Raw genomic sequence first — 57,671 nt, 5'->3', positions numbered from 1 at the left:
TACATCAGCATGGAAGGTAAACGCGTTGTCGTACTGGGTGGTGGTGACACCGCGATGGACTGCGTGCGAACCTCCGTTCGTCAGGGTGCGTCACACGTTATCTGCGCCTATCGCCGCGATGAAGAGAATATGCCGGGTTCGAAACGCGAAGTTAAAAATGCGCGTGAAGAAGGCGTCGAATTCCAGTTCAACGTCCAGCCTTTAGGTGTTGAGGTGAATGCTAACGGCAAAGTGTGTGGCGTGAAAATGGCGCGCACTGAGATGGGCGAGCCGGATGCGAAAGGTCGCCGTCGCGCGGAGATCGTCGCCGGTTCCGAGCATATAGTGCCGGCTGATGCCGTCGTACTGGCGTTTGGTTTCCGCCCACACAGCATGGGATGGCTGGCAAAACATAGCGTCGAGTTGGATTCGCAGGGGCGTATTATTGCTCCGGAACGCAGCGACAACGCCTTCCAGACCAGCAACCCGAAAATCTTTGCCGGTGGCGACATCGTGCGCGGTTCGGATCTGGTTGTCACAGCCATTGCCGAAGGTCGTAAAGCGGCTGACGGAATTATGAATTACCTGGAAGTGTAAGTCAGCCTCTTCAGGCATCTCATCTGCCCTGGTGGATGAGATGCCAAATTCCTGCCGCAATACCGCCAAACCTGCCGATTAAGCCAGCCTGACAACACATTTTGTAAACAGTGCAGATAGCCTTAACACTCGAAATACATAAACACCATGAATAATAATCAACAAAAAATCAGACGAAAACGTTTGCTTTACATTGAGAAGTGTATATGATGCGGCGGATTTTTTGGGCAAAATTCAAGGAGGCGTTGTGTCGCAGGACAACAATTATAGCCAGGACCCTGTCCCTCTGGCAGCGCGGAAAGGCGTGATACCACTGACGTTTGTGATGTTGGGGTTAACATTCTTTTCAGCCAGTATGTGGACCGGAGGCACACTCGGTACCGGTCTTTCCTATAATGATTTTTTCCTGGCAGTTCTCTTCGGTAATCTCCTCCTCGGTATTTACACTGCATTTCTCGGTTATATTGGCGCAAAAACAGGTCTCTCTACCCACCTCCTCGCACGTTACTCATTTGGCATAAAAGGTTCATGGCTTCCCTCAATGCTATTAGGTGGCACACAGGTAGGCTGGTTTGGCGTCGGCGTGGCAATGTTCGCCATCCCGGTGGGTAAAGCGACGGGTATTGACGTCAATATCCTGATTGCAGTTTCCGGTCTGCTGATGACCATGACCATCTTCTTTGGTATCTCGGCACTTACCATTTTGTCCATCATCGCCGTTCCCGCTATCGTCATTCTTGGCAGTTACTCTGTCTGGCTGGCAGTGAGCGATGTGGGGGGATTGGATCATTTAAAAGCCATTGTGCCGCAGACACCGCTGGATTTTTCCACGGCACTGGCGTTGGTCGTCGGATCGTTTGTCAGCGCAGGCACCTTAACCGCCGACTTCGTCCGCTTCGGGCGAAATGCCAAAGGCGCAGTGTTGATTGCCATGGTGGCTTTTTTCCTTGGCAACTCGTTGATGTTTATCTTCGGCGCAGCCGGAGCCGCCGCGGTAGGACAGGCAGATATCTCAGATGTGATGATCGCGCAAGGGCTGCTGCTACCCGCAATTGTCGTACTCGGCCTGAACATCTGGACAACCAATGACAACGCGCTGTACGCCTCCGGTCTGGGCTTTGCTAACATTACCGGCCTTTCCAGCCGCACGTTGTCCGTGGCCAACGGCATTATTGGAACACTGTGCGCATTATGGCTTTACAATAACTTTGTCGGCTGGCTGACATTTCTGTCGGCGGCGATCCCTCCTATTGGCGGAGTGATTATTGCCGATTATCTGTTAAACCACCGCCGGTACACCAACTTCAACACAGCACAGTTTATTCCCGTCAACTGGATAGCTATTCTGTCCGTCGCGCTGGGAATCGCCGCCGGACACTACATCCCTGGTATTGTGCCGGTCAACGCCGTACTTGGCGGCGTATTCAGCTATATCCTGCTGAATCCCCTTTTCAATCGTAGCCTTGCAAAATCCCCGGAGGTCAGTCATGCAGAATAACACCATCACCCTAACTCAAACCCGTCTGCAGGGGCGTGAAGGATTGTGGCAAATCACGATTGAAAACGGGCGTTTTAGCCGTATTGATCCCCAGGAAACAGCATCTGCGCCACAGGGCGAGGTGCTTGATGCCGAAGGCGGGTTGGCCATTCCCCCTTTCGTTGAACCACACATCCACCTGGACACAACGCAAACTGCGGGGGAGCCCAGCTGGAACCAATCGGGTACGTTGTTTGAAGGTATTGAGCGCTGGGCCGAACGCAAGGCAATGCTCACCCACGAAGACGTGAAAACCCGCGCCATGCAGACCCTCAAGTGGCAGATGGCCAACGGTATCCAGTATGTCCGAACTCACGTAGACGTTTCCGATCCTACGCTCACGGCACTGAAAGCCATGCTTGAAGTAAAGCAAGAAGTGGCACCGTGGGTGGAGCTGCAGATTGTAGCGTTCCCACAGGAAGGTATTCTTTCTTATCCCAACGGCGAAGCGCTATTAGAAGAGGCTGTGCGATTGGGTGCCGACGTCATTGGCGCAATCCCTCACTTTGAATTCACGCGTGAATATGGCGTTGAGTCGCTGCACAAAACTTTCGCCCTGGCGCAGAAGTATGACCGACTTATCGATGTGCACTGTGACGAGATTGATGATGAGCAATCGCGCTTTGTTGAAACCGTCGCGGCGCTGGCGCATCGTGATGGCATGGGAGCGCGCGTGACAGCCAGCCACACCACGGCGATGCATTCCTATAACGGCGCATATGCTTCCCGCCTTTTCCGTCTGTTGAAAATGTCAGGTATTAACTTCGTTGCGAATCCGCTGGTGAATATTCACCTGCAGGGACGATTTGACACCTATCCTAAGCGCCGTGGCATCACCCGCGTCAAAGAGATGCTGGAAGCGGACATCAATGTTTGCTTTGGGCATGATGACGTTTTTGACCCGTGGTACCCGTTGGGAACCGCGAATATGCTGCAAGTTCTGCATATGGGATTACACGTGTGTCAGTTGATGGGGTACGGACAAATCAACGATGGGCTAAATCTCATCACCACCCACAGCGCGAAAACCCTGCACTTACAGGACTACGGTTTGAGTATTGGGAACTCCGCTAACCTGGTGATTTTACCTGCTGAAAATGGGTTTGATGCGGTTCGTCGCCAGACACCTGCACGTTATTCCATCCGTCATGGGCGGGTTATTGCCGAGACGGTGCCAAGCCAGACAACACTCCACCTGGCGCAGCCAGAAGCGGTAACGTTTAAGCGCTAGATTTTCTTTTCGGACATGGCCGCAGACTCACAGCCTGCGGCAAAAACGTATGGCGAAATATTTTCTGTCAGACTGCTAATCTGCAACACATCTGTTCAAGTTCTCCCTCAACCATTTTCGACAGTTTTTTACGCGCCAGCGGGCGGCTGCGTAATGGATATGCTCATACAGATGATATATAAAATACATATATTTCAACATGAATGATTGAGCAGATATTTTTTATTACCAAGGGCTAAAACTAACTTTATGAAATCTGCGAACATGATCTTTAAAATTAATCATAACCTACTATTTTAAAACGAAAAACAACCAATCCTCGATTATAAAAACACGATATCCACTCCAAAACACATACCAGAAAAAATATAACATCCGCATTTAAAACAGCGTTATTACCGGATTTATCTTCTTCTCTGGCATGGAGTGAAAAAATGTTCGGCATTATTATCTCTGTCATCGTTTTATTAACGATGGGTTACCTGATCCTCAAAAACTACAAACCACAGGTAGTACTGGCTGCAGCCGGGATCTTCCTGATGATCTGCGGCGTCTGGTTGGGGTACGGCGCACTGGTCGCCAGCGACAAAAGCAGCGGTTATCTGCTGGTCGATATTTATAATGAAATTCTGCGCATGCTTTCCAACCGGGCGGCAGGTCTTGGGCTGTCCATCATGGCAGTAGGCGGTTATGCCCGCTATATGGATAGGATGGGTGCCAGCCGGGCAATGGTCAGCCTGTTGAGCCGCCCACTCAAGCACATCCGCTCACCCTATATTGTACTTGCCGCGACGTATGTCATTGGTCAAATCATGGCACAATTCATCACCAGTGCTTCCGGATTGGGCATGCTGCTGATGGTTACACTCTTCCCAACGCTGGTCAGCCTGGGCGTGAGCCGTTTATCCGCGGTAGCGGTCATTGCCACCTCGATGTCGATTGAATGGGGCATTCTGGAAACCAATTCAATTTTTGCCGCACAGGTTGCGGGGATGAAGATAGCCACTTATTTCTTCCACTACCAACTTCCTGTCGCGTCCTGCGTCATCATCGCCGTCGCCATCGCACACTTTTTCGTTCAACGCCGGTTTGATCAAAAAACACAACCAGACAGCACAGGCTTCAATGAACAAAAAACACTGGAAAATGTGCCGCCACTCTATTACGCCATTTTACCAGTGATGCCGCTGCTCCTGATGTTGGGCTCGCTGTTGCTGGCGCATATGGGATTAATGCAGACAGAGTTGAATCTGGTTGTGGTGATGTTAATGAGCTTGACGCTGACCATGTTTGTGGAGTTTCTTCATAAACACAATCTGCGTGAGACTATGGATGATGTGCAGGCGTTTTTTGACGGCATGGGAACGCAGTTTGCCAACGTCGTCACACTGGTGGTGGCCGGTGAGATCTTTGCCAAGGGCTTAACCACTATTGGCACCGTCGATGCGGTGATTAAAGGTGCGGAACACTCCGGGCTTGGCGGTATCGGTGTGATGATCATTATGGCCGTGGTCATCGCCGCCTGCGCAATTGTAATGGGATCCGGGAATGCACCGTTTATGTCATTCGCCAGTCTGATCCCGGACATTGCTGCGGGGCTGCATATTCCTGCGGTCGTAATGATTATGCCGATGCACTTCGCCACCACGCTGGCTCGTGCGGTTTCACCGATTACTGCAGTGATTGTCGTGACATCCGGTATTGCTGGCGTGTCGCCTTTTGAGGTCGTAAAACGGACAGCCATCCCAATGGCGATAGGATTTGTGGTCAATATGATTGCCACTATCGCGCTGTTTTATTGATATCTGACGCAGAATGCAAAACAGGCCCGCAAGGGCCTGTTTGATTATTTCACTACGCGTAGCGCCGGACGCCCACCGCGAGGAGGCGGTGGCGTGTCATCCGGGTCGTTGTCGTCGGCATTGTCTGGCTTATCGCCATCAATAACGGACATGACCGTTTCATTCTCAAAACCCGACGCGTCGTTATCGTCATCGTTCAAGCTGGCGACATCTTCGTCGTAAGCGGCTTCCGGTTCGAACATCGTACCCGCGCCATTTTCGCGCGCATAAATAGCCAGAACCGCAGCCAGCGGCACAGAAACCTGACGCGGCACACCACCAAAGCGCGCGTTGAAACGCACTTCATCGTTAGCCAGTTCCAGGTTCCCAACTGCACGCGGTGCAATATTCAAAACAATTTGCCCATCACGTGCATATTCCATCGGAACCTGCACGTCCTGGAGCGTCACATCCACCACCAGGTGCGGCGTGAGCTGGTTGTCCAGCAACCACTCATAGAATGCGCGCAGCAGATACGGACGGCGTGGCGTTAGCTGTGGCAAATCCATACAGGTTAACCCCGGCCCAGACGCATTTCACGTTCAGGCTCAGTCAGAGAAGCCAGGAAAGAGTCACGTTCAAAGACGCGAGTCATATACCCTTTCAGTTCTTTCGAACCTGCGCCGTTGAATTCAATACCCAACTGCGGTAAACGCCACAGCAGCGGTGCCAGGTAGCAATCTACCAGGCTGAACTCATCGCTCAGGAAATAGGGTTTTTGACCAAAGACAGGGGCAATTGCCAGCAGCTCTTCACGCAGACGCTTACGTGCAACATCGGCTTCAGATGCGGAACCATTCACGATGACATTCATCAGCGTGTACCAGTCTTTTTCAATACGCTGCATGTACAGGCGGCTCTCACCACGCGCAACCGGGTAAACCGGCATCAGCGGAGGATGCGGGAAACGCTCATCCAGGTATTCCATAATGATGCGAGATTCCCACAGGGTCAGCTCACGATCCACCAGTGTCGGGACGCTCTGATTCGGGTTGAGGTCGATCAGATCCTGCGGTGGATTGTCCTTTTCCACGTGCTCAATCTCGAAACTAACACCTTTTTCAGCCAGCACGATGCGGACCTGATGGCTATAGATGTCAGTAGGACCAGAAAACAGCGTCATTACCGAACGTTTGTTGGCAGCGACAGCCATGAAAACCTCCAGGTATATTCAGAATTTTTACTGCTACCAGCCACTTAGTGGCCAGCCAGAAGTGATGTCACCCAGATTCGGGAAAGTCATTACTGTTCAAAATACAAACAAAAAATGAACAATACCGGATATTTGGGCAGAAAATTGGATGATAGTTTACCAGATTTTGTGACCTTTGTGGTGAGTCGATTCTGGAAATGGGGAAAAAGAGGTGGCAATCAGCGTATTACCGTGATTTTGGGCGGATGAAAATCATAAAAAAACCCGCCGAGGCGGGTTTTTTCGCAAATTGTAATCTGCCGAAGCAGAAAGCAATTAACGTTTGGAGAACTGCGGACGACGACGTGCTTTACGCAGACCGACTTTCTTACGTTCAACCTGACGAGCATCACGAGTAACGAAGCCAGCTTTACGCAGTTCGCCACGCAGGGATTCGTCGTACTCCATCAGAGCGCGGGTGATACCGTGACGGATCGCACCAGCCTGACCAGAGATACCACCACCTTTAACAGTGATGTACAGATCCAGTTTCTCAACCATGTCGACCAGTTCCAGCGGCTGACGAACTACCATGCGGGCAGTTTCACGACCGAAGTACTGTTCCAGAGAACGTTGGTTGATTACGATTTTACCACTGCCCGGTTTGATGAAAACGCGAGCTGCGGAACTTTTGCGGCGACCAGTGCCGTAGTATTGATTTTCAGCCATTGCCTATAATCCCGATTAGATGTCAAGAACTTGCGGTTGCTGTGCCGCGTGGTTGTGCTCGTTGCCAGCGTAAACTTTCAGTTTACGGAACATAGCACGACCCAGCGGGCCTTTTGGCAGCATGCCTTTAACCGCGATTTCAAGCACACGCTCAGGACGGCGAGCAATCATCTCTTCAAAGGTCGCTTGTTTGATACCACCGATGTGGCCGGTGTGGTGATAGTACACTTTGTCAGTACGCTTGTTGCCGGTTACAGCAACTTTGTCAGCGTTCAGAACGATGATGTAATCACCAGTATCTACGTGCGGAGTGTATTCCGCTTTGTGCTTACCGCGCAGGCGCAGAGCCAGTTCGGAAGCCAGACGGCCCAGAGTTTTACCGGTCGCGTCAACAACATACCAGTCGCGTTTTACGGTTTCTGGTTTAGCTGTAAAAGTTTTCATTAAAAGCTTACCCAAATAAATAAGTTACACGTTGGTGAACACCCAAACGTTTTGTCAGTTGAGGTTCACACGACATTGTCCAGCAAACCTACCCCTTCGAATAGCCTATGCCGGCGCATAGAAAGTTTTGGGAAAAAAACTCTCTCGTAACGTGGGGTCGCAAGATTATAGAGAAGTCAGGGTCAAAGATCGACCCCTTTATGTGATTTGCGGCAGGTTTAACCGGCTAAATGTTCCCGCTTCAGATACTCCTCGCTTTGCATCTCCTGCAAACGCGATAAACAACGCTGGAATTCAAACTTCAGGCGCTCGCCCTGGTAGATTTCATATAAAGGCGCTGCGGCGCTGACCACCAGCTTAACGTGGCGTTCGTAGAATTCATCAACCAGCGCGATAAAGCGCCGTGCTTCACTTTCCATCAGCGTCGTCATTACCGGTACATCAGACAGCAGCACCGTGTGAAACAGGCGCGATAACGCGATGTAATCGTGCTGGCTGCGGGCATCGACGCACAGCGTAGTGAATGATACCGCCAGCGTTTGGTTCTCAACGGCCAGCGTCTGCATCGGGCGATGGTTAATCTCCAGCGTCGGCGCATGATCGCCTTTCGCTCCCGCTAAGGCCAGCCAAAGCTTATCCATCTGCCGCTGCGTTTCATCATTAAGCGGGGACAGCCATAAGTGTGCCTGGGTTAACGTACGCAACCGGTAGTCAACGCCGGCATCCACGTTCATGATATCGCAATACTGTTTAATAGCGTCGATCGCGGGAAGGAAGCGCGCACGTTGCAAACCGTTACGATACAGTTCATCAGGCGGAATATTGGACGTTGCCACCAGCGTAATGCCGCGAGCAAATAGCGCCTTCATTAAGCCACCGAGCAGCATGGCGTCAGTAATATCCGAGACAAAAAATTCATCAAAGCACAGCACATCGGTTTCGGCTTTGAAGCGGTCAGCAATCACTTCCAACGGGTCGCTCTGGCCTTGCAGAGCCGTCAGTTCTTCATGCACGCGCAGCATGAAGCGGTGAAAGTGCAAACGCTGTTTACGTGCGCCAGGCAGGCTATGGTAGAACAAATCCATCAGCCAGGTTTTTCCGCGCCCTACGCCCCCCCACATATACAGACCACGCACCGGCGTGTTTTCCTTCGGCTCACGTTTACCCAGCAATTTACCAAAGCGGGCCATCAGTCCACTCTCCTGCGCCGCTGGAGGTGCAATCGTGGTGAGCTCCTGGTAAATCGTTTCCAGTCGATTCACCGCTTCTTTTTGTACATTGTCGGGTTGATGACTGCCGTCGTTAAGGGCCTGCAGGTATCGCGATGTCGGGGAAAGGCTTTGCATGATGTTATTGTTATTCCTTGAGAATCGATGTGCCGTCGCTCACGGTTGACGAAAAAAAGGCCGTTCTACATTACGTGATATAAACACGGGATTCCACTTCTACGGGATTAGCGGTTATAGTGGCATAATCAGGCGCAGGCATGGAGCCTAAAGCCAACACCCTACGGAAACAAAAGACAACGGGAGATGTTCATGACCTGGGAATATGCGCTAATTGGGTTAGTCGTCGGTATCATTATTGGTGCTGTAGCCATGCGTTTTGGTAATCGTAAATTACGCCAACAGCAGGCATTACAGTACGAACTGGAAAAGAACAAAGCTGAACTGGAAGAGTACCGCGAAGAGCTGGTGAGTCATTTTGCCCGCAGCGCTGAGCTACTGGATAACATGGCTGACGATTATCGTCAGATCTATCAGCATATGGCGAAAAGCTCCAGCAGCCTGCTGCCGGGCATGTCAGCGGAAAACAACCCATTCCGCAATCGTCTGGCTGAGTCTGAAGCGGGTAACGATCAGGCACCGGTTCAGATGCCGCGTGACTATTCCGAAGGGGCTTCCGGCCTGCTGCGTAGTGGCGCAAAGCGCGACTAACTGCACATCGTTAAGAAATTTATGGGGCGCAGCAATTGCGCCCTCCGCTTCTCTTCCCGTCCCAGCTATTATTTAGTCGTTAGCCTCATTGTGACCAAACCGAAAATTCAATAACATCAAACTGTTTTGAATCATCTTCCGTTTACTCAAGGTACGAGAGCAGGATCCATGAAAAAACAAACCCAGCTGTTGAGTGCATTAGCGTTAAGTGTCGGGTTAACTCTCTCGGCGCCATTCCAGGCCATTGCGTCGATTCCCGGCCAGGTACCCGGTCAGGCAGCGCTCCCCAGCCTCGCCCCCATGCTGGAAAAAGTGTTACCTGCCGTGGTTAGCGTGAGAGTCGAGGGCACCGCCGTTCAAGGGCAAAAAGTCCCGGAAGAATTCAAAAAGTTTTTTGGCGATGAGCTGCCCGATCAGCCCTCGCAGCCATTCGAAGGACTGGGTTCAGGCGTCATCATTGACGCTGCCAAGGGCTATGTTCTGACCAACAACCACGTTATTAATCAGGCGCAAAAAATTAGCGTTCAGCTGAACGATGGGCGCGAGTTCGATGCCAAACTCATCGGTAGCGACGATCAGAGCGATATCGCCCTGCTGCAAATACAGCATCCCAGCAACCTGACACAAATCGCTATCGCCGACTCCGACAAACTGCGCGTAGGTGACTTTGCTGTCGCCGTCGGCAACCCGTTTGGGTTGGGACAAACGGCAACCTCAGGGATCGTCTCCGCATTGGGTCGCAGTGGTCTGAACCTGGAAGGTCTGGAAAACTTTATTCAGACCGATGCGTCTATTAACCGCGGTAACTCCGGCGGTGCGTTGCTCAACCTGAATGGTGAGCTGATTGGTATCAATACCGCCATTCTCGCACCTGGCGGCGGCAGCATTGGGATCGGCTTTGCTATCCCCAGTAACATGGCGCGTACGCTGGCGCAGCAATTAATGCAGTTTGGCGAAATCAAACGTGGTCTGTTAGGTATTAAAGGTACTGAAATGACCGCTGATATCGCTAAAGCATTCAAACTGGATGTACAACGTGGCGCGTTTGTCAGCGAAGTTCTGCCTAACTCTGGTTCCGCCAAAGCGGGCGTGAAATCCGGTGACGTGATTACCAGTCTAAATGGCAAACCGCTCAGTAGTTTCGCCGAACTGCGTTCGCGTATTGCGACAACCGAACCGGGGACCAAAGTCAAACTGGGCCTGCTGCGTAACGGTAAACCACTGGAAGTTGAAGTGACGCTGGATACCAGTACATCATCTTCCGCCAGTGCGGAAATGATTGCACCGGCATTACAAGGTGCCACGCTCAGCGACGGGCAGCTAAAAGACGGTACCAAAGGCATTAGAATTGATAACGTTGAGAAAAGTAGCCCAGCCGCACAGGCCGGCCTGCATAAAGATGACGTCATCATCGCCGTTAACCGCGATCGGGTGAACTCGATTGCCGAAATGCGCAAAGTGCTGGAAACGAAACCGTCAATCATTGCTCTGCAGGTCGTTCGTGGTAACGAGAGTATTTACCTGCTTTTGCGTTAACCAGGACAACCGGACATCAGCCCCCCGTGTGATGTCCGGTAAACTCGTGATATGCTGCTGCCGTTCCCTTTTTTAATGACGCCGCCATCATGTTTGTGAAGCTTTTACGTTCGGTCGCGATTGGTTTAATCGTCGGCGCCATTCTGCTGGCCGCGATGCCCTCTCTGCGAAAAATTAATACGCTTACCGCACCACAGTTCGACAGCACAGATGAAACTCCTGCCAGTTATAACCCGGCAGTTCGCCGTGCTGCGCCTGCCGTGGTCAACGTGTACAACCGCAGTATGAACAGCACGACGCATAACCAGCTTGAGATCCGCACGCTCGGTTCAGGCGTTATCATGGATCAGCGCGGCTATATCATCACCAACAAGCATGTCATTAATGACGCCGACCAAATCATCGTCGCGTTGCAGGATGGACGTGTCTTTGAAGCGCTGCTTGTTGGCTCTGATACCTTAACCGACCTTGCAGTGTTGAAAATCAACGCAGCGGGCGGACTACCAACGATCCCGATTAATAACAAACGTGTACCGCATATTGGCGATGTCGTGCTTGCCATCGGTAACCCGTACAACCTTGGGCAAACAATCACTCAGGGGATCATCAGCGCCACGGGGCGTATTGGCCTGAACCCAACAGGTCGGCAAAACTTCCTGCAGACGGATGCCTCCATTAACCACGGTAACTCCGGCGGTGCGCTGGTTAACTCGCTGGGTGAGTTGATGGGGATTAACACACTGTCGTTTGATAAGAGCAATGATGGTGAAACGCCGGAAGGGATTGGCTTTGCCATTCCGTTTCAACTGGCGACGAAAATCATGGATAAGCTGATTCGCGACGGGCGCGTTATTCGTGGCTACATCGGCATCAGCGGGCGTGAAATTGCACCGCTGCACGCACAAGGTAGCGGCATGGATCAAATTCAGGGGATTGTCGTAAACGAAGTGGCTCCGGATGGTCCGGCAGCCCAGGCCGGAATTCAGGTCAACGATCTCATCATTTCGGTAAATAATAAACCGGCAGTATCAGCGCTGGAGACCATGGATCAGGTCGCAGAGATTCGCCCCGGTTCGGTTATCTCAGTGGTTGTGATGCGCGATGATAAGCAATTGACGCTGCAGGTAACGATTCAGGAATACCCTGCCACCAATTAACGCTACGTCTACCTCTCACTTGCCATAAAAAAACCGGAGCACAATATATGCTCCGGTTTCTATTAGGCGATATCATAGGGAGTTAGCATGTAATGCCTGATGGCACTACGCTTATCAGGCCAACAAATACACGCTGGCCTCCCCTGGCGTTTTACTTAACGAACTCTTCGCCCAGGGTGATATCTTTCTTCAGCGTGTCCAGCATGCCTTCCAGCGAGCTTTGTTCGAACGCGCTCAGTTTACCGATGGACTGACGTTCTTCTACGCCATTTTTGCCCAGCAGCAGCGGCTGAGAGAAGAAGCGAGCATATTGGCCGTCGCCTTCAACGTAAGCACATTCCACCACACCTTTTTCGCCGCTCAGCGCACGAACCAGTGACAGACCGAAACGTGCTGCAGCCTGACCCATAGACAGGGTTGCAGACCCGCCACCGGCTTTTGCTTCCACTACTTCAGTACCCGCGTTCTGGATACGTTTAGTCAGGTCAGCCGCTTCTTGTTCTGTGAAGCTTACGCCAGGAATTTGTGACAGCAGCGGCAGAATGGTCACACCTGAGTGTCCACCGATAACCGGGACTTCAACATCGCCAGGCTGCTTGCCTTTCAGTTCCGCCACAAAGGTGTTGGAGCGGATGATGTCCAGCGTAGTCACGCCAAACAGTTTGTTCTTATCGTATACGCCTGCTTTTTTCAGCACTTCAGCAGCAATAGCAACGGTCGTGTTCACTGGGTTAGTGATGATACCGATACACGCTTTCGGACAGGTTGTAGCAACCTGCTGCACCAGATTCTTCACGATGCCAGCATTCACGTTAAACAGGTCAGAACGGTCCATACCTGGTTTACGCGCAACACCCGCAGAAATCAGCACCACGTCAGCACCTTCCAGTGCAGGGGTCGCATCTTCACCGCTGAAGCCTTTGATTTTCACAGCAGTAGGGATATGGCTCAAATCAACGGCCACACCAGGAGTTACTGGAGCGATGTCGTACAGGGAGAGTTCTGAACCTGAAGGCAGTTGGGTTTTTAACAGTAATGCTAGCGCCTGACCGATACCACCAGCAGCGCCGAGGACTGCAACTTTCATCCTAAACTCCTTATTATATTGATAAGCAAAATGTCTATTGCTCCGCGGCGGCGACCTTAATTCACAAATCCAATGAATTCAATAACCACGCTTCAAGAATGCGTAGTCACGCAAATTTGGCTTTTATGCATTTAACTTACGTAAAATAAAACCTAAGTTACGTAATTCAAAACCACTCGCACAGTAGAGCAACTTTCCAACAGGTGCTGACAATATACCCTACAGCCCTCTCAAAACAACATCAATTTGATAACATTTAATTTACTTTTAATCTTATTTGCGAGCCGTGACACAGGCATGTTTCTTGATAACGAAATTTGATAAAATCCCGCTCTTTCATAACATTATTTCAGCCTTGAACGAGGCAGACCGTTTGCATAAAAATTCATCTGTATGCACAATAATGTTGTTTCTACCGCCATATTACGGGTGACTTATGCGAAGCTCGGCTAAACAAGAAGAATTAGTTAAGGCGTTTAAAGCGCTACTTAAAGAAGAAAAATTCAGCTCTCAGGGCGAAATCGTCCTCGCGTTGCAGGATCAGGGCTTTGATAATATCAACCAGTCCAAGGTTTCACGCATGCTGACCAAGTTTGGTGCCGTGCGTACACGCAATGCGAAAATGGAAATGGTGTACTGCCTGCCTGCAGAGCTGGGCGTCCCGACAACATCAAGCCCGTTGAAAAATCTGGTGCTGGATATCGACTACAACGATGCCGTTGTCGTTATTCATACCAGCCCAGGGGCTGCGCAGCTGATTGCTCGCCTGCTGGATTCACTGGGTAAAGCAGAAGGTATTCTTGGCACGATTGCGGGTGACGATACCATCTTCACCACACCGGCCAAAGGTTTTACGGTAAAAGACCTGTACGAAGCCATTCTGGAACTGTTTGAACAAGAACTGTAATTCCCTTCCCCGTCACGCCCTGTGGCGGGGGAAAAATCTCTCTTTTCTGTTCCCCTCCTCAGTTTTCCACTACCGAACATTTAACAAATAGTGCGTTTCACCGCCAAAACACATTCACGAGGTGAATGACACTCATCAAAAACGCACAATTTGCAAAATATTGTATCAGTATGAATTTATTAATTTTCTTTTCAAGAAGAAGCTCTAATCTGTATTTTTAATTCCATATAGTTATAAAAAATACTTTTCTTAACACCCAATTACCATGGAAACAATTAGCGTGGTATTAATTTATCGCGTGATTAGTGTATACTTGATTTTGTGATGAGGGTCACGAAACAAAGACCCCTAATAAAAGAATTCGACGAGGTAAATATCATGAAAATCAAAACCACTGTTGCAACTTTAAGTCTTCTCTCAGTTCTCTCTTTCGGTGCAAGCGCCGCTGTTAATCAGGTGAACTCGCAAGAAGCACAGAATCTGCAATCCATGGGTACTATCTCTGTGTCTCAGATCGGTAGCTCACCAATGGATATGCGTCAGGCAATCGCCGCTAAAGCAGAAAAAGCGGGCGCCAGCAGCTATCGTGTCACTGAACTCCGTGAAGGTGCTCACTGGCATGCAACCGCAGAATTGTACAAATAAACCCTCGTCGTCTAGTCCGACGACTTGCCCCCGCCTGCCGGGGGCTTTTTTATGCCTGTTTTGAGTGGCGAACGTTAAAGCGTAACTGCCCTTCGAGCTCTTCTTCTGCTTCATCGAACAGTAAAATCAGCGCGCCATATCGCCTGCGTAACTTATCCGGTAAATGGACAAATTCGATTTCCAGAGGTAACGGCAAGACTTCCCCAACCACAACCTCCCACAAAGAATCTAAATCAACCACCTTTTCCCGGGCCAGGCCAAATGTACGTGCAAACTCACGGTAGAAATCACTCTGATTTTCAATTTCGTCAAAATCAAACGTATAGATATTCATCTATAGCCACCATCCCGACGCCAGTTACTCTACAGACCACCGATATGCAGGGTCTTCCTCAACCTGTTTCCCGTGTATCCCGCCAGCAAAATTTTATGTTCCTGCGGTCCAGGCATCGTTTATCACCCCAGCTAAATGCTCGTCTTAAGTATAGCGCTGCCTCAGTGTGCGCAATACGCCAGGAATGAATTGTTCACTGTTTAGATAAAGAGAGGTACGTCACATTTTTGTGCAAGACTATGACTGCGTTTCAGAAACAGTATGAAACACGTTGGCCATAACGTTCTGAAAAATAATAGGTCCGATATCGATATGATATTTTCAATATGAAAATCATATTAATAACCGCACTTATCATATTGGATTTGTAATTGAAGCCTCCACAAAATGCCTGCAACTGAATAGTCTCTGGAGTCGATATGTCCATGTCTGTTGTCAACGATACCCCGTATGAAGCGGCTGAAATTCTGCGTGCAGCAAAACCCAATTTTCATCCACGTATCGCTCTGATACTTGGGTCAGGTCTGGGGGCGCTTGCCGATCGCATGGAAAATAAAACCACGCTTTCATATCAACAATTACCTGGGTTTCCGGTCAGCACCGTAATCGGCCATGCCGGGGAAGTGGTGATGGGGACGCTTTATGGCATCGACCTCATCTGCATGAAGGGACGTGGGCATTTTTATGAAGGGCTGGGAATGGGCATCATGACCCATGCCGTGCGTACCTTTAAACTGTTGGGCTGCGAATTTTTATTCTGTACCAACGCCGCGGGTTCACTGAACGTAGATATTCCTGCAGGTAGTCTGGTTGCCCTCAACGATCACATCAACACCATGCCATCTACCCCACTTGTCGGGCCGAACGATGAACGCTTTGGTCCTCGCTTCTTTAGCCTCGCTAACGCATACGATCGCGAGCTGCGCCAGCAGCTTCACGGTGCCGCAGAGCAGTTGGGTATCACGCTTCATGAAGGGGTTTTCGTCTCTTATCCTGGCCCTAATTTTGAGACGGCTGCGGAGATTCGCATGATGCAACGTATGGGCGGCGATGTGGTCGGTATGTCGGTGGTACCGGAAGTGATAGCTGCACGCCATTGTGGCCTGAAAGTACTGGCCGTTTCAGCCATCACGAATATGGCTGAAGGCCTCAGTGATGTTGAGCTTTCCCATGAACAAACGCTGAAATGCGCAGCCATGGTGACCGAAGATTTTATTCGTTTGATCAGCCAGTTCCTCAAACAGTACGCCTGATCGTGGTTCCGTAGACGGACAGGTCGCCCTGCTCCGTCTGGAGAAAAGTTATGCCAGACAATCAGTTTTCTCGCGCAAATCTCAATGCCGTTTCGTACCTGAGCTATTACTTTGTTGGCGCACTGGTGTCGACACTGGGGATTGTGCTTGGGCCACTGTGTGCCGCTTTTCATAAAGACCCCAGCTTTATCGGGCAGGTCTTTACCTTGATGAACATCGGCATGTTTGTGCCTATTATGCTTGGCGGCATTCTGATGAAAAAATGGGGGCTGAAAAAACCATTAGTTATTGCTGCAACGCTCACCGTGATTATCAGCGCCGTGCTTTTTATCCAACCAACCTTAACACTGTTTAGCGTTGCAGTGGCCGGCATTGGTGCCTGCGGGGGCGTGTTTATGACCATCGGCAGTTATCTGGTGGTCCGTATTAATCCCGATGAAAAGAGCCGCTCTTCCAGCCTGATTTTTACCGATTTCTTTTTCAGCTTTGCCGGAGCAACCCTTTCTTTACTGTTAGCCTGGATGTTTAAACTGGGTGCCAGTTGGATTGCGATGTATGGGATTATGGGCGGTCTGGGCGCGCTGATGTTGGCACTTACCCTGCGTTGTCGCTTCCCATCGACAGAGGTTGCGCAGCCGCAGCGACACGAGAAAACGGAAGAGTCAGAACCCTGGGGGATCTCCGTCTATTTAATCTGTTTTACTCTCTTTGCTTTCCTGCTGGCTGAACCCATTTTTACCATGTGGACACCGGGCTACCTGCAATCGCGTTTTACACTTCAGGCGCAGGATGCCGCGCTGTTCACTACTGTGTATTGGGTGACGAAAGCCATTGGCCTGTTCCTGAATCAGTTCACCGTGAAGTGGATGAAGCTGCGCACTTTCCTGCTGATCTGCGCAAGCATTGGTCTGGTCTCCATTGCGCTGATTGCCAACAGCAACAATACCACGCTGATTCTGGTCGCGTGCGGCGTGTTTGGTTTCTTTAACTCCGGTTTATTCTCCGGCCTGATGAGCTATGGCTCACTGCAGGTGAGCCGCAGTTCACCAACCTTGATCTCCGCCTTGTTGACGTGCGGCACAGTGGGCACGCTACTGTTTGCCAGCGTATCCTCCATGGTAAACAGCCACCTTGGTCTGCAGGGGGCGGTGAATACGTCAACTGTCGCCTATTGTGTGTTACTGCTGACGCTGGTTATCGCTGTTGCCTGCAGCCAGGCCGAGCGTCTCGCCCGCTCGACATCCGCTGCGGTTTGACAAGCTTTGGGGAGGACGGCATGATGCCGTTTCTCTCCCTCTCTTACGCGTAACCAGCATGATTGATCTCCAGGCCAATAGCCGAATTCGTCTTCGAACATTGAGTTATTTTCAGGTTCTCGCTGACGAGCTGCACTTTGGCCGGGCCGCGGCCCGGTTAAACATCTCTCAACCACCGTTGAGTATGCAGATTAAAGAACTGGAAGAGATCCTTGAAACGACACTATTTGAACGTACCAGCCGTAAAGTGGTTCTCACGCGAGCCGGGCAGGTATTGAAAACGGAAGTCGATCGTATCCTGAGTACCACCGATCAATCCCTCAATTATGTGCGACAGATTGGCCGTAGCGAACATCAACATTTCAACATTGGGATAGTCGGTAGCGCACTGTGGGGGACGCTGCTTACGCGTCTAAAGGGCTTTAAAAAGCAACAGCCGTACGTAAACTGGAGCTTGCAGGAGCTTTCCCAACATCAGCAAATTGAAGCCTTGCATGCCCGGACGATTGATATCGCGATTAGCCGGAACGTACTGCCCCAATCCGAGACGAATATTCGTAGCCAATTGATTTCCCGCGAAGCGGTTGCTCTCGCCGTACCTGAACACGATCCTCTCTGCCAACACCAAAGCGTCTCACTGGCGATGCTCGCTGAACGCCCCATCATTTCGCTTTCATTTAATCAAAGCAATTTCGCCCGTCAGGTACATGACCGCTGTGTTGAGGTAGGATTTTATCCTCTGATTACCCACCAGGTTAACGAACCGCAAACCGCGCTGGCGCTGGTTAGCGCAGGAATGGGCCTCTCTTTGCTGCCAGAAACCTGCGGATTGATCCACTGGCCAGGCGTTCGTTTCTTACCGTTGAATGACACTATTCCAGCCGATCTTTATGCCTACTGGTACGACGAACCGCTTTCCACATTAATGAACGCGTTTATCATGACATTACAGGGGCGGTAAAACTGAAACCGGAAGAAATATCCTCTTCCGGTTAGATGATTTATGAATTGCTGGTCAGTGCATGCTGGTATTTGTGCAACATTCCCGTGAGTCGTTTCACTGGTTCCGTCACCTGAGGCGGGGCTTCCCAGAGCGTTAATTTTTCCTGGTAGATATCAAGTTCCTCCAGCAACTGACTAAAGTAGCGTCGGCGTTTGTCATCATTGACTGCAGAAATAACATGATCGGCAGTACGGCGAAGCTGGCGATGAAACGTCGATAAATTGTCGTTTACCGGTACAGGCGCATCACGTAAACGCTGGTGAGCAATAATCATCGTCAGTGCCAGGCGGAACTTTGCCAGATCGCCGGGGAATTTGTTCATCAGTAAAAACAGCTGCTGATACAACGCCGGAAGGTGATTTTCTTTACGGCGCACAACATTGGTGGTCATTGCGGAGACCGCTGCCGACACAAACTGGTTAAGCAACACACGACCTGTTCTGTCACGCGAGTTATCCCGCACCAGCAGAATAACGATAAACGCCAATACGCAGCCGACAATCTGCCCCAGTGCACTGTCGAGGAACTGGCTAAAGTGGAACGTCATCGGGTTATCCAGCACGATGATGTTAATGGTGCTCGCCAGCGCCCCCATTGAGCCCAGACGCCGCTTTTGCACCTCGATACCCAGAAAGAATCCCAGCACCGCCAGACTCAGACACAGCAATAACATGCTTTGCTGGGTATTGGGGATAATTACCAAAAAATAGAGCGCCCCCAACGGTAATGCTGCCAGCGTGCCATAGATAAAGTCGATGGCTACCATACGGGGGTTAGGCAAACGCATGGCCAACGAGGTGACGACCGCTATCATTACCATCGCGCCACTACCTGATGTCCAGCCGGTCCACAACCAGAATAAGGTTCCCAGCACACAGGACAGCGTAGTACGCCAGAAGTTGACCATTGCATGGTGACGTTCAGCGGATTCCACTTTCACCACCGGCTCGCCCTGCAGGATCTCTTCTTCTATTGCACTGATTTTGGTATTGCTGACCACGCCGCGTTTCAACAGCAGGTAGCGCGTCGCCGCGCCGGCCCAGCTATAAATCGTCACCGGCGTATCACGCTCACCGGTCCAGGCAATCACACGGCGCATCCGCTTCAGTTGTTTATGTACGTCCTGCACCGTTTCAACCGGTGTATCAAACAACTCGCGGAAAGTATCTGTAATCAGTTCTGGTCGCGTATTCTGGATAAGATAGGTTTCGCAGGACTGAGTAATAAGCGTCAGTGACAGTGTGTTCAACGCTTTGAGCCTACGATTGGCGCGCACCCAGCGTGAGGATTCCATGTTCAGGTTGCTGCGCATACCTTCCAGCGCCGCCGTACGACGAACTAAAGTGCCCCAGGCCTTGTCCACCTCTTCGCTATCACCATGCTTTATACACAGCTGCATAAGCTGATATTGCGCCACCAGAAGGCTGTCCAACTCGACATCTATCTCCTGTTTCACTGAACGGGGCGAAAAGAGTAGGTCGGCGATGATAGCGCAGACAATCCCCATCACAATCTCGCTGCAGCGTTCGAGCGCAAATTGTGGCGTCAGCAGAGGCTCCGCCTGAATGGTAATGACGATAATCAGCGCCGTGTAACCCGAAAGCCCCCAGGCATAGGAGTTTTCGATCTTTACCAGTGAAGAGATCCAGGTACAAAAACCGGCCCAGATACAGCACACCAGGATCATCAATAGCGGCGCACGGATCATACTGATGATAATGATCAGCGCGGCAATACAGCCAATAAATGTCCCAACAATACGCAGCATACCGCGGTAGCGGATAGCGCCTGAATAAGGTTCTCCACCGGCGGCAAAGGCTGGGCCTGCCGCCACAATGGCTGCGGTCAGGACTGCCCAACGAGGGGTCTCAAGCTGGAAATGAAAGCCAACAAATAACGCCAGTACAATGGCGCATGCCAGCTTTACCGCAAAGCGGATATGCTGATTGGCAATGGAGAAAATACCCATCACAATTAACCAAACTCGCGCAGACGGTGCGCCATTTTACGGAAGAACGACTCCTGGCTGGCATCGCGATCCTGCTTACCGGTAATAACGACGGTAGCCGTAGTACCGGCCGGCCACATCATTCCCTGTTGATCGTCAAGACGAATACGCACCGGCACGCGCTGCGCCAGACGAACCCATTCAAGATTAGAATCGATGGTTGCCATACCTTTCGCATCCCGTGTGCTGCTGGCATTTGTCACGCCTGCCGCCACGCTATCGACGGTGCCTTTCAACACATTATTACTGCCAAGCGGGGTGATCTCAGCGCGATACCCAGGACGTACACCTTCCAGCTTAGTCTCTTCCATATAAGCCAGTACATAGAATGAGTGCTGTTTTACCAGTGCTACCGCTGTCGATCCGCGGGTAATAAATTCACCGGTATAGACGTTCAGGTTAGTCACCCAGCCATCTGCCGGCGCTCGAATAACGGTTCGTTCGAGATCTAGTGTTGCCAGATCGCGAGTCGCCTGAGCTTTCGCCAACTGGTGTAATACGGTTTGCAGTACGTTGTTTGATTGGTCAATCTCTTCACGAGACATTGCCTGCACGCCCAGTCGGTTACGACGACCGGCTTCCTGGCGTTTTTCCTGTGCCAGTACCTGATAATAAGCGACGTCCGCTTCAGCCTGTTCGAGGGCTTTTTTATAACGTGGCTGATCGATAGTGAACAGGACCTGATCCTTTTTCACCAGTTGGTTATCATGGACGTTAACATTGGTGATAAGACCCGCGACATCCGGTGCAATGGCGACGACATCAGCACTAAAACGTGCATCACGCGTCCACGGTGACTCGGTGTAATAGACCCATGCGCGGAAAATAGCGATAAAGGCCAGAATGACCAGTACGAGAGTTATAGCCGTACGGGAGAGTTTTTTTGTTAGTGTTTTCACTTCAACCTCAAACGAACAGGCGCGATATTAAATAGAAAAGGCGCGATATTAAATAGAAAAGGCAGCAATACAGCGCGGTGTTAAACAGAGCCGGATGCCAGACAAAATCATAGATGCCAGTCGGAACTAACACCCGGCGCACCAGCCAGAAAATCGCCAGTGACAAAAGCAATTCGAAAAAAATCGGTGGGAAGGACAAACCAAACACCACGATAACGGGAAACAGACTCATGTTGACCTTGGTAGCTTAAGAGAGTGCAGGTGATCGATTATTTAGCGTATGTCACCGCAGAGAAGGGCAAGGATGAGCCAGGCGAGAGCGACATAGCTGTTATTTGAATAATAATATATTAGCGTAACTGTTATGCTGTTATCTATATTATGTGATCTAAATCACTTTTAAGCCAGAGTGAACAATGGAACGATTAAAACGAATGTCGGTGTTCGCCAAAGTTGTCGAACTGGGCTCTTTCACCGCCGCCGCAAGACAGTTGCAAATGAGCGTTTCATCGATAAGCCAGACGGTATCCAAACTGGAAGATGAGTTGCAGGTTAAGCTGCTAAACCGCAGCACACGCAGCATTGGGCTTACCGAGGCGGGTAAAATTTATTATCAGGGTTGCCGCCGAATGCTGCACGAAGCGCAAGATGTTCACGAGCAACTGTATGCTTTTAACAACACGCCCATCGGCACGCTGCGCATTGGTTGTTCTTCAACCATGGCACAAAATGTCCTCGCCGGACTGACCGCAAAAATGCTCAAAGAGTATCCTGGGCTGACGGTAAATCTGGTGACAGGAATACCGGCACCCGACCTGATTGCCGACGGTCTGGACGTGGTTATCCGCGTGGGCGCCCTGCAGGACTCCAGCCTTTTTTCGCGTCGTCTGGGGGCTATGCCGATGGTGGTCTGCGCGGCAAAAAGTTATCTCGCCCAGTTTGGTGTCCCGGAGAAACCCGCCGATCTCAGCAATCATTCGTGGTTGGAATACAGTGTTCGTCCGGATAATGAGTTCGAATTAATTGCCCCTGAGGGGATTTCTACCCGTCTGATCCCAGAGGGACGTTTTGTGACCAACGATCCGATGACACTGGTGCGCTGGCTGGCGGCAGGCGCGGGCATTGCTTATGTACCGCTGATGTGGGTTATCAACGAGATCAACCGCGGCGAAGTGGAGATCCTGCTCCCCCGCTACCAGTCAGATCCACGTCCGGTGTATGCGTTATATACCGAAAAGGATAAGCTGCCGCTCAAAGTGCAGGTGGTGATTAACTATCTGACCGATTATTTTGTCGATGTGGCGCAACTGTTTCAGGGAATGTACGGCCGGGGAAAAGAGAAGTAAAAAAGTCCTGGCCGGATAAGGCGTTGACGCCGCATCCGGCAAGATGCCCGATAGCACGGGTGCTTATCGGGCTTACATCATGATGTTACGCGGTGCCACCTACGGTCAGGTTATCCACCTTCAGCGTCGGCTGGCCCACGCCAACCGGCAGACTCTGTCCTTCTTTACCGCAAACACCCACTCCGTTATCCAGTTTCAGGTCGTTGCCCACCATCGAAATCTGCTGCATCGCTTCAATACCGGAGCCAATCAGCGTCGCGCCTTTCACTGGTTTGGTCACTTTACCGTTTTCAATCAGATACGCTTCGGAGGTAGAGAACACGAATTTCCCAGAAGTGATATCCACCTGGCCGCCGCCAAAGTTAGGCGCATAAATACCGTATTCGACAGACTCGATGATCTCCTGCGGCGTGGATTTCCCCGGCAGCATATAGGTGTTGGTCATACGCGGCATCGGCAGGTGCGCGTAAGATTCACGGCGACCGTTACCCGTTGGCGCCACGCCCATCAAACGTGCATTCAGTTTGTCCTGCATATAGCCTTTCAGAATACCGTTTTCAATCAGCACGTTGTACTGACCCGGCGTTCCTTCGTCATCAATGGCGACCGAACCACGACGATCCGCCATCGTGCCATCATCAACGACGGTGCACAGTTCTGACGCCACCAGCTCACCCATGTGACCGCTGAATACCGAGGTGCCACGGCGGTTAAAGTCACCTTCCAGACCATGACCGACCGCTTCATGCAGCAGAACGCCAGGCCAGCCAGCGCCAAGTACCACCGGCAATGTGCCCGCTGGCGCTGCTACCGCCGAGAGATTGACCAGCGCCATACGTACGGCTTCTTTCGCCCACGCGTCGGCACGAACGTCACCATCGAGATCGCCAAGGAAGTAGTCATAACCGAAGCGACCACCGCCACCGCTGGCACCACGCTCGCGTTTGCCGTCTTCTTCTACCTGCACGCTGACGGACAGTCGTACCAGGGGACGAACATCTGCCGCCAGTGTTCCATCTGTCGCCGCAACCAGAATCAATTCATACACACCGGTCAGGCTCGCCGTCACTTCCTGCACACGCTTGTCGGCGGCACGCGCAACACGGTCAACACGACGCAGAATATCCAGTTTCTCTTCCCGGCTCATGCTCTGTAATGGATCAACCGAGGTGTAGAGTGCCTGATGCTCTACCGCACCCAGCGTTTTTACTTTGCCATCGCCGCTGTCACGCACGATAGTACGCGCGGCATGAGCGCTTTGCTCCAGCGCCAGCAGGCTTATCTGGTCTGCGTAGGCAAACCCGGTTTTTTCGCCGCTGATGGCACGCACGCCAACGCCCTGATCAATATTGTAAGAACCATCTTTAATGATGCGGTCTTCTAAAACCCAGGATTCGTGGTAGCTCGACTGAAAATACAGATCGCCGTAATCAAGACGGCGTTCGGCCAGTTGGCCCAGGATGGCGAACAGATCCTGATGTTTCAGGCCATTCGCCGCTAGCAATTGTTCACTTACCAGGTTCAGACTCATCGTTTTGCTACTCATTAGTTACTGTTGTAGGCCTGATAAGACGCGCCAGCGTCGCCATCAGGCGCTTCAATGCCCGGATGGCGGCGTAAACGCCTTATCCGGCCTACGGACTGCGGTAGAAGTTCTCTGTTGAGATTGGGGCAATTACTCGTCCCCGTCAAATCATTGCTGGCTTTCTTTGCGCGGCTGGCGCAGAACTTCGTTAATCTGTGGCTTATCGACCGGACCGGTAATGCGATAGCGCAGAATTGAAACTTTGCTCCACAGCGGCCCCAGAACTTTACTGGCGGCAAATACCGCCGCGCCGACAATCGGGTTGACGGCAAACGCCGCGGCCACCCCGACGGTGGCAGAAATTTCTGGTGCGACAACGGCTTCCATATCCAGTTCGCGACGTACCAGATTCACCGAACCTTTCATGGCGATATCCGCTTCCAGGCCATCTACCAGCGTATCATCAGTGTGCATCACACCGTCTTTGATCCACGCCGTACTGCGGATAGAGTCAAAGTAAAAACCTTCACTGAACGTATCGCTAAAATCAAAACGCAGTTTACGCAAGAGCGCATCAAAGCTCAGCAGACGTAACAGTTGTCCCGCATGTCCGGTGCTAAGTTCAGTCAATTCACCTTTGCCTAAACGGGTGCGCAAAATACCATTCAGTGAAGCTTCATCCGGATCCCATGGCGGATTACGCCAGTGCAGATCGTACTCGACGTTAAAGGAAGAGTTACGAATCGGGGTAGATACGCCAAAGAAACCCGCGGCTGCATCAATCTTGTTGCCATTCAGCTTTCCTTTCAGCGACGTACGCTCCTTGCCCGGCACATTGACCCATTCGCCATCGGCGGTCAGTCGGGCAAACCCGGTATCCAGTAGACCGTTGCTCAACGTTAATGTGTCACCTTTTATCGCGACATCGGCATCAATGCGCCCATATTTTTGCCCCCACATCCAGCACTCTTCGCAACGTATCTGCGCATCCGGCCAGCCACGGAAGCTGATGTTATTGATGACAGAGAACGGCGAGGCTGGCGTTGTATTGGGCGATGACGTTGCAGCGCTCGGGTTGTAATACAGGTACTTGATATTGGCAAGCCACGGAGCATTATTGCGCATAGCCAATGTGGCGTTAATTTCACGCCCCTGCGCCCGTACGCTGGTACCATTAAGCCCAGGTTCAGACACTATGCTCAGGTTATTCCACTGCTGGCCACCCAATGATAAAGAAGGCGTGCGCACCGCAATACGCTGCGGGAAGTTCGCATTACTTCCGACGTTATCCGCCGCGCCTTTCTGGAACAATGCCAGCCATTGCGCACCGTCCATGGGCGGAAGATTAAGTTCGATGCCCTGCTGGTCAGGAAGCGCTGGCACGGTACGGCTTTCCGAAGTCCAGATAGCGCGATCAAGCGTCAGTTTCTGATTCAGCAACCAGCGGCTGTTAAAGTGGTTCCTGCTTCCGGCGTTACCGGTCAGATCGAAGCTGCGCAGGTTGCCCTCAGCCTTAACATTAACCGGCAGCGACTCGCCGGCTACCTTGTTTAACGGAGCAGGTAAGTGACTACTTACATTTTTCAGGTCACCTTTCAGCTCAATATTGTAGGTCGCTCCGGCATGATATGGCAGGTCAATGCCAACCTTACCGTTCCACGCCATACTGCCGCTTAAGGCATCATTCACCTGTGCGGGGAGTATCCCCATACGAGTTGGCTGCCAGTCGCCATTCAGATTCACAGCAACCTGGTAAGCTTTTGCACCCTCGGTAGTGGAAAAGTCGACATTCAGAGGCTGATTAAACCAGTTCGCCGTCATCGGCTCACTCTTGAGATCGCCGTTGATAAAGCTGAATTTACCGTTCAAATTCTTCAGCGTGCTGTCGAGCGGCTTGATAAACAGACTGTTATTTCGCAGATTCACATCACCTTTGGCCGTAACCAGCGAACCATCTAGCGGGATATCAAGATGTAAGCGAGCACTCACATCACCGTCAATTTGCAGCTGTTCCAGTGTGGCACCAAGCGACTCTTTCAGCGGTGTTTCGTCGAAATAAGGCCCAACCGCTTTGCCCGGCCCGTTGATGTCGGCATCAATCAGCAGTTTTTCTTTTGCGTAGTCAGGGATATTTGCCGTCAGATTTGTGGCTTTTACCCCCCCCAGATTGACGCTATCCGTCTTCATCCACAGGCCATCGTTAATGAAGTTCAGTTCAATATTGAGGCCAGTCAGTGCGGGCCAGTCCGGCTGGAAGGCAAATTTTGCATGACGCAGCGGCACCAGCACCTGGAACTGACCTTCGTTATGCAGATACGGGAACAGATGTGGGTTACCACCATAAACCAGCGTGGCGTTATCCGCCTCACCGCCCTGAATTGCCCCACTGAGGTAATCAACCAGCTCTTTCCCCATCAGGTTTTCCGGGAAATAGCGCCAGGCCTGGGAGCCATCGTGGGTGCTAATCCCCGCCAGAATCCCCAGCCACGGCTCATCACCTGTTGGTTGCAGATAACGAAAACCGCCACGCGCATGTACCGCTTTCGCTTTAACGTCAATATTGCGCCCGTCTAGCTGAAAGCCATTTTCATTCTTCAGCCAACTGAGCGTTGCCACGCCATCTTCTATCTCCAGCGGGGCACGAAAGACGGTTTCATACGGCATTTTTGCCTGCTTCATGGAGGCCGTTAATGCGCCATTTTCCACGCTGCCAGACAATGTCCCGGAGAAATGTTCTGCCCCCGGCAGCAGCTTCCACTGTTTCCAGGCCAGATCGGTCCACGAGGACTGGAAACGGGTTTTTTCGGTCGCCTGTAACGGGATATCCAACGCCAGCACATTGATCTTGCCGCTCGGTTGCGTGGCCCGCCAGATATCGCCCAATGCCGGAGATAGCTTAGCGGCCATCGGGCGTAGCCCCTCTAACCCGGCTAACTCCAGGTTACTGGCGCGAATACGTAATTCGTCGCTGCGCTTATTATTGGCGCCCCCCACTTCCTGCTCGGGGAACCAGGCCAGCGTTAATGCCCCGCTCGGCCAGGGTTTGTCATCCATCGTGATGCGCGTATCCGGGATAGCGAACAACCAACCGGAGTGCTCACGGCTGATATGCGCAGTCAGGTTATCGACGGACAACGTGTGGATGTTGCTCTCTCCCTTCCAGCTTGCGCCGCCCTTTTTCAACCAGACATCGCCGCCAGAGATTTCGCCTTTGTTGAGCGTCATCCAGCCTTCCAGGCTAAAGCGCGCGGTTTGCAGCGCAACATTGTCCTGCATCCATTTTCCCAACCACGGCTTAACGTCGATGTCGTCAGCCTGCAGCCAGACTCGACCATTATTCAGCAGGCCGTCATCATCACGCAGATCCATACGCACCTGCATAACACCGTGCTGGCCGGTCAGGCTGGAGAGGCTGACCTGGCCTTCAGCACGATGCCGGTTTTTACCGTTCAACCAGGTTAACTGAGGGATCGCCAGTTCTGCTCGCTGGCCTGACAGGGTCAAAAAACTGACCTGACTGTCGCGAAGATCAAAATGATCAAACTGGCGCAGGAACAGATCGCTGATATGGCTGGTTTCAATTCCATCGCCGCTATCGCCACGTTGGATCGGTGTATTGGTGCGCAACTGCAGTTGCCAGAAGGTGAGATCGCGAAACTGCCAGCGCATGTGCAGCAAACTTTGCCAGACATCCAGCGCCAGCGTGACACGCTTTACCGAGAATTCGCCACCGTCTTTCAGTTGGGCATGAATATCGCGCGCTTCGAGCGTAGGGCCAAAATTTTGCCAGTTAGCAGAAAGCTGGCTGGCGGAAACGGGCATACCGGTGGCAGATTCGATCTTATCCAGAATGGTCGGACGCCAGCTATCGAGATGCGGTAGAGCAAGGCGCAGCCCGCTGACCAGCAGCGCTGCGATGACAACGAATGCGGCTCCAGTGAGCAGTAGAATCCCCGGCAATCGCCTCACGCGCCTCTCCTTGTCTGCCAAAAAATGTGACTCACACCCCTTGAGTGAATATTGCCGGATGGCGGCGCTTGTGCCTTATCCGGCTTACATGCGCGGGTGCCACTACACGATTTACATCATTACCACGTCAAACTGCTCCTGGTTATAGAGCGGTTCAACTTGTACTTTGACCTGTTTGCCGACAAAGATTTCCACTTCCGCCAGCGCATGCGACTCTTCCCCTTTCAGGGTTTCAGCCACTGCCGGAGATGCGTACACCAGGAAACGATCGGAGTCGTAAGCATGGTGCACGCGGACGATTTCACGCATGATTTCATAGCATACGGTTTCGACCGTTTTCACCGTGCCACGTCCGTGGCAGGTTGGGCACTCGTTACACAGCACATGCTCCACGCTCTCACGCGTACGCTTACGTGTCATCTCTACCAGGCCCAACTGTGAAAAACCGTTAATGCTGGTTTTTACGCGATCCTTGCTCAGCGCCTGTTCCAGAGAATGCAGCACCCGGCGGCGGTGATCTTCATTATTCATGTCGATAAAATCGATAATGATTATGCCGCCCAGATTACGCAGACGCAGCTGACGTGCGATGGCCTGCGTTGCTTCAATATTAGTATTAAAGATAGTGTCATCGAGATTACGATGCCCAACAAATGCACCCGTGTTGATATCTACGGTGGTCATGGCTTCAGTTTGATCGATAATCAAATAACCACCGGATTTCAGCTCAACCTTGCGCTCCAGCGCACGTTGGATTTCATTCTCAACGTCGAAGAGATCGAAAATCGGTTGGCGTCCACTATAGTGCTCCAGCTTGCTGGTCATCTCCGGGATATATTCCGCAGTAAATTCCAACAATGCTTCATAAGTCAGACGGGAATCGACGCGAATTCGGTCTAACTGAGCATCGGCAAAATCACGCAGAACGCGCTGTGCCAGCGCCAGTTCACCATACATCTGGTAGCGCGTTTGAGGGCGCTTCTTACGCTCCATGACCTTCGTCCAGACGCGCTTAAGGTAAGCGGCATCAGAGGCCAGATCTTCTTCACATACGCCTTCAGCCGCCGTGCGAATGATGAATCCGCCCTGCTCATCGCAGTAATCCGCCACCACCTTTTTCAGGCGTTCGCGTTCGGTTTCGCTCTCGATTCGCTGAGAAACCCCCACGTGCGAGGCGCCAGGCATAAAGACAAGATAACGGGAAGGAAGCGTGATATCTGTCGTCAGACGTGCGCCCTTCGTGCCCAGAGGATCTTTCACCACCTGTACCATCAGGTCTTGCCCCTGACGCACCAGTTCGGAGATATCGCGCACAGTGAACTGTTTTTGTTCTTCACCCGCTACGCATTCGGTATGCGGCATGATGTCTGATGCGTGGAGAAATGCGGCTTTATCCAGCCCAATATCTACAAAAGCCGCCTGCATACCCGGAAGTACACGACTTACACGACCTTTGTAGATATTGCCTACGATTCCGCGTCGCGCCTCACGTTCAATATGAATTTCCTGCAGAATACCGCCATCAATGTACGCCACCCGCGTTTCCGATGGCGTTACGTTTACCAACAATTCAGCCGTCATGTTTATCCCTTTTCTCACGCAGTGCGTTAAAATTGCTCAGCAACTCATACGTTTCTACCAGCGGTAAGCCGACTACGGCGTGATAGCTGCCATTTATCTTCCTGACAAAACAGCCACCCAACCCTTGAATACCGTATGCACCTGCTTTATCCATAGGCTCACCGCTGGCAACATAACCGGCGATGTCCTCATCTGTTAGTGCTCTGAATGTCACTTCCGTCACCACCAGACAGTCCAGGCTGTGCTGGCGATCGGCTAATGCGACAGCCGTCATGACCTGATGCGTTTTGCCTGACAGTTTGTGCAGCATCGCTGCTGCATGGTCGGCATCATGTGGTTTTTCCAGCACTTCGCCATTAAGGATAACAATGGTATCCGCCCCCAGCACAGGTAAATCGCGCTCAGCCAGTGCTACGCCCGCTTGCGCTTTTTCACGCGCCAGGCGAACAACATACTGCTGGGCGCTTTCCTGCGGGTGCCGCTGCTCCTCAATTCCAGGAACCAGTCGTTCGAATGTTACGCCAAGCTGAGCCAACAGTTCCTGACGACGTGGGGAACCTGAAGCAAGATACAGAGTATTCATATCAACCTTATTGCACCGCAAACTGCTGGCGGACTTTACGCATTAGTAAGAATAGCCATGGCCAAAGCACACCATTGACTACACTACTCCAGAACACTTCAGGTCTGAAAGAGACGTTGATCACTAAAAACTCGGCCCAGAAAACAATAATATCCACGACCAGTGATAACAACATGACCACCAGCGCCTGCTGCCAGAGCGCGAGGTTACGGAAGAGCTGGAATTTCAGTGCGACCAGATAAGCAATGATACTCATCGACAATGCCCGCACACCAAGCGTAGAGCCACTAATGAGATCCAGTATGGCACCCACGACAAATCCTGTTCCCACATTTACGCGATGCGGCAGCGCCAGGATCCAGTACAGCAGAATGAGCAGCACCCAGTTTGGCCGGAAAACGAGGATCTCGTCCGGCCAGGGCATGACTTGCAGCAGAAATGCAATTAGGAACGAGAGCCAAATGACCCAACGCCCCTGGTGACGGATACTTGCCACTTACTGCCCTCCCGGCTTACGCGGAGCAGGTTGTGACGGCATGGTTGTTGCAGGAACCGGCGTTACGCCTGTCGCCGGAGCAGGAACTGGCGCAGGAGGCCCCATGGCATCCGGTGCCGGCAGGACTTGCGGCATCATTTGCATCAGACGTTCATTAGCAACACGGTGCACTTCTTCTGGCGTCATCGGGTTAGCGCCATTGCGATCGGCTCCCCACAGCAGCAGCAGATAACGTAAACGCTGTAAACCCGCCGTCGGACGCGCCTGAATCACGGTGTATGCGCGCTGGGTATCCAGCTTCACAGAGGAAACGACACCGACTGGATAGCCTTCAGGGAAACGCCCACCCAGACCGGAGGTAACCAGCACATCGCCAACGCGAATGTCAGTATTAGCCGGCAGGTGTTCGAGCTGCAGATCGTCCGTGCAGCCGTTACCGGCAGCAATCACGCGGATATCGTTACGCAATACCTGGATTGGCAATGCATGCGTCGCGTCACAAATCAGCAGTACGCGGCTGGTCAGTTTTGCCACCGCAACGACCTGGCCCACAACGCCTTTGTCGCTGATGACCGGCTGACCTTCATAAACGCCGTTAACACTCCCTTTGTCGATCACAACCTGATCGCTGTAAGGATCGTTAACCGTTGAGATGACCTGCGTCACCATTTTTTGTTCGTCCTGGCGCAGCGGCGATCCCAGCAGCTCACGCAAACGCGCGTTCTCCTGTTTATATTGCCCCAGCATCAGCAGTTCACTGTTTTTCAGCAGCAGTTCCTGACGCAACGCCCGGTTTTCAAGTTCGAGTTGGTCACGAGAAGCCAGCGTTTGCGACACGCCGTCGAGTAATTCACGGGGACCATTAGAGATAAAGTAGAAAGGACTGACGGCGGTATCCATGTACGTTCGGATTTGGCTAAACGTACCCAGGCGGCTGTCGGCAATAATAACGCCGAGCGCCACCAGCACCGCCAGAATAAGGCGAATCTGTAGCGACGGGCCACGGCTAAAAATTGGCTTCATAGTCTATGCGTATTCTCGCATCAGAGCGGAAGAGCAACCCATGGCTACCCTTCCTGCATCCGATTACTCTTCGCTGAACAAGTCGCCGCCGTGCATATCGATCATTTCCAGTGCTTTACCGCCACCGCGAGCCACACAGGTCAGCGGATCTTCGGCAACAACAACTGGAATACCGGTCTCTTCCATTAACAGACGGTCAAGGTTACGCAGCAGCGCACCGCCGCCGGTCAGGACCATACCGCGTTCTGAGATGTCAGACGCCAGTTCTGGCGGACACTGTTCCAGTGCAACCATCACCGCGCTTACGATACCGGTCAGGGGTTCCTGCAGCGCTTCCAGGATCTCGTTAGAGTTCAGGGTAAAGCCACGTGGAACACCTTCTGCCAGGTTACGACCGCGAACTTCGATCTCGCGTACTTCGTCGCCAGGATAAGCAGAACCGATTTCGTGCTTAATACGTTCCGCGGTAGCTTCACCGATCAGAGAGCCGTAGTTACGGCGAACATAATTAATGATGGCTTCGTCGAAGCGGTCACCACCAATACGCACAGAGGAGGAGTAAACTACGCCGTTCAGAGAGATAACGGCGACTTCAGTGGTACCACCACCGATATCGACAACCATTGAGCCGGTTGCTTCAGAAACTGGCAGGCCCGCACCGATCGCTGCCGCCATCGGCTCTTCGATCAGGAACACTTCGCGTGCACCTGCACCCTGAGCGGATTCACGGATGGCACGGCGTTCAACCTGAGTTGCTCCAACCGGTACACACACCAGTACGCGCGGGCTTGGGCGCATGAAGCTGTTGCTGTGCACTTGTTTGATAAAGTGCTGGAGCATTTTTTCAGTCACGAAGAAGTCAGCGATAACGCCGTCTTTCATTGGGCGAATTGCAGCGATATTGCCCGGCGTACGACCCAGCATCTGCTTCGCATCATGACCTACTGCAGCCACGCTTTTCGGCGAACCGGCACGATCCTGACGAATGGCCACAACGGAAGGCTCATTCAATACGATGCCTTGTCCTTTTACATAAATAAGGGTATTCGCGGTACCCAGGTCAATGGACAGGTCATTGGAAAACATGCCACGAAATTTTTTCAACATACTAAGGGATAATCCTGAAAGCTGGGGCGGAAAACAAAATCCGCTTACTTTACCAACCACACGCAGCAGCGACAAGGCGCAAAAATCATCTGCTACGGTGAAAATTAGTGCAGTTCGTTTCCTTTGTTACAAAACCGGCCTGAGTCCATCAGGGCTGAAAAACTCAGCAGCAGTCCTCGCTTTTGTTTGCAACCTGTCAAAGGTCATTCACCTGCATGTTTGCTATTACAACCTGGCGAGCAGACAAGCACACCCCCAGAAGGCACAGCGCGCGTTATTCTACGTGAAAACAAATTAAACGGCAGGTTAAACCGAGTATCTTTGCGAATATTTTTTCACGTTTGTGTCAAGTGGCTGTGATGCGGCAAAAAAATCACCCTGCCCACCCGCGACTCCACGTTCTGTCAGGGTATGCCACTCGCTGCGCGAACGAATGCCCGTGGCATAAACCTGCGTTGGCGTTCCGGTACACGTCTCTACCAGGCTCTGAACCAGCAACTGATTTTCCGTTCGCTTATCGATGTTTCTCACCAGACTGGGATGAAGCTTCAACAATTCGACATTTAGCTCTTTGATCCAGCTGGTACTCACCAACGTTAAACCGGCCTGCGTAACGGCGATACGTACGCCAAGCGCATCCATTAATCGGATAACCGGTTGTAACCGGCTGATGTGTTGACAAACATCCGCCTCAGCAAGTTCAATAATTATGCGTTTACGTAGCGATTTTTCGCACTGCATCAGCGTATCTCGCAGCCAACGCTGAAAACGTGGACGAATAAGCGATTCAACCGTCGTCTGCATCGCCAGATTTTCCTGCGGCCAGTAACCCAAAAGCAGGATGAGACGGCTTAACTGCAGACGGTCATACTCTTCCGCCAGACCAAATTGCAGCACCATCGGCATATATTCCGCCGAGATGACTTCTTCGCTGCCATCGAAAATACGGCACATAAGTTCGCGATGGTGCACCCGCCCTTCACGCGTTACGGCAGGTTTTTGATAAATTCGCGGCCCGCCCCGACTGAGCATCTGCTCAATCAGCGTTCGCCAGCGCACATTGCCCCGGCCTTTTTCCGGCAGAGAGTCGTCATACACCGACCAACTGTTCCCGCCTTGTAATACTGAATTCCGGGTGGCTGCTTCGGCATGATCCATAACTTGTTCAGTCGATTGACCGCTGCGACAGACACAAATGCCAATATGAACCATATCGGCACGATCGATCATTTTGTTAGCAGGAAGTGCATCCACCGCTTTCAAGAGTTGCCCGGCAATGCTTTCCGCTTCTTTTAACGTGCGGTGTGGCAGCAGGATGGCAAAATCGCTTCGGTGGTAACGCGCTAACAGTGCGCCCGGGTAGCGCATCATAAAGGTAGACAACAAATTGATAAGCGTTGAAATTTGTTCTTCCGCCTGGGTAATGCCCCAGCTCTCGCGTAGCAGCGTAAAGTCCGGCAGACGAACCATCATCACCACACCATGTGAGCCGACTTTTTCCTGATCTTCCAGCAGCGTCGCCAGTTGGTTATCAAAGAACAAGCGGTTGCTCAGCCCCGTTTTTGTATCCTGGGCAACATAGGAGCGAATTAGCGTATCCAGCCTGCTGCGTTGCTCACGAGCATTTTGAATTTCGGTCAGTAGCATGTCGAGCGCACTACTGGTACGCGCTGGCCACTCATAGACCGTTCCCCGAACGTTTGGCCCGCGTTCACCGTTGAGGATCCGCGTTGAACGAATCTCCAGTAGTTCTTGCCCGGAAAGCTGACGTTGAAGCCAACGCACCGACAAAAACAGCATCAGGATAATAAAGCCTATCGATAGCGTGAGTGGCGCCGTGGTCATCAACGAATGGAAATAGTTGCCCATCGGATCCTGGTAAACCATACGCAGCGACATCCCCGGATGCTTGACCAATGGCACGGTGAGATCGCGATAAAGGTTATTCGTCCCCGCAGGGCGGTAGCTACTGGTTCGGGAATGGCTATAAACAACGCTGTCACCCTGAAGCAATTCAATACGGACGATATCAACCGAAATCATCAATTCATCAATTTGCGGCGTTAAGGACACGACATCCCGGGTGACCAGATGGGTATCGATCGCCGTCGCGACGGCATGGACGCGGGTGGTGAACTTATATTGAATAGCGTTATAGAAACTCAGCGAGCAACCTATCAGCGTCACGAAAATCGTTAACCCGGTAAGCAGCGTGACAAAGGCTGAAAATTTCGTCGTTAATCGCATCCTTGTGTTAACTCCGACAGTGATGAATCAGGTGTGAAAGTGAAAAAGCGACACGAAAATGCAAAACTGAACGCGAAATCCGTCAATTTACACAAACAATGTGGGCATACTACCAAATCAGGTATATCTGGCAATTTATTGCGCAGAATCGGCATCATGTTTTAATTAGCGAGTATAGTCTTCACAGATAATTTTCCAATCCACTATATGAATTGAGGACAGGTTATGCAGGCTTTGATCTTAGAACAGCAGGACGGAAAAACCCTCGCATCCGTTCAACCCCTCGACGAAAATCAGCTACCTGAAGGCGATGTGACGGTGGATGTTCACTGGTCGAGCCTGAACTATAAAGATGCCCTCGCCATCACCGGCAAGGGTAAAATTATCCGCAATTTTCCGATGATTCCTGGTATCGATTTCGCCGGTACCGTACGCGCAAGTGAAGATCCTCGTTTTCATGCAGGCCAGGAAGTCTTACTGACCGGATGGGGCGTGGGTGAGAATCATTGGGGTGGGCTGGCCGAACGCGCGCGTGTTAAAGGCGATTGGCTGGTTGCGCTGCCAAAAGGACTGGACGGTCGCAAAGCCATGGTCATTGGCACCGCCGGTTTTACCGCGATGCTGTGCGTCATGGCGCTTGAAGATGCTGGTATCCGCCCGCAAGACGGCGAAATCGTCGTCACCGGTGCCAGCGGTGGCGTAGGCAGTACTGCCGTTGCGCTGCTGCACAAACTGGGTTACCAGGTTGCGGCAGTATCGGGCCGCGAAAGCACCCACGATTACCTGAAAAGCCTGGGTGCCAACCGCATTCTGGGTCGTGATGAGTTTGCTGAATCTCGTCCGCTGGAAAAGCAACTGTGGGCAGGTGCCATTGATACCGTTGGCGACAAAGTGCTGGCAAAAGTACTGGCGCAGATGAACTATGGCGGTTGTGTTGCCGCCTGTGGACTGGCTGGCGGTTTTGCGCTACCCACCACGGTAATGCCGTTTATTCTGCGCAACGTGCGCTTACAGGGCGTCGATTCCGTGATGACGCCTCCGGCTCGTCGTGCACAGGCCTGGCAACGTCTGGTTAACGACCTGCCAGAGTCGTTCTATGCCCAGGCAGCGACAGAAATCACGCTTGCCGATGCACCGAAGTTCGCCGATGCCATCATCAATAACCAGGTGCAGGGCCGCACGCTGGTGAAGGTGAAATAAAACAATTCGCAGATACAAATTTACATTTAATTAACTAAATTTCTCTGCACATTGACGAACTCCCTGCCATAGTAACTGCGCGCCAGTATGAGCCTTTGCGCGTATGTCGGGAGTCCGCTATGAAGAAAATACGTCCATTCACTGAAGCCGATGTAACAGCCGAGTCGGCTTTTTTTATGCAGCGCCGCCAGGTGTTGAAAGCGCTGGGTATCAGCGCCGCCGCATTGTCTTTGCCCTTTTCTGCCGAGGCCGATCTTCTGAGCTGGTTTAAAGGCAATGACCGTCCGCCCGCACCTGCCGGTAAACCCCTTGATTTCAGCAAGCCGGCAGTCTGGCAAAATACGCTTCCTTTAACACCAGAAGATAAGGTTTCTGGCTATAACAACTTCTACGAGTTCGGCCTCGACAAAGCCGATCCTGCAGCCAATGCCGGCAGTTTGAAAACCGATCCCTGGACGCTGAAAATCAGCGGTGAAGTCGCTAAACCGTTGACGCTCGATCATGATGACTTAACCACCCGCTTCCCACTGGAAGAACGTATATATCGAATGCGCTGCGTTGAAGCCTGGTCGATGGTCGTACCGTGGATTGGTTTTCCTTTACATAAACTGTTAGCGCTGGTTGAACCCACCAGCAATGCAAAATATGTCGCGTTCGAAACACGCTACGCCCCCGAAGAGATGCCGGGACAGAAAGATCGCTTTATTGGCGGTGGGTTAAAATATCCTTATGTTGAAGGGCTACGTCTGGATGAGGCCATGCATCCGCTCACGCTGCTTACCGTGGGCGTGTATGGCAAGGCACTTCCGCCACAAAATGGTGCCCCTATACGCTTAACGGTGCCATGGAAATACGGGTTTAAAGGCATTAAGTCGATCGTCAGTATTAAACTGACGCGTGAACGCCCGCCAACCACCTGGAATATGGCTGCGTCCGATGAATATGGTTTTTATGCCAATGTGAATCCTCATGTCGATCATCCCCGCTGGTCACAAGCGACTGAACGCTTCATCGGCGCGGGCGGTATACTGGATGTACAGCGCCAGCCCACACTGCTGTTTAATGGCTATGCAAAGGACGTTGCTGCTCTGTACCGAGGTCTCGATCTGCGGGAGAATTTTTAAGTGCGCCTGACTGCAAAACAGATTACCTGGCTGAAAGTTTGCCTGCATCTTGCCGGACTTTTACCGTTTCTCTGGCTATTTTGGGCGGTAAATCATGGGGGACTGAGCGCCGATCCGGTCAAAGACATTCAGCACTTTACCGGTCGGACAGCGCTGAAATTCTTACTGGCTACCTTGCTGGTCGCACCGTTGGCGCGCTACGCTAAACAGCCATTATTGATACGCACTCGCCGCCTGTTAGGGCTATGGTGTTTCGCTTGGGCAACGTTACATTTAACCAGCTATGCGCTACTGGAATTAGGCATTAATAACCTGGCATTGCTGGGGCGGGAACTGACGACTCGACCTTATTTGATGCTGGGCATTGTCAGCTGGGTCATATTATTCTCCCTCGCCTTAACCTCTACACAGGCAGCCCAGCGAAAACTGGGTAAATATTGGCAGTATCTGCACAACTTCGTCTATCTTGTGGCGATCCTGGCACCCATACATTATTTGTGGTCGGTAAAAATTATCTCCCCGCAACCGATTATTTATGCTGCACTTGCAGCGGCGCTGTTAGCCAGCCGCTACAAGAAGTTTCGCCAGTGGTGGCGGTAGTTTCACGTTATGTGCAGTACGTTGCAAAACACGGACGAACCCATATTCTTTACATGCCAGCGGTTGATTATCTTCCCTGATAAGACCAGTATTTAGCTGCCAATTGCTACGAAATAGTTATAATGTGCGCCTTTGCTCTCCCCGGTAGCGTTTTTACAGCGCAGAAAGGGTGACAATCGCATATTGAAGGTATATTTTGTCTTTTACCCGAAAATGGCAGAAGATAGCCGCACAATGACTAACAAGTCTGGCAATCTCATATAATGGCCGCAGCACGCAGTGCAACGCCTGAGATGCGTGGCATCTTGTCACTCACTGTTATAAAAATGCTATACAGACGGCGGTAAAACGCCTGTCACAATCTCACTAAACAAAGAGTACGGAACCCACTCATGGATATTCGTAAGATTAAAAAACTGATCGAGCTGGTTGAAGAATCAGGCATCTCCGAACTGGAAATTTCTGAAGGCGAAGAGTCTGTACGCATCAGCCGTGCAGCGCCAGCTGCAAGTTTTCCAATGATGCAACAGGCTTATGCTGCACCAGTGATGCAGCAGCCAGCTCTGTCTAACGCTGTTGCACAGACTGCCACTCCAAGTATGGAAGCGCCGGCAGCAGCGGAAATCAGTGGTCACATCGTACGCTCCCCAATGGTTGGTACGTTCTACCGCACCCCGAGCCCAGACGCGAAAGCGTTCATCGAAATCGGCCAGAAAGTCAATGCGGGCGATACCCTGTGCATCGTTGAAGCCATGAAAATGATGAACCAGATCGAAGCCGACAAATCCGGCGTAGTGAAAGCGATTCTGGTAGAAAGTGGTCAACCGGTAGAATTTGACGAGCCGCTGGTCGTCATCGAATAACGAGGCGAACATGTTGGATAAAATTGTCATCGCTAACCGCGGCGAGATTGCCTTGCGTATTCTTCGTGCCTGTAAAGAACTGGGCATCAAGACTGTCGCTGTGCACTCAAGCGCGGATCGCGATTTAAAACACGTATTGCTGGCGGATGAGACGGTCTGTATTGGCCCGGCTCCGTCCGTTAAAAGCTATCTGAACATCCCGGCAATCATTAGTGCTGCTGAAATCACCGGCGCAGTGGCAATCCACCCGGGCTATGGCTTCCTCTCAGAGAACGCCAACTTCGCTGAACAGGTCGAACGTTCTGGTTTTATCTTCATCGGCCCGAAAGCTGACACCATCCGTCTGATGGGTGACAAAGTGTCCGCGATTACTGCGATGAAGAAAGCTGGCGTACCGACCGTTCCAGGTTCTGACGGCCCGCTGGGCGACGACATGGACGCTAACCGCGCTCATGCCAAACGCATCGGCTATCCGGTAATCATCAAAGCCTCCGGCGGCGGCGGCGGACGCGGTATGCGCGTCGTGCGCAGTGATGCTGAATTGGCGCAATCCATCTCCATGACCAAAGCGGAAGCGAAAGCAGCTTTCAACAACGACATGGTCTACATGGAGAAATACCTGGAAAACCCACGCCACATCGAAATTCAGGTGCTGGCTGACGGTCAGGGTAACGCGATTTATCTGGCTGAACGTGACTGCTCCATGCAGCGCCGTCACCAGAAAGTCGTCGAAGAAGCACCTGCGCCGGGTATCACCCCGGAACTGCGTCGCTACATCGGCGAGCGTTGTGCCAAAGCGTGTGTTGATATCGGCTATCGCGGGGCAGGTACTTTCGAGTTCCTGTTCGAAAACGGTGAGTTCTACTTCATTGAAATGAACACCCGTATTCAGGTTGAACACCCGGTCACTGAGATGATCACTGGCGTTGACCTGATCAAAGAACAGTTGCGTATTGCTGCTGGCCAACCGCTATCCATCAAGCAGGACGAGGTTGTGGTTAAAGGCCATGCGGTAGAATGCCGTATCAACGCCGAAGACCCGAACACCTTCCTGCCAAGCCCGGGCAAAATCACGCGTTTCCACGCGCCGGGTGGCTTTGGTGTACGCTGGGAATCTCATATTTACGCAGGCTACACTGTACCTCCGTACTATGACTCAATGATCGGTAAACTGATTTGCTACGGTGAAAACCGCGACGTGGCAATTGCCCGTATGAAAAACGCATTGCAGGAACTGATCATCGACGGTATCAAAACCAACGTTGATCTGCAGATCCGCATCATGAATGACGAGCACTTCCAGCACGGTGGAACCAACATCCACTACCTGGAGAAAAAACTCGGACTTCAGGAAAAGTAAGCACGCGTTAACCGAAAAGGCCGGAAATTCCGGCCTTTTGTTTTTCTCCCCTCCCGTACGTGCCATAAGGTACAATCCCCGCTTTCTTTATCCACAAGGGACAAAAAATGGACGCTCGTTTTGTTCAGGCCCATAAAGAGGCGCGCTGGGCGCTGTGGCTGACCCTTTTATATCTTGCCACATGGTTGGTGGCCGCTTACTTACCAGATTCAACGCTGGGTTTTACCGGCTTACCGCACTGGTTCGAAATGGCCTGCCTGCTTACGCCGCTGGTTTTCATAGTACTGTGCTGGGCGATGGTGAAGTTTATCTATCGCGACATTCCGCTGGAGGATGACGATGCAGCTTGAAGTGATTTTGCCGCTGGTTGCCTATCTTCTGGTGGTGTTCGGTCTCTCTGTTTACGCCATGAGAAAACGTACGACCGGCACTTTCCTGAATGAATATTTCCTTGGCAGCCGCTCGATGGGCGGGGTCGTATTGGCCATGACGCTAACCGCAACCTACATTAGCGCAAGCTCCTTTATTGGTGGTCCCGGTGCGGCATACAAATACGGGCTGGGCTGGGTGTTGCTGGCGATGATCCAGCTACCTGCCGTTTGGCTTTCGCTGGGTATTCTCGGTAAGAAATTCGCTATTCTGGCGCGACGCTATAATGCCGTAACCCTCAACGATATGCTGTTTGCCCGCTATCAAAGCCGGTTACTGGTCTGGCTGGCGAGCCTTAGCCTGCTGGTCGCCTTCGTTGGCGCGATGACGGTACAGTTCATCGGCGGCGCACGTTTGCTGGAAACTGCCGCGGGCATTCCGTACGAAACTGGCCTGCTGATCTTTGGCGTCAGTATTGCGCTCTACACGGCGTTTGGCGGATTCCGCGCCAGCGTACTAAATGACACGATGCAGGGCATGGTGATGCTGATTGGCACGATAGTCCTGCTGGTAGGCGTCGTCCATGCTGCCGGTGGCCTTAGCCATGCGGTTGAAACCCTGCAAACCATCGATCCTAAACTGGTATCACCACAAGGCGCAGATGACATTTTGTCACCCACATTTATGACATCGTTCTGGGTGCTGGTGTGCTTTGGCGTGATTGGACTGCCGCATACGGCGGTACGCTGCATCTCCTATAAAGACAGTAAAGCGGTACACCGTGGGATTATCATCGGCACTATCGTGGTGGCAATCCTGATGTTTGGCATGCATCTGGCGGGTGCGTTGGGACGTGCGGTGATCCCTGACCTGACGGTACCGGATCTGGTGATCCCGACGCTGATGGTAAAAGTGTTACCGCCGTTTGCCGCCGGGATCTTCCTGGCCGCGCCGATGGCCGCGATCATGTCAACGATCAATGCCCAATTGCTGCAAAGTTCCGCTACGATCATTAAAGATCTTTATCTGAACATTCGCCCGGAACAGCTGAAAAATGAAACGCGTCTGAAGCGCATGTCCGCTGTGATTACCTTGCTGCTGGGTGCATTACTGCTGCTGGCCGCCTGGAAACCACCAGAGATGATTATCTGGCTCAACCTGCTGGCGTTTGGCGGGTTAGAAGCGGTCTTCCTGTGGCCACTGGTGCTGGGCCTGTACTGGGAGCGGGCGAACGCCGCAGGCGCATTGAGCGCCATGATTGTCGGCGGCGTGTTGTATGCCGTACTCGCTACTTTTAACGTTCAGTACCTGGGCTTCCATCCGATTGTGCCCTCGTTGCTGATAAGTTTGCTGGCTTTCCTGGTCGGAAACCGTTTCGGTTCTACCGCCCCGCAAGCCGCCATATTGACTACTGATAAATAAAGAGTTTTGCCATGCCATGGATCCAACTGAAACTGAACACAACGGGTGCTAACGCAGAAGAGTTAAGCGATGCACTGATGGAAGCAGGCGCTGTTTCCATCACTTTCCAGGATACGCATGATACACCTGTGTTCGAGCCCCTGCCGGGCGAAACTCGCCTGTGGGGCGATACCGATGTAATTGGTCTGTTCGATGCCGAAACCGACATGAAAGAAGTGGTTGCTATTCTGGAACAGCACCCGCTGCTGGGCGAAGGCTTCGTGCATAAAATCGAACAGCTTGAAGATAAAGACTGGGAACGCGAATGGATGGACAATTTCCACCCTATGCGCTTTGGTGAACGTCTGTGGATTTGCCCGAGCTGGCGCGATGTTCCGGATGAGAACGCCGTCAATGTGATGCTGGACCCTGGTCTGGCGTTTGGCACAGGCACTCATCCAACGACCTCTTTGTGCCTGCAGTGGCTCGATGGTCTCGACCTCAACGGTAAAACAGTGATCGACTTTGGCTGCGGCTCCGGCATCCTGGCAATTGCAGCACTGAAACTCGGAGCAGCAAAAGCGATTGGCGTCGATATCGATCCGCAGGCCATTCAGGCAAGCCGCGATAACGCCCAGCGTAATGGCGTATCTGACCGCCTGGAGTTATACCTGCCGAAAGACCAGCCAGAAGCGATGAAGGCCGACGTCGTGGTCGCCAACATCCTGGCAGGCCCATTGCGTGAACTGGCGCCGTTAATCAGCGTCCTGCCCGTTGAAGGCGGTTTGCTGGGGCTTTCCGGGATACTGGCCAGCCAGGCTGACAGTGTCTGCGAAGCCTATGCCGATCTCTTTACGCTCGATCCCGTCATCGAAAAAGAAGAGTGGTGTCGTATTACCGGCAAGAAAAAATAGTCCTTTCCCGTGGCCTCTCTGTAGGCCACGTTTTCCCTTTTTTTGTACCTCCCCCGCCATCGTCGCAATGCTAAAATACCCTACTTAACTCATTGAAATTAAAGTATTAAATAACATTAATTATTCATTGGACGAATTGTATGAAAGCAACATTTGGTAAGGCGGCGCTGCTAGCGCTAAGCATCATACCCGTAACGGTTTTTGCATCTCACTGGGGTTACGAGGGAGAAGGTTCTCCAGAACACTGGGGCGCGCTCAGTGAAGAGTACAAAACTTGCCAGACTGGGAGGAATCAATCCCCGATCAACATCGACACCGCGCTTACAGCGCACCTCTCACCGCTTAGCGTTCACTATACCGATGGGCCGGTCACGCTCATCAACAATGGTCATACCATCCAGGCGGGTCTAAAGGTCTCGACCGATGATACTGTGGCCATTGATGGCACACCATTTACTCTCCAGCAGTTCCATTTTCACGCGCCGAGTGAAAACACCATTCATGGCAAACATTACGCTATGGAGGCACACCTGGTGCACAAAGATGCAAAAGGCGATGTTGCTGTCGTCGCGGTAATGTTTGATGTCGGCACTGAAAACGCAGAATTAAATAAGCTGTGGACCGTGATGCCCGAAAAAGCTGAGCAGAATATCAACGTCACCACGCAGATGGATCTCAACGCGCTTCTGCCCGTCGATAAGACTTACTGGCGCTTCAGCGGTTCTCTGACGACACCGCCCTGCACCGAAGGTGTAACCTGGATTATCCTGAAGCACCCGATGACGCTTTCCGAAACACAGCTAAAAAAATTCACTCGGGCCATGCATCACGACAACAACCGCCCCGCACAACCGCTCAATGGCCGCGTGATTGTCGAGTAATCCGCAAAAAACCCTACGATCATGTTCTGAAATGAGAGCATAGTCACACTATGTCACAATAATCTGCTGATTAATTCAGCAGATTATCTTGCCAGACCGCCTGACCTCGAAGAAAAAATGAGAAGTTACGCAAAATTATATGCGTATATAAAATCGACACATTTTTATAATGCAATGATTTATATGATTAATTATTTTCACCCGCTCAGATTTACGGCAATTCATTGATCCACCTCAGTGGATTGGTCAAAGTTTGGCCTTTCATCTCATGCAAAAAATGCGTAATATACGCCGCCTTGCAGTCACAGTATGGTCATTTCTTAACTCATGCGCATCGGACAATACCAGCTCAGAAATCGCCTGATCGCAGCACCTATGGCTGGCATCACTGACAGACCATTCAGGACGCTGTGCTATGAGATGGGAGCAGGATTGACGGTATCCGAGATGATGTCTTCTAACCCGCAGGTTTGGGAAAGCGACAAATCTCGTTTACGTATGGTGCACGTTGATGAGCCAGGAATTCGCACGGTGCAAATTGCCGGTAGCGACCCTGTTGAGATGGCTGATGCCGCACGTATTAACGTGGAAAGCGGCGCCCAGATTATTGATATCAATATGGGGTGTCCGGCTAAAAAAGTGAATCGCAAGCTCGCAGGTTCAGCCCTCTTGCAGTACCCGGATTTAGTGGAATCGATACTAACCGAGGTCGTCAATGCAGTGGACGTTCCTGTCACACTCAAGATTCGCACCGGCTGGGCTCCGGAACACCGTAACTGCGTAGAGATTGCCCAACTGGCTGAAGACTGTGGCATTCAGGCTCTGACCATTCATGGACGCACCCGCGCCTGTTTGTTCAATGGAGATGCTGAGTACGACAGTATTCGGGCAGTTAAGCAGAAAGTTTCCATTCCGATTATCGCGAATGGCGACATTACTGACCCGCATAAAGCCAGAGCTGTACTCGACTATACGGGGGCGGATGCCCTGATGATAGGACGTGCAGCTCAGGGAAGACCCTGGATCTTTCGGGAAATCCAGCATTATCTGGACACTGGGGAGCTGCTGCCCCCGCTGCCTCTGGCAGAGGTGAAGCGCTTGCTTTGTGCGCATGTTCGGGAATTGCACGACTTTTATGGTCAGGCAAAAGGGTACCGAATTGCGCGTAAACACGTATCCTGGTATCTCCAGGAACACGCTCCAGATGACCAGTTTCGGCGCACATTCAACGCCATTGAAGATTCCAGCGAACAGCTGGCGGCGTTGGAGGCATACTTCGAAAATTTTGCGTAAACAGAAATAAAGAGCTGACAGAACTATGTTCGAACAACGCGTAAATTCTGACGTACTGACCGTTTCTACCGTTAACTCTCAGGATCAGGTAACTCAAAAACCCCTGCGTGACTCGGTTAAACAGGCACTGAAGAACTATTTTGCTCAATTGAATGGTCAGGATGTTAACGATCTCTATGAGCTGGTACTGGCTGAAGTAGAACAGCCCCTGTTGGACATGGTGATGCAATACACCCGCGGTAACCAGACCCGTGCTGCCCTGATGATGGGCATCAACCGTGGTACGCTGCGTAAAAAACTGAAAAAATACGGCATGAACTGATACTAATCAGCGAAATGTTTGTTTTAAAAGGCGCTACTCGGCATGGGGAAGCGCCTTTTTTATTCGCGTCACACGGAGGCTTTGGTGATGAAAGCAAGATGTGAACCTGTCTACTTTGGTGATGAATCAAAAAAGATAATCCAGGGTGATGCGCTAACTGAACTGAAAAAGCTGCCGTCTGAAAGCATCGATCTGATCTTTGCCGACCCGCCTTATAACATCGGGAAAGATTTTGACGGGTTGGTAGAATCCTGGGACGAAGAGAGCTTTCTGGCCTGGCTGTTCGAGTGCATTGATGAATGCCATCGAATATTAAAGCCACAAGGCACCATGTACATCATGAACAGTACGGAGAACATGCCGTACATCGATCTCAAATGCCGACAGCTTTTTACCATCAAAAGCCGTATTGTGTGGGCCTATGATAGCTCGGGAGTACAGGCCAAAAAGTACTTTGGCTCCATGTATGAACCGATCCTGATGATGGTCAAAGACCCAAAAAGTTATACATTTAACCGTGATGATATTTTGGTTGAAGCGAAAACGGGGGCGAAACGCGCGCTGATCGATTACAGAAAGAACCCACCTCAACCCTACAATCATAAAAAAGTACCGGGTAATGTCTGGGAATTTCCACGCGTCCGCTACCTGATGGATGAATACGAAAACCATCCAACCCAAAAGCCTAAAGCTCTGCTGGAACGCATCATTTTGGCCTCCTCGAATCCAAACGACTGGGTGTTAGATCCGTTCGCGGGTAGCTTCACTACCGGGGCAACCGCAGTGGGTTTGGGGCGTCAGTTTGTCGGTATTGAAATCAATGATGAATACGTAAAAATGGGACTGCGGAGACTGCGTATTAGCTCCCATTTTTCAGAGAATGAGCTTGCAAAGGTGAAAAAGCGTAAGACGAAAAACCTGTCTAAAAAGAGTCGATTACCGTAAAAGAGCGGTGGAATTTCAGCAAAGTAAAAGCATTGTAAGTCTGCTTTTCAGCTTTTAGATTTCGTGTATATTCCCTGCACGCTTGGGCATGAATACACAGGATTTGGTAATTATTCGCAAGTATTGGTGGCTGGTTGTTTTTGCTGTCTTTGTTTTTCTTTTTGATGCGCTACTCATTCAGTGGATAGAGTTAATGACAACAGAGCACGACAAGTGCCGGAATATGAACTCAGTGAATCCCCTCAAGCTGGTCAATTGCGTCGACCTCGAATAGTGCGCCCGGTGCTTACCGTTCTGTAACTGCCGTCAGTCCATGGCGGCAGAAACTAGCCAGCCTGATCCTCACCCTGAATCAATTGCAGCATGCAACCATCAGGGCTTAACATTTTTAATACATTATCGACTAATACAGGTGCTTGTTGGTAGAGATCATAACTCGCTGGATTCATTAACCAGTTTTTTATTATTCCGCTAAAACTGCCATGCAAAATAATGATGATAACGTCTAGATCAAGGCTGGTAGCGATCAGATTGTTAACCGCACACTGCTGTAAAGACTCACGAATACTTTGATGACTCAGTCCTATTTTATCGCGAATTGTCTGCTCTGATATCATATCGTTATGAAATTCACACTTATGATATAAAATTTGCATTAATGCCTGCTGACGAGGATTCTCAGCAATATATTGCAAACCTACAACTAATTTCTCACGCAACCGCTGCAAAGGATTATCTCCCCAACGACCAATGAGTTTTTCCTGAATAAGGTTGCGGAGAGGAGGTTGTTGTAACCATAGCTCATTAAACAGCTGGGTCTTGTTTTCAAAATGCCAGTAAAGCGCCCCCCGCGTCACGTTGGCGGCGTCCGCAATGTCGTTTAGCGTTGTATTGCCTACGCCGCGCACGGCAAACTGCGCTATCGCAGTTTCAATCAGGAGCTGGCGCGTTTTGAGGGCATCAGCTTTCGTTTTTCTGGCCATAGTTCCGAATGCCTGAGGCAGAGTAGAGAATGATTAACTTTCTTATTTAATATTTACTATACGGAATAAATGTATCACCTGGAGATTGTTTAAACGAGATCTAAACTATTTCATTGTGCTGATTACACACAAATAATCAAAACGAATAAACAACACCAATACATTCACCAATCACATAATCATTTCAATATGTATTTATGCGCATCATAGTATTGCTATTAACGACATAATAAGTCGGTAGCTGATTACTCTTTTTTTGTTTTTACGTGCCGTGCATCGCCCCCATAAATAAGTATTGCTTACATCGCAAGCTAATAATTTGTAGGATAGCCAACTATTATTTTTTGTGCACGTTATCTCCCTCGCCTCACCCGGTAAATAACGAGCTTTCGGTTTTTTAAGGAATAGTAATGACGAAAAATGCCAGGTTCTCACTCCTGCCCTCATTCATCATCATCTCCGCTGCATTACTCGCCGGTTGTAACGATCAGGGGGATACACAAGCTCATCCTGCCGAGCCACAGGTTACTGTCCATGTCGTTGAGTCGGCCCCTTTAGCCGTGACAACTGAACTGCCGGGACGAACGACCTCATTCCGTATTGCAGAAGTCCGCCCTCAGGTCAGTGGGATTGTACTTAAACGGAATTTCACCGAAGGGAGTGATGTTGAAGCAGGTCAATCGCTCTATCAGATCGATCCCGCAACCTATCAGGCAGACTATGACAGCGCCAAAGGTGAGCTGGCGAAGAGTGAAGCGGCTGCTGCCATTGCGCATTTAACCGTGAAACGCTACATCCCGCTGGTCGGCACTAAGTACATCAGCCAGCAAGAGTACGATCAGGCCATTGCTGATGCGCGTCAGGCAGATGCTTCTGTTACTGCAGCAAAAGCAGCCGTTGAAAGCGCTCGCATTAATCTTGCCTACACCAAAGTCACATCGCCAATTAGCGGACGTATCGGTAAATCCAACGTCACTGAAGGGGCGCTGGTCACCAATGGTCAGGCAACAGAGTTAGCTACCGTTCAGCAACTTGATCCTATTTATGTCGATGTCACGCAGTCCAGCAACGACTTTATGCGCCTCAAGCAATCCATTGAACAAGGTAGCCTGCATAAAGACAGCACCAGCAGCGCTGTTGAACTGGTGATGGAAAATGGCCAGTCCTACCCGCTGAAAGGCTCTTTGCAATTTTCTGACGTTACGGTTGATGAAAGCACCGGATCCATCACCCTCAGAGCCGTGTTCCCTAACCCGCAGCACACCTTGTTACCGGGCATGTTTGTTCGGGCGCGTATCGATGAAGGTGTACAGCCCAATGCCATTCTCGTTCCACAACAAGGTGTAACGCGTACTCCGCGTGGTGATGCCACAGTGATGGTCGTTAACGACAAGAACCAGGTTGAGTCTCGTGCCGTTGTCGCTGCGCAAGCCATTGGCGACAAATGGCTGATTAGCGATGGTTTAAAACCCGGCGATAAAGTCATCGTGAGCGGCTTACAGAAAGCACGCCCTGGCGTGCAGGTTAAAGCCACTACCGATGCCCCGGCAGCAGCTGCGGCGCAATAAGGTAAGCGGACATGGCAAACTTTTTTATTAGGCGACCTATCTTTGCCTGGGTGCTGGCCATCATTCTAATGATGGCGGGTGCTTTGGCGATCATGCAACTGCCCGTGGCACAGTACCCTACCATCGCGCCCCCTGCCGTAGCGATTTCCGCAACCTACCCAGGTGCGGATGCACAGACGGTTCAGGACACAGTAACGCAGGTTATCGAACAGAACATGAACGGTATCGATAACCTGATGTATATGTCCTCCACCAGCGATTCAGCCGGGAGCGTGACCATCACACTGACGTTCCAGTCTGGGACCGACCCCGATATCGCGCAGGTCCAGGTGCAAAATAAGTTGCAGCTCGCCACACCGCTTCTGCCGCAGGAAGTCCAGCAGCAAGGTATCAGTGTTGAGAAATCGAGTAGCAGCTTTTTGATGGTTGCGGGTTTTGTTTCTGACAATCCGCAAACTACACAGGATGACATCTCCGATTACGTTGCCTCTAACGTTAAAGACACCATCAGTCGTCTGAACGGCGTTGGCGACGTGCAGCTGTTTGGTGCTCAGTACGCCATGCGCATCTGGCTGGATGCAAACTTGCTGAACAAGTACAAACTCACACCAGTCGATGTCATTAATCAGTTAAAAGTACAGAACGATCAGATAGCCGCAGGTCAGTTAGGTGGTACCCCGGCATTGCCTAATCAGCAGCTTAATGCCTCGATCATTGCGCAAACACGCCTGAAAGATCCAGAAGAGTTCGGCAAAGTCACCTTACGTGTGAACAGTGATGGCTCTGTTGTTCATCTGAAAGATGTTGCACGTATTGAGCTGGGCGGTGAAAACTATAATGTTGTTGCTCGCATTAACGGTAAGCCAGCATCCGGTCTCGGTATTAAACTGGCCACCGGCGCAAACGCACTGGATACCGCTAATGCCATCAAAGCCAAGCTGGTTGAGCTGCAACCCTTCTTCCCGCAGGGAATGAAGGTCGTCTATCCTTACGACACGACGCCGTTTGTTACGATCTCTATTCACGAAGTGGTAAAAACGCTTTTTGAAGCGATCGTGCTGGTCTTCCTGGTCATGTATTTGTTCCTGCAAAACATCCGGGCAACGCTCATTCCGACCATCGCTGTCCCCGTCGTATTGTTGGGAACATTTGCCGTCCTTGCCGCGTTTGGCTACTCGATAAATACCCTAACGATGTTCGGGATGGTGCTCGCCATCGGCTTGTTGGTTGATGACGCGATAGTCGTGGTGGAAAACGTTGAACGTGTGATGATGGAAGATAATCTAGCGCCGAAAGAGGCAACAGAGAAATCCATGTCACAAATTCAGGGGGCTCTGGTCGGTATCGCCATGGTGCTCTCTGCGGTATTCATCCCAATGGCCTTCTTTGGCGGTTCCACTGGGGCAATTTACCGGCAGTTCTCAATCACTATTGTTTCTGCAATGGCGCTTTCCGTGCTGGTCGCATTGATTCTGACGCCGGCACTGTGTGCAACATTACTGAAGCCAGTCTCTGCCGATCATCACGAGAAAAAAAGCGGCTTCTTTGGATGGTTTAACGCCAAATTTGACCACAGCGTCAACCATTACACCAATAGCGTCAGCGGAATCATTCGCAAAACGGGGCGTTACCTGGTGGTGTATCTGGTCATTGTGATTGGGATGGCTGTGCTCTTCATGCGCCTTCCAACTTCTTTCTTACCAGAGGAAGATCAGGGCGTATTCCTGACAATGATTCAGCTCCCGGCAGGTGCAACTCAAGAGCGCACTCAGAAAGTGCTGGATCAGGTCACTCACTACTATCTGAACAATGAAAAAGCCAACGTCGAGAGCGTCTTTACGGTTAACGGCTTTAGCTTCAGCGGTCAGGGACAAAACTCAGGGATGGCGTTCGTCAGCCTCAAACCCTGGGAAGAACGTAGCGGTAGCGAAAATAACGTTGAATCCGTTATTGCCCGCGCAACCCGGGCATTTAGTCAGATTCGCGATGGTTTAGTGTTCCCCTTCAACATGCCAGCCATTGTTGAACTGGGTACGGCAACCGGTTTTGACTTTGAACTGATTGACCAGGGCGGGCTGGGACATGCCGCACTCACCCAAGCACGTAACCAACTGATGGGCATGGTTGCAAAACACCCTGACCTGCTGGTGCGCGTACGCCCTAACGGTCTTGAGGATACCGCGCAATTCAAGCTGGATGTCGATCAGGAAAAAGCACAAGCACTGGGTGTTTCGTTATCTGATATCAACGAAACCATCTCTGCCGCATTGGGTGGCTATTACGTCAATGACTTCATTGACCGTGGCCGCGTGAAAAAAGTATATGTCCAGGCAGATGCTAAATTCCGTATGTTGCCGGAGGACATCAATAATCTGTATGTCCGCAGCGCCAATGGCGAAATGGTGCCATTTTCTACATTCAGTTCAGCACATTGGATTTACGGCTCGCCACGACTGGAACGCTACAATGGTATGCCATCAATGGAGTTGCTGGGAGAAGCTGCACCAGGCAGGAGTACCGGTGAGGCAATGGCCTTGATGGAAAGCCTTGCGGAAAAACTACCAAATGGTATCGGTCATGACTGGACGGGAATGTCCTATCAGGAACGACTGTCAGGTAACCAGGCTCCGGCGCTGTATGCCATCTCGCTGATCGTCGTCTTCCTTTGCCTTGCGGCATTGTATGAGAGCTGGTCGATTCCATTCTCTGTCATGCTTGTTGTACCGCTCGGTGTTGTTGGAGCATTGCTGGCAGCGTCACTTCGCGGGATGAATAACGACGTGTACTTCCAGGTAGGCCTGCTAACGACTATTGGACTTTCTGCCAAAAACGCCATCCTGATCGTCGAATTTGCCAAGGACCTGATGGACAAAGAAGGTAAAGGGTTGATCGAAGCCACTCTTGAGGCTTCCCGCATGCGTCTTCGCCCTATCCTGATGACATCCCTGGCATTTATTCTCGGGGTTATGCCTCTGGTTATCAGCCATGGTGCAGGTAGCGGTGCGCAGAATGCTGTTGGTACCGGTGTTATGGGGGGGATGCTCACCGCAACATTGTTAGCGATCTTCTTCGTTCCCGTCTTCTTCGTTGTCGTTAAACGGCGTTTTAGCCGGCACCACGAATAATTTGTAAAATAAAGGCGTCCATGGACGCCTTTTTACATGATGATGAGTTCTTTACTTATTAATAAGATAGACATTTAATTCCGCTGGAACATTGCAGAAAGAACTTTCAGGCCCGTCCATTTTATCCATTATTTTTACAATCCACATGAATTGAGATTATTCCTCATGTCAGTCTTTTTTTAAGCAGTAGTAAAATAGCGGTCGAGTTCGCAGATGGCTGAGCGTTTACCTTTGCTCAATTAGCGAAACGCTTATTTTTGAGGTAACACCATGAAAAGATTAATACCCGTTGCACTGCTTACCGCATTACTGGCTGGCTGTGCACACGATTCCCCTTGCGTGCCTGTCTATGACGATCAAGGGCGTCTGGTTCATACCAATACCTGTATGAAAGGCACCACGCAGGATAACTGGGAAACTGCAGGAGCGATAGCCGGTGGTGCTGCCGCTGTTGCCGGCTTGACGCTTGGGATAGTTGCCTTGACGAAATAAATAATCATAAAAGCGCGGCTGTTGCCGCGCTTTTAGCAATAATGATTAAATTTTTATATAAGACAAAACGTTGGTTCGAGGCATCATTCATAAAATAAAATTATTATAGATTCTCTTCACATATCCATGACCTCAAATTAGCATTTTCTCTATTCTTCGTTATAACGCACATCCCTTTCATTACTCTCACGCTACAGATATTCACGCCCGAAATTGTTATCTTGCGTCCTGTCTGAAAATTAAATATTTTGCGCTGAAATGTGGCTTACGTTTCAATTTTGCACCACTTCAGGGCGCTGCATTTATTTTTTCCTGTCTACACTCTGCATATTGCGTCGAATAATCGTGCGCAAAAACCTGGCACTACCTTTGCTTAGAAGAGTATGGCCAAAGCCACAGACAGGTAAAAGACGTTTGTAGAACGTTTCCATAACAATAATTCCTCCACACAGGATGCTCTATGAAAAAGATGATAATAGCCAGCCTGGCTGCGGCCGGCGTGCTGCTTGCGGTTGCAAATCAGGCACATGCCGGCGCAACTCTCGATGCCGTGAAGAAAAAAGGTTTTGTGCAATGTGGTATCAGTGATGGCCTGCCTGGTTTTTCTTACGCCGATGCAAGCGGTAAATTCTCTGGTATTGATGTCGATGTATGTCGCGGAGTTGCCGCTGCCGTATTTGGTGATGACAGCAAAGTAAAATATACCCCACTCACCGCCAAAGAACGCTTCACCGCGTTACAGTCTGGTGAGGTCGACATGCTTTCCCGTAATACCACATGGACTTCCTCTCGCGATGCGGGGATGGGCATGTCTTTCACCGGCGTAACCTATTACGACGGCATTGGTTTTCTCACCCATAATAAAGCGGGTCTGAAGAGCGCTAAAGAACTGGATGGCGCTACGGTTTGTATTCAGGCAGGAACAGATACTGAATTGAATGTGGCCGACTACTTTAAAGCCAACAACATGAAGTATACCCCTGTCACCTTTGACCGTTCTGATGAGTCCGCTAAAGCGCTGGAATCAGGGCGCTGCGATACGCTTGCTTCCGACCAGTCTCAGTTGTACGCCCTGCGGATCAAACTGAGCACCCCCGCAGAATGGATTGTACTGCCAGAAGTTATTTCTAAAGAACCACTGGGGCCAGTCGTGCGTCGTGGTGACGACGAGTGGTTCTCGATTGTTCGCTGGACGTTGTTCGCTATGCTGAACGCTGAAGAGATGGGCGTTAACTCGAAAAATGTTGACGAAAAAGCGGCAAATCCTGCAACACCGGATATGGCGCACCTGTTAGGTAAAGAGGGGGACTATGGCAAGGATCTGAAACTTGATAACAAATGGGCTTACAACATTATCAAGCAGGTAGGTAACTACTCGGAGATCTTTGAACGTAACGTTGGATCGGAAAGCCCGCTGAAGATCAAGCGTGGACAGAACAACCTCTGGAATAACGGTGGCATTCAGTATGCACCACCCGTGCGCTAATGCGCAGTGATGCAACGAGCGCCGCAACTGCGGCGCTCAGCCCAGAGTCATAGTTACCGAGGTTTTCTTATGTCCCATCGCCGCTCAAACGTAAAAGGATCGTTATCCTTTTCTAACCCTGCGGTCCGCGCCTGGTTATTTCAAATACTCGCTGTTATTGCAGTCGTTAGCATTGCGGTCTATCTCATTCATAACACCATTAACAACCTGAGCAGTCGCGGTATTACCTCGGGATTTTCTTTTCTCGAACGCAGTGCCGGATTTGGTATCGTCCAGCATCTGATTGATTACGAGCAAGGCGATACATATGGCCGCGTTTTTATCGTCGGTCTGCTTAATACACTGTTAGTCTCCGCATTGTGCATTGTTTTCTCTTCATTTCTCGGCTTTTTTCTCGGATTAGCACGGCTGTCGGATAACTGGTTGCTACGAAAGCTCTCTACAATTTATATCGAAACGTTCCGCAATATCCCGCCATTGCTGCAGATCTTCTTTTGGTATTTTGCCGTATTACGGAATTTGCCCGGACCACGGCAGGCTGTTAGTGCCTTGGATCTGGTCTTTCTGAGCAATCGTGGGCTCTACATTCCGGCGCCACAGATGGGAGAAGGTCTGATTACTTTCAGTGCCGCAATAGTGATTGCCGTCATCATCACCATTGGGTTATTTCGCTTCAACAAAATGCACCAGATCAAAACAGGCCAGTTACGCCGAACATGGCCAACAGCCCTGGCGCTAATAGCGTTTCTACCGATGATTTCACATTGGATTTTCGGCGCGGCGTTGCATTGGGATATCCCTGAACTGCGTGGGTTTAACTTCCGTGGCGGTATGGTGCTTATTCCAGAATTGGCTGCCCTGACACTGGCACTTTCTGTATACACCTCTGCATTTATTGCTGAAATTATCCGGGCGGGGATTCAGGCAGTCCCTTATGGGCAGCATGAAGCGGCACGTTCTCTGGGCCTACCAAACCGGGTAACCCTGCGGCAGGTCATCATCCCACAGGCGTTGCGTGTCATTATTCCCCCACTGACGAGTCAGTATCTGAATATCGTCAAGAACTCCTCTCTCGCAGCCGCCATTGGCTACCCGGATATGGTGTCATTGTTTGCCGGAACCGTGCTCAATCAAACAGGGCAGGCCATCGAAACTATCGCAATCACCATGTCGGTTTACTTGATCATCAGTCTGAGTATTTCTCTGTTGATGAATATTTATAACCGCCGCATCGCACTGATTGAGCGCTAAGGAGCCATGATGACAAAAGCACTGCTGTCTCGCCCCGCACGCCCGAGCAGTAACCAGGCAAGTCGCATTCTATTTTGGGTACGTAAAAACCTGTTCTCTAGTTGGTCAAACAGCCTGCTCACATTGCTATGCGTGTGGCTTATTTGGTCGTTCCTTCCCCCGCTGTTGAACTGGGCATTCCTGCAGGCCAACTGGGTCGGTTCTACCCGGGCCGACTGTACCAAAGCAGGGGCTTGTTGGGTGTTCATCCATGAGCGCTTCGGGCAATTCATGTATGGACTGTATCCACACGATCAACGCTGGCGCGTCAATCTGGCCCTGATTATTGGTCTGCTTTCCATCATCCCGATGTTCTTGAAAACCATCCCCCATCGTGGCCGCTATATCGCCATCTGGGCGGTGGTGTATCCCCTTACCGTCTGGTGGTTGATGTACGGTGGTTTTCTCGGGATTGAGCGAGTAGAAACCCGGCAGTGGGGGGGATTAACACTGACTCTGATTATCGCCTCCGTGGGTATCGCGGGCGCACTTCCATGGGGAATTTTACTGGCGTTAGGCCGCCGTTCTCATATGCCGATCGTACGTGTTTTATCGGTCATTTTCATTGAGTTCTGGCGTGGTGTACCGCTTATAACCGTCCTGTTTATGTCCTCAGTCATGCTCCCGCTATTTATGTCGGAGGGTACAACTATCGACAAACTTATTCGGGCACTGGTTGGCGTCATTCTTTTCCAGTCAGCCTATGTTGCTGAAGTGGTACGCGGGGGATTACAGGCCTTACCAAAAGGTCAGTATGAAGCGGCTGAATCACTGGCACTCGGGTACTGGAAAACGCAGGGGTTGGTGATCCTTCCACAGGCACTGAAACTGGTCATTCCCGGTTTGGTCAATACCATCATTGCGCTATTCAAGGATACCAGTCTGGTCATCATCATCGGCCTGTTCGATCTCTTTAGCAGCGTCCAGCAAGCAACTGTCGATCCGGCCTGGCTGGGGATGTCGACAGAAGGATACGTTTTCGCTGCACTGATTTACTGGGTTTTCTGTTTCAGCATGTCGCGCTATAGCCAGCATCTGGAAAAACGTTTTAACACCGGGCGTACACCGCACTGAGGAATTTATGAGCCAAATAGTAATGCCGTCCACTGACGCGATGATTACGCTGGAAAACGTCAACAAATGGTATGGGCAGTTTCATGTCCTGAAGAATATCAACCTGCAGGTAAAACAGGGAGAGCGTATCGTATTGTGCGGACCTTCAGGTTCCGGAAAATCGACGACTATCCGCTGTATTAACCATCTGGAAGAACATCAGCAAGGGCGTATTGTCGTGGATGGAATCGAGCTCAACGAAGATATCCGCAATATCGAACGTGTCAGACAGGAAGTTGGCATGGTCTTCCAGCACTTTAATCTCTTCCCTCATTTAACGGTTCTGCAAAACTGCACACTGGCCCCTATTTGGGTGCAAAAGATGCCGAAGAAAGAAGCCGAAGTGCTGGCAATGCACTACCTTGAGCGGGTCCGCATTGCTGAACATGCACATAAGTATCCCGGGCAAATTTCCGGTGGTCAGCAACAGCGTGTCGCTATTGCGCGCTCACTGTGCATGAAACCCAAAATCATGCTGTTTGACGAACCTACGTCAGCGTTAGATCCCGAAATGGTAAAGGAAGTGCTGGATACGATGATTGGCCTGGCGCAATCGGGAATGACAATGCTGTGTGTAACACATGAAATGGGGTTCGCCCGCACGGTAGCGGATCGGGTGATCTTTATGGATCTTGGTGAGATTGTCGAACAGGCGCCTCCAGATGAATTTTTTGCCCACCCTAAATCCGAACGAACTCGTGCTTTTTTGTCGCAGGTTATACATTAACGCCACGATTGCCTGCACATATCAGGCCGACAGCAATGCCAACCTCGTAGGCTGGATAAAGCATTAACGCACATCCGGCCTTTTTCCTGATACGTTAAAACGCAAAAAGGCCCAGTCTTTCGGCTGGGCCTTTCGCTTTTATTTGATGTCTGGCAGTTCCCTACTCTCGCATGGGGAGACCCCACACTACCATCGGCGCTACGGCGTTTCACTTCTGAGTTCGGCA

The 57,671-nt window shown here is 51.1% G+C and carries 53 protein-coding genes, 1 rRNA gene and 1 pseudogene (1 of these 55 running past the window's edge); 34 read left to right on the top strand and 21 right to left on the bottom strand.

What is annotated here, in order from left to right:
* From QMN38_RS17410 to QMN38_RS17400, 3 genes are all read left to right on the top strand, one after another.
* Nucleotides 1-576, top strand: the final stretch of a protein-coding gene (locus tag QMN38_RS17410; RefSeq protein WP_323605453.1) for a glutamate synthase small subunit. The gene continues 843 nt to the left of window position 1, outside the view; 576 of the gene's 1,419 nt are visible here — the last part of the coding sequence; its start codon lies beyond the left edge, outside the window; it ends in the stop codon at nt 574-576.
* Between the two features lie 247 nt (nt 577-823).
* Nucleotides 824-2,074 carry a cytosine permease gene (codB, locus tag QMN38_RS17405; RefSeq protein ID WP_323605451.1) on the top strand — a complete coding sequence of 417 codons (1,251 nt, stop codon included), beginning with the start codon at nt 824-826 and terminating at the stop codon, nt 2,072-2,074.
* Nucleotides 2,064-3,344 (top strand): cytosine deaminase, encoded by a 1,281-nt coding sequence (locus QMN38_RS17400; RefSeq protein ID WP_271440752.1) that lies wholly within the window; start codon nt 2,064-2,066, stop codon nt 3,342-3,344. Before codB ends, QMN38_RS17400 begins: the two co-directional genes overlap by 11 nt.
* A gap of 79 nt (nt 3,345-3,423) precedes the next feature.
* On the opposite strand, the pseudogene QMN38_RS17395 reads toward QMN38_RS17400, so the two are convergent.
* Nucleotides 3,424-3,498 (bottom strand): annotated as a pseudogene (locus tag QMN38_RS17395) (hypothetical protein); the annotation flags it as partial.
* A gap of 280 nt (nt 3,499-3,778) precedes the next feature.
* Between QMN38_RS17395 and dcuC the strand changes: the two are divergent.
* Nucleotides 3,779-5,146 carry an anaerobic C4-dicarboxylate transporter DcuC gene (gene dcuC / locus QMN38_RS17390; protein ID WP_271456285.1) on the top strand — a complete coding sequence of 456 codons (1,368 nt, stop codon included), beginning with the start codon at nt 3,779-3,781 and terminating at the stop codon, nt 5,144-5,146.
* A gap of 44 nt (nt 5,147-5,190) precedes the next feature.
* Here the strand turns inward: dcuC and sspB are convergent, their stop codons facing one another.
* The 5 genes from sspB to zapE all read right to left on the bottom strand — a co-directional run bounded on the left by sspB (nt 5,191) and on the right by zapE (nt 8,836).
* On the bottom strand, nt 5,191-5,694 hold the full coding sequence (gene sspB, locus QMN38_RS17385) for a ClpXP protease specificity-enhancing factor (protein WP_271441663.1): 504 nt from the start codon (nt 5,692-5,694) through the stop codon (nt 5,191-5,193).
* 5 nt (nt 5,695-5,699) lie between these two features.
* Nucleotides 5,700-6,338 carry a stringent starvation protein SspA gene (sspA, locus tag QMN38_RS17380; protein WP_048213444.1) on the bottom strand — a complete coding sequence of 213 codons (639 nt, stop codon included), beginning with the start codon at nt 6,336-6,338 and terminating at the stop codon, nt 5,700-5,702.
* Between the two features lie 315 nt (nt 6,339-6,653).
* The gene (gene rpsI / locus QMN38_RS17375) at nt 6,654-7,046 is read right to left on the bottom strand and encodes a 30S ribosomal protein S9 (RefSeq protein ID WP_003025138.1); all 393 of its coding nucleotides are present in this window, start codon (nt 7,044-7,046) and stop codon (nt 6,654-6,656) included.
* A gap of 15 nt (nt 7,047-7,061) precedes the next feature.
* Nucleotides 7,062-7,490: a 50S ribosomal protein L13 gene (rplM, locus tag QMN38_RS17370; RefSeq protein WP_003025141.1), complete on the bottom strand. Its 429-nt coding sequence runs from the start codon at nt 7,488-7,490 to the stop codon at nt 7,062-7,064.
* 218 nt (nt 7,491-7,708) lie between these two features.
* Nucleotides 7,709-8,836 carry a cell division protein ZapE gene (gene zapE, locus QMN38_RS17365; protein ID WP_323605446.1) on the bottom strand — a complete coding sequence of 376 codons (1,128 nt, stop codon included), beginning with the start codon at nt 8,834-8,836 and terminating at the stop codon, nt 7,709-7,711.
* Nucleotides 8,837-9,028: 192 nt separating this feature from the next.
* Between zapE and zapG the strand changes: the two genes are divergently transcribed.
* From zapG to degS, 3 genes are all read left to right on the top strand, one after another.
* Nucleotides 9,029-9,427, top strand: coding sequence for a Z-ring associated protein ZapG (gene zapG / locus QMN38_RS17360; protein ID WP_005121352.1), 399 nt, complete (start codon nt 9,029-9,031; stop codon nt 9,425-9,427).
* A 168-nt stretch (nt 9,428-9,595) separates the two neighbouring features.
* Nucleotides 9,596-10,963: a serine endoprotease DegQ gene (gene degQ / locus QMN38_RS17355; RefSeq protein ID WP_271449014.1), complete on the top strand. Its 1,368-nt coding sequence runs from the start codon at nt 9,596-9,598 to the stop codon at nt 10,961-10,963.
* Nucleotides 10,964-11,052: 89 nt separating this feature from the next.
* Nucleotides 11,053-12,120 (top strand): outer membrane-stress sensor serine endopeptidase DegS, encoded by a 1,068-nt coding sequence (gene degS / locus QMN38_RS17350; RefSeq protein WP_005121354.1) that lies wholly within the window; start codon nt 11,053-11,055, stop codon nt 12,118-12,120.
* A gap of 151 nt (nt 12,121-12,271) precedes the next feature.
* Here the strand turns inward: degS and mdh are convergent, their stop codons facing one another.
* A complete protein-coding gene (mdh, locus tag QMN38_RS17345; RefSeq protein WP_040234161.1) occupies nt 12,272-13,207 on the bottom strand; it encodes a malate dehydrogenase in 936 nt (311 codons plus the stop codon).
* Between the two features lie 436 nt (nt 13,208-13,643).
* Here mdh and argR point away from each other — a divergent pair, with 436 nt between their 5' ends.
* Nucleotides 13,644-14,114: a transcriptional regulator ArgR gene (gene argR / locus QMN38_RS17340; protein WP_003025162.1), complete on the top strand. Its 471-nt coding sequence runs from the start codon at nt 13,644-13,646 to the stop codon at nt 14,112-14,114.
* Nucleotides 14,115-14,492: 378 nt separating this feature from the next.
* Nucleotides 14,493-14,759 (top strand): peroxide/acid stress response protein YhcN, encoded by a 267-nt coding sequence (gene yhcN, locus QMN38_RS17335; RefSeq protein ID WP_005121357.1) that lies wholly within the window; start codon nt 14,493-14,495, stop codon nt 14,757-14,759.
* 49 nt (nt 14,760-14,808) lie between these two features.
* Here the strand turns inward: yhcN and QMN38_RS17330 are convergent, their stop codons facing one another.
* Nucleotides 14,809-15,093, bottom strand: coding sequence for a barstar family protein (locus tag QMN38_RS17330; RefSeq protein WP_271441665.1), 285 nt, complete (start codon nt 15,091-15,093; stop codon nt 14,809-14,811).
* 419 nt (nt 15,094-15,512) lie between these two features.
* Between QMN38_RS17330 and xapA the strand changes: the two genes are divergently transcribed.
* The 3 genes from xapA to QMN38_RS17315 are packed head-to-tail and all read left to right on the top strand — an operon-like array spanning nt 15,513 to nt 18,563.
* Nucleotides 15,513-16,346, top strand: coding sequence for a xanthosine phosphorylase (gene xapA, locus QMN38_RS17325; protein WP_137382453.1), 834 nt, complete (start codon nt 15,513-15,515; stop codon nt 16,344-16,346).
* 50 nt (nt 16,347-16,396) lie between these two features.
* Nucleotides 16,397-17,602 carry an MFS transporter TsgA gene (gene tsgA / locus QMN38_RS17320; protein ID WP_271441666.1) on the top strand — a complete coding sequence of 402 codons (1,206 nt, stop codon included), beginning with the start codon at nt 16,397-16,399 and terminating at the stop codon, nt 17,600-17,602.
* Between the two features lie 58 nt (nt 17,603-17,660).
* Nucleotides 17,661-18,563, top strand: a complete 903-nt coding sequence (locus QMN38_RS17315; protein WP_323605442.1) for a LysR family transcriptional regulator — start codon at nt 17,661-17,663, stop codon at nt 18,561-18,563.
* Nucleotides 18,564-18,603: 40 nt separating this feature from the next.
* On the opposite strand, the gene aaeB is transcribed toward QMN38_RS17315, so the two are convergent.
* Genes aaeB through aaeX form a run of 3 tightly spaced genes read right to left on the bottom strand, consistent with a single transcriptional unit; the run spans nt 18,604 to nt 21,744 of the window.
* Complete coding sequence (gene aaeB / locus QMN38_RS17310; protein ID WP_323605440.1) at nt 18,604-20,574, bottom strand: p-hydroxybenzoic acid efflux pump subunit AaeB; 1,971 nt, start codon at nt 20,572-20,574, stop codon at nt 18,604-18,606.
* A 5-nt stretch (nt 20,575-20,579) separates the two neighbouring features.
* Nucleotides 20,580-21,512: a p-hydroxybenzoic acid efflux pump subunit AaeA gene (aaeA, locus tag QMN38_RS17305; RefSeq protein ID WP_323605439.1), complete on the bottom strand. Its 933-nt coding sequence runs from the start codon at nt 21,510-21,512 to the stop codon at nt 20,580-20,582.
* A gap of 7 nt (nt 21,513-21,519) precedes the next feature.
* The gene (gene aaeX, locus QMN38_RS17300) at nt 21,520-21,744 is read right to left on the bottom strand and encodes a p-hydroxybenzoic acid efflux pump operon protein AaeX (RefSeq protein WP_323605438.1); all 225 of its coding nucleotides are present in this window, start codon (nt 21,742-21,744) and stop codon (nt 21,520-21,522) included.
* A 184-nt stretch (nt 21,745-21,928) separates the two neighbouring features.
* Between aaeX and aaeR the strand changes: the two genes are divergently transcribed.
* On the top strand, nt 21,929-22,858 hold the full coding sequence (gene aaeR, locus QMN38_RS17295; protein ID WP_038634351.1) for an HTH-type transcriptional activator AaeR: 930 nt from the start codon (nt 21,929-21,931) through the stop codon (nt 22,856-22,858).
* An 85-nt stretch (nt 22,859-22,943) separates the two neighbouring features.
* On the opposite strand, the gene tldD is transcribed toward aaeR, so the two are convergent.
* The 7 genes from tldD to mreB all read right to left on the bottom strand — a co-directional run bounded on the left by tldD (nt 22,944) and on the right by mreB (nt 33,142).
* Nucleotides 22,944-24,389 (bottom strand): metalloprotease TldD, encoded by a 1,446-nt coding sequence (gene tldD / locus QMN38_RS17290; RefSeq protein ID WP_038642897.1) that lies wholly within the window; start codon nt 24,387-24,389, stop codon nt 22,944-22,946.
* 162 nt (nt 24,390-24,551) lie between these two features.
* Nucleotides 24,552-28,352 carry an AsmA2 domain-containing protein YhdP gene (gene yhdP / locus QMN38_RS17285; protein ID WP_323605436.1) on the bottom strand — a complete coding sequence of 1,267 codons (3,801 nt, stop codon included), beginning with the start codon at nt 28,350-28,352 and terminating at the stop codon, nt 24,552-24,554.
* A gap of 111 nt (nt 28,353-28,463) precedes the next feature.
* Entirely contained in the window at nt 28,464-29,933 is a 1,470-nt protein-coding gene (gene rng, locus QMN38_RS17280; RefSeq protein WP_003828822.1) for a ribonuclease G, read from the bottom strand.
* Nucleotides 29,923-30,516: a Maf family protein gene (locus tag QMN38_RS17275; protein ID WP_137382459.1), complete on the bottom strand. Its 594-nt coding sequence runs from the start codon at nt 30,514-30,516 to the stop codon at nt 29,923-29,925. Before QMN38_RS17275 ends, rng begins: the two co-directional genes overlap by 11 nt.
* A gap of 7 nt (nt 30,517-30,523) precedes the next feature.
* Nucleotides 30,524-31,012, bottom strand: coding sequence for a rod shape-determining protein MreD (gene mreD, locus QMN38_RS17270; RefSeq protein WP_137382460.1), 489 nt, complete (start codon nt 31,010-31,012; stop codon nt 30,524-30,526).
* Nucleotides 31,013-32,035: a rod shape-determining protein MreC gene (mreC, locus tag QMN38_RS17265; RefSeq protein WP_271455251.1), complete on the bottom strand. Its 1,023-nt coding sequence runs from the start codon at nt 32,033-32,035 to the stop codon at nt 31,013-31,015.
* Between the two features lie 63 nt (nt 32,036-32,098).
* The gene (mreB, locus tag QMN38_RS17260) at nt 32,099-33,142 is read right to left on the bottom strand and encodes a rod shape-determining protein MreB (protein WP_000913396.1); all 1,044 of its coding nucleotides are present in this window, start codon (nt 33,140-33,142) and stop codon (nt 32,099-32,101) included.
* Here mreB and QMN38_RS17255 point away from each other — a divergent pair.
* Nucleotides 33,120-33,440 carry a hypothetical protein gene (locus tag QMN38_RS17255; RefSeq protein ID WP_323605433.1) on the top strand — a complete coding sequence of 107 codons (321 nt, stop codon included), beginning with the start codon at nt 33,120-33,122 and terminating at the stop codon, nt 33,438-33,440. The two genes, mreB and QMN38_RS17255, sit on opposite strands and share 23 nt — an antisense overlap.
* Before the next feature lie 8 nt (nt 33,441-33,448).
* Here the strand turns inward: QMN38_RS17255 and csrD are convergent, their stop codons facing one another.
* Nucleotides 33,449-35,389, bottom strand: coding sequence for an RNase E specificity factor CsrD (csrD, locus tag QMN38_RS17250; RefSeq protein WP_323605431.1), 1,941 nt, complete (start codon nt 35,387-35,389; stop codon nt 33,449-33,451).
* Nucleotides 35,390-35,614: 225 nt separating this feature from the next.
* Between csrD and acuI the strand changes: the two genes are divergently transcribed.
* From acuI to QMN38_RS17185, 13 genes are all read left to right on the top strand, one after another.
* Nucleotides 35,615-36,589: an acrylyl-CoA reductase (NADPH) gene (acuI, locus tag QMN38_RS17245; RefSeq protein ID WP_271456293.1), complete on the top strand. Its 975-nt coding sequence runs from the start codon at nt 35,615-35,617 to the stop codon at nt 36,587-36,589.
* A gap of 119 nt (nt 36,590-36,708) precedes the next feature.
* A complete protein-coding gene (msrP, locus tag QMN38_RS17240; protein WP_271456294.1) occupies nt 36,709-37,713 on the top strand; it encodes a protein-methionine-sulfoxide reductase catalytic subunit MsrP in 1,005 nt (334 codons plus the stop codon).
* Nucleotides 37,714-38,313 carry a protein-methionine-sulfoxide reductase heme-binding subunit MsrQ gene (gene msrQ, locus QMN38_RS17235; protein ID WP_271456295.1) on the top strand — a complete coding sequence of 200 codons (600 nt, stop codon included), beginning with the start codon at nt 37,714-37,716 and terminating at the stop codon, nt 38,311-38,313. It abuts the gene before it with no gap.
* 392 nt (nt 38,314-38,705) lie between these two features.
* Entirely contained in the window at nt 38,706-39,176 is a 471-nt protein-coding gene (gene accB / locus QMN38_RS17230) for an acetyl-CoA carboxylase biotin carboxyl carrier protein (RefSeq protein ID WP_005121378.1), read from the top strand.
* Between the two features lie 10 nt (nt 39,177-39,186).
* Nucleotides 39,187-40,536, top strand: a complete 1,350-nt coding sequence (gene accC / locus QMN38_RS17225) for an acetyl-CoA carboxylase biotin carboxylase subunit (protein WP_003828838.1) — start codon at nt 39,187-39,189, stop codon at nt 40,534-40,536.
* Between the two features lie 107 nt (nt 40,537-40,643).
* The gene (locus QMN38_RS17220) at nt 40,644-40,886 is read left to right on the top strand and encodes a YhdT family protein (RefSeq protein WP_016154721.1); all 243 of its coding nucleotides are present in this window, start codon (nt 40,644-40,646) and stop codon (nt 40,884-40,886) included.
* Entirely contained in the window at nt 40,876-42,327 is a 1,452-nt protein-coding gene (panF, locus tag QMN38_RS17215) for a sodium/pantothenate symporter (RefSeq protein ID WP_271441676.1), read from the top strand. The genes QMN38_RS17220 and panF overlap by 11 nt, the downstream gene beginning before the upstream one ends.
* Before the next feature lie 11 nt (nt 42,328-42,338).
* Nucleotides 42,339-43,220 carry a 50S ribosomal protein L11 methyltransferase gene (gene prmA, locus QMN38_RS17210; protein ID WP_271449003.1) on the top strand — a complete coding sequence of 294 codons (882 nt, stop codon included), beginning with the start codon at nt 42,339-42,341 and terminating at the stop codon, nt 43,218-43,220.
* Nucleotides 43,221-43,360: 140 nt separating this feature from the next.
* Nucleotides 43,361-44,101 (top strand): carbonic anhydrase, encoded by a 741-nt coding sequence (locus tag QMN38_RS17205; protein ID WP_323605428.1) that lies wholly within the window; start codon nt 43,361-43,363, stop codon nt 44,099-44,101.
* A gap of 327 nt (nt 44,102-44,428) precedes the next feature.
* Complete coding sequence (dusB, locus tag QMN38_RS17200; protein WP_271441679.1) at nt 44,429-45,394, top strand: tRNA dihydrouridine synthase DusB; 966 nt, start codon at nt 44,429-44,431, stop codon at nt 45,392-45,394.
* A gap of 25 nt (nt 45,395-45,419) precedes the next feature.
* Nucleotides 45,420-45,716, top strand: coding sequence for a DNA-binding transcriptional regulator Fis (fis, locus tag QMN38_RS17195; RefSeq protein ID WP_000462905.1), 297 nt, complete (start codon nt 45,420-45,422; stop codon nt 45,714-45,716).
* An 87-nt stretch (nt 45,717-45,803) separates the two neighbouring features.
* On the top strand, nt 45,804-46,661 hold the full coding sequence (gene yhdJ, locus QMN38_RS17190) for an adenine-specific DNA-methyltransferase (protein WP_323605520.1): 858 nt from the start codon (nt 45,804-45,806) through the stop codon (nt 46,659-46,661).
* A 109-nt stretch (nt 46,662-46,770) separates the two neighbouring features.
* Nucleotides 46,771-46,935, top strand: a complete 165-nt coding sequence (locus QMN38_RS17185) for a DUF2556 family protein (protein WP_003025279.1) — start codon at nt 46,771-46,773, stop codon at nt 46,933-46,935.
* A 52-nt stretch (nt 46,936-46,987) separates the two neighbouring features.
* Here the strand turns inward: QMN38_RS17185 and envR are convergent, their stop codons facing one another.
* Nucleotides 46,988-47,644 carry an acrEF/envCD operon transcriptional regulator gene (envR, locus tag QMN38_RS17180; protein ID WP_271441680.1) on the bottom strand — a complete coding sequence of 219 codons (657 nt, stop codon included), beginning with the start codon at nt 47,642-47,644 and terminating at the stop codon, nt 46,988-46,990.
* A gap of 410 nt (nt 47,645-48,054) precedes the next feature.
* On the opposite strand from envR, the gene QMN38_RS17175 reads away from it, so the two are divergent.
* The 7 genes from QMN38_RS17175 (at nt 48,055) to QMN38_RS17145 (ending at nt 57,445) form a co-directional block, all read left to right on the top strand.
* Entirely contained in the window at nt 48,055-49,212 is a 1,158-nt protein-coding gene (locus QMN38_RS17175; RefSeq protein WP_323605427.1) for an efflux RND transporter periplasmic adaptor subunit, read from the top strand.
* 11 nt (nt 49,213-49,223) lie between these two features.
* Entirely contained in the window at nt 49,224-52,337 is a 3,114-nt protein-coding gene (locus QMN38_RS17170) for an efflux RND transporter permease subunit (RefSeq protein WP_323605426.1), read from the top strand.
* Between the two features lie 270 nt (nt 52,338-52,607).
* The gene (locus QMN38_RS17165) at nt 52,608-52,829 is read left to right on the top strand and encodes a putative periplasmic lipoprotein (RefSeq protein ID WP_048213468.1); all 222 of its coding nucleotides are present in this window, start codon (nt 52,608-52,610) and stop codon (nt 52,827-52,829) included.
* 460 nt (nt 52,830-53,289) lie between these two features.
* The gene (locus QMN38_RS17160; RefSeq protein ID WP_323605425.1) at nt 53,290-54,315 is read left to right on the top strand and encodes an amino acid ABC transporter substrate-binding protein; all 1,026 of its coding nucleotides are present in this window, start codon (nt 53,290-53,292) and stop codon (nt 54,313-54,315) included.
* A 69-nt stretch (nt 54,316-54,384) separates the two neighbouring features.
* A complete protein-coding gene (locus QMN38_RS17155; protein ID WP_323605424.1) occupies nt 54,385-55,566 on the top strand; it encodes an amino acid ABC transporter permease in 1,182 nt (393 codons plus the stop codon).
* Between the two features lie 9 nt (nt 55,567-55,575).
* A complete protein-coding gene (locus QMN38_RS17150) occupies nt 55,576-56,679 on the top strand; it encodes an amino acid ABC transporter permease (RefSeq protein WP_271441684.1) in 1,104 nt (367 codons plus the stop codon).
* A gap of 7 nt (nt 56,680-56,686) precedes the next feature.
* A complete protein-coding gene (locus tag QMN38_RS17145) occupies nt 56,687-57,445 on the top strand; it encodes an amino acid ABC transporter ATP-binding protein (RefSeq protein WP_048213472.1) in 759 nt (252 codons plus the stop codon).
* A gap of 147 nt (nt 57,446-57,592) precedes the next feature.
* On the opposite strand, the gene rrf is transcribed toward QMN38_RS17145, so the two are convergent.
* A 5S ribosomal RNA gene (rrf, locus tag QMN38_RS27210) occupies nt 57,593-57,671 on the bottom strand; the annotation flags it as partial.

The sequence above is a fragment of the Citrobacter sp. R-1.5.2 genome, from assembly GCF_035064245.1.
In the GTDB taxonomy this organism is placed as follows: Bacteria; Pseudomonadota; Gammaproteobacteria; order Enterobacterales; family Enterobacteriaceae; genus Citrobacter.
This window is presented reverse-complemented; position numbering and strand designations above follow the sequence as displayed.

Excerpts from the sequence above, each read along its gene's own strand:
- msrP (WP_271456294.1), top strand. The coding sequence starts at position 36,709 with ATGAAGAAAATACGTCCATTCACTGAAGCCGATGTAACAGCCGAGTCG.
- QMN38_RS17145 (WP_048213472.1), top strand. The coding sequence starts at position 56,687 with ATGAGCCAAATAGTAATGCCGTCCACTGACGCGATGATTACGCTGGAA.
- QMN38_RS17275 (WP_137382459.1), bottom strand. The coding sequence starts at position 30,516 with ATGAATACTCTGTATCTTGCTTCAGGTTCCCCACGTCGTCAGGAACTG.
- rplM (WP_003025141.1), bottom strand. The coding sequence starts at position 7,490 with ATGAAAACTTTTACAGCTAAACCAGAAACCGTAAAACGCGACTGGTAT.
- tldD (WP_038642897.1), bottom strand. The coding sequence starts at position 24,389 with ATGAGTCTGAACCTGGTAAGTGAACAATTGCTAGCGGCGAATGGCCTG.
- zapE (WP_323605446.1), bottom strand. The coding sequence starts at position 8,836 with ATGCAAAGCCTTTCCCCGACATCGCGATACCTGCAGGCCCTTAACGAC.
- dusB (WP_271441679.1), top strand. The coding sequence starts at position 44,429 with ATGCGCATCGGACAATACCAGCTCAGAAATCGCCTGATCGCAGCACCT.
- xapA (WP_137382453.1), top strand. The coding sequence starts at position 15,513 with ATGTCCATGTCTGTTGTCAACGATACCCCGTATGAAGCGGCTGAAATT.
- envR (WP_271441680.1), bottom strand. The coding sequence starts at position 47,644 with ATGGCCAGAAAAACGAAAGCTGATGCCCTCAAAACGCGCCAGCTCCTG.
- sspA (WP_048213444.1), bottom strand. The coding sequence starts at position 6,338 with ATGGCTGTCGCTGCCAACAAACGTTCGGTAATGACGCTGTTTTCTGGT.
- aaeR (WP_038634351.1), top strand. The coding sequence starts at position 21,929 with ATGGAACGATTAAAACGAATGTCGGTGTTCGCCAAAGTTGTCGAACTG.
- QMN38_RS17205 (WP_323605428.1), top strand. The coding sequence starts at position 43,361 with ATGAAAGCAACATTTGGTAAGGCGGCGCTGCTAGCGCTAAGCATCATA.
- aaeX (WP_323605438.1), bottom strand. The coding sequence starts at position 21,744 with ATGAGTCTGTTTCCCGTTATCGTGGTGTTTGGTTTGTCCTTCCCACCG.
- fis (WP_000462905.1), top strand. The coding sequence starts at position 45,420 with ATGTTCGAACAACGCGTAAATTCTGACGTACTGACCGTTTCTACCGTT.
- yhdJ (WP_323605520.1), top strand. The coding sequence starts at position 45,804 with ATGAAAGCAAGATGTGAACCTGTCTACTTTGGTGATGAATCAAAAAAG.
- aaeB (WP_323605440.1), bottom strand. The coding sequence starts at position 20,574 with ATGGGTATTTTCTCCATTGCCAATCAGCATATCCGCTTTGCGGTAAAG.
- acuI (WP_271456293.1), top strand. The coding sequence starts at position 35,615 with ATGCAGGCTTTGATCTTAGAACAGCAGGACGGAAAAACCCTCGCATCC.
- QMN38_RS17220 (WP_016154721.1), top strand. The coding sequence starts at position 40,644 with ATGGACGCTCGTTTTGTTCAGGCCCATAAAGAGGCGCGCTGGGCGCTG.
- QMN38_RS17155 (WP_323605424.1), top strand. The coding sequence starts at position 54,385 with ATGTCCCATCGCCGCTCAAACGTAAAAGGATCGTTATCCTTTTCTAAC.
- zapG (WP_005121352.1), top strand. The coding sequence starts at position 9,029 with ATGACCTGGGAATATGCGCTAATTGGGTTAGTCGTCGGTATCATTATT.
- QMN38_RS17315 (WP_323605442.1), top strand. The coding sequence starts at position 17,661 with ATGATTGATCTCCAGGCCAATAGCCGAATTCGTCTTCGAACATTGAGT.
- prmA (WP_271449003.1), top strand. The coding sequence starts at position 42,339 with ATGCCATGGATCCAACTGAAACTGAACACAACGGGTGCTAACGCAGAA.
- sspB (WP_271441663.1), bottom strand. The coding sequence starts at position 5,694 with ATGGATTTGCCACAGCTAACGCCACGCCGTCCGTATCTGCTGCGCGCA.
- QMN38_RS17170 (WP_323605426.1), top strand. The coding sequence starts at position 49,224 with ATGGCAAACTTTTTTATTAGGCGACCTATCTTTGCCTGGGTGCTGGCC.
- tsgA (WP_271441666.1), top strand. The coding sequence starts at position 16,397 with ATGCCAGACAATCAGTTTTCTCGCGCAAATCTCAATGCCGTTTCGTAC.
- argR (WP_003025162.1), top strand. The coding sequence starts at position 13,644 with ATGCGAAGCTCGGCTAAACAAGAAGAATTAGTTAAGGCGTTTAAAGCG.
- mdh (WP_040234161.1), bottom strand. The coding sequence starts at position 13,207 with ATGAAAGTTGCAGTCCTCGGCGCTGCTGGTGGTATCGGTCAGGCGCTA.
- accB (WP_005121378.1), top strand. The coding sequence starts at position 38,706 with ATGGATATTCGTAAGATTAAAAAACTGATCGAGCTGGTTGAAGAATCA.
- rng (WP_003828822.1), bottom strand. The coding sequence starts at position 29,933 with ATGACGGCTGAATTGTTGGTAAACGTAACGCCATCGGAAACGCGGGTG.
- QMN38_RS17400 (WP_271440752.1), top strand. The coding sequence starts at position 2,064 with ATGCAGAATAACACCATCACCCTAACTCAAACCCGTCTGCAGGGGCGT.
- QMN38_RS17150 (WP_271441684.1), top strand. The coding sequence starts at position 55,576 with ATGACAAAAGCACTGCTGTCTCGCCCCGCACGCCCGAGCAGTAACCAG.
- QMN38_RS17165 (WP_048213468.1), top strand. The coding sequence starts at position 52,608 with ATGAAAAGATTAATACCCGTTGCACTGCTTACCGCATTACTGGCTGGC.
- degQ (WP_271449014.1), top strand. The coding sequence starts at position 9,596 with ATGAAAAAACAAACCCAGCTGTTGAGTGCATTAGCGTTAAGTGTCGGG.
- QMN38_RS17175 (WP_323605427.1), top strand. The coding sequence starts at position 48,055 with ATGACGAAAAATGCCAGGTTCTCACTCCTGCCCTCATTCATCATCATC.
- degS (WP_005121354.1), top strand. The coding sequence starts at position 11,053 with ATGTTTGTGAAGCTTTTACGTTCGGTCGCGATTGGTTTAATCGTCGGC.
- accC (WP_003828838.1), top strand. The coding sequence starts at position 39,187 with ATGTTGGATAAAATTGTCATCGCTAACCGCGGCGAGATTGCCTTGCGT.
- mreC (WP_271455251.1), bottom strand. The coding sequence starts at position 32,035 with ATGAAGCCAATTTTTAGCCGTGGCCCGTCGCTACAGATTCGCCTTATT.
- yhcN (WP_005121357.1), top strand. The coding sequence starts at position 14,493 with ATGAAAATCAAAACCACTGTTGCAACTTTAAGTCTTCTCTCAGTTCTC.
- mreB (WP_000913396.1), bottom strand. The coding sequence starts at position 33,142 with ATGTTGAAAAAATTTCGTGGCATGTTTTCCAATGACCTGTCCATTGAC.
- csrD (WP_323605431.1), bottom strand. The coding sequence starts at position 35,389 with ATGCGATTAACGACGAAATTTTCAGCCTTTGTCACGCTGCTTACCGGG.
- QMN38_RS17330 (WP_271441665.1), bottom strand. The coding sequence starts at position 15,093 with ATGAATATCTATACGTTTGATTTTGACGAAATTGAAAATCAGAGTGAT.
- QMN38_RS17255 (WP_323605433.1), top strand. The coding sequence starts at position 33,120 with ATGCCACGAAATTTTTTCAACATACTAAGGGATAATCCTGAAAGCTGG.
- panF (WP_271441676.1), top strand. The coding sequence starts at position 40,876 with ATGCAGCTTGAAGTGATTTTGCCGCTGGTTGCCTATCTTCTGGTGGTG.
- QMN38_RS17160 (WP_323605425.1), top strand. The coding sequence starts at position 53,290 with ATGAAAAAGATGATAATAGCCAGCCTGGCTGCGGCCGGCGTGCTGCTT.
- rpsI (WP_003025138.1), bottom strand. The coding sequence starts at position 7,046 with ATGGCTGAAAATCAATACTACGGCACTGGTCGCCGCAAAAGTTCCGCA.
- dcuC (WP_271456285.1), top strand. The coding sequence starts at position 3,779 with ATGTTCGGCATTATTATCTCTGTCATCGTTTTATTAACGATGGGTTAC.